Origin of the sequence: Hymenobacter sp., assembly GCF_036387835.1 — a bacterium.
GTDB lineage: Bacteria > Bacteroidota > Bacteroidia > Cytophagales > Hymenobacteraceae > Hymenobacter.
The window spans coordinates 1-47583 of the sequence record NZ_DASVSY010000089.1 but is presented as its reverse complement, the minus strand read 5'-3'; the positions used below and the strand labels follow the sequence as shown (position 1 = coordinate 47583).

Here is a 47583-nt window from a genome sequence, read left to right as displayed (position 1 = left end):
GCTGCGCCACCTGCGCCTGCCGCGCCCCCGGCTCAGCGCACGCCTGGGCCACGCGCTGGCGTAAATCCAAAGAATAGGCTTGCATACAACCGCTTACGCAGCCTAGTCGCGAACAGCTACACCGTTCTTGAATCTGCTATATAAAGATAGTTCGGGAGTTTGCAGCTTACTATGCTTACCTTTTTTAGATGCAACATTAAGTTGCTCATTTTAATATATTACATATGACAATATTATTAGACATAGACGGTGTTTTAGTAACAACGCCAATGTGGCGGAAGGTAGAGTTGCATGAAGACGGATTCATGATGTTCAACGAACGTGCTGCAAAAAATTTAGCACATATCATTAATCAAACGAAATCTTCTATTACGCTAACAACTACACATAGAGTTACTTATTCGATTGAACAATGGAAGATTCTCTTACAGACAAGAGGTATTTTTCCGTCTTATATATCAAAAATTAACGAGATAGAAGTGTTAAGTGCTATGCCTAACGTGCGACAGAAATATTAGAATGGGTAGAACAGAAAGGACTTATTGAAAAATTTGTAATTATTGACGATGATCTTTCTATTAATAATTTACCTATTTCAATCAAGGGAAAATGGGTATCAACAAAACCTATGATAGGTATAGATGATGAAGCAACAGAAAAAGCGTTAGCTATTTTATTGGGAATAAAACGCAATTAATATTTTCGTGCAGCCCGTTTTCCGTACTCTAAATAAACTTCAGTCAATAACCTCCTCTGCCCTCCCCGCGTAAGTCCGAAGAAAACTTCATCATATGTCTTCTCTCTTCGAAAAAGGGCTTTCTATTTCTAAAAACGCACTATTCAGCGTATTTCTCAACCGCGCCGGTAAGCTCCTGGGCCGCCCTTTCCGGGCTGTGCTGGTACTTAATGAGGTTGCTAATAAACTCGCCAGCAAAGAGAGTGGCGACAACAAGTTCAAGCAGATATTCGACGTGGCCCGCACGCTGGTGCGCCTGGTGCGCAACTACATCAGCGGCAGCTACCGGCAGATCGACAATACCACCATTATAGCCGGTCTGGCTGTGCTACTCTACACTCTCTCGCCCATCGACTTGGTGCCCGACTTTATACCCGTCGTGGGCTTCTTAGATGATTTGGCGCTGATTAGCTGGTTTGTTGAGAAGTTTCAGGACGAAATCCGCCGCTTCCGCGAGTGGGAAGCCACCACCCCCACCGACGAAACCGACGATGTTCCGGCCGCAAGCGCTGCGCCAGCTTATGCAGCTTCCAATACCAATGCAGAAAATCTGCCAGCCGTAGCGGAAATGGGTCACTCCTGAATCAGGGATTGACGCTGCTTTATTTTCAGTTGCAAAACGCCCGGCCGCTTTGGCTGGGCGTTTTTGCTCGTTAGAACTTGGCGCTTTTCCTCCGCGAAACTCTGTACCAACCAGCACCCATACCGTCCCCAAATCGTTATTTTTGCTTCTGCAAACCCCTTTCTTATGCGAATTATTTCCCGGCTGGCGCTGCTGACTTTCCTGCTTCTCACGCTGATTCCACCGGCCCGTGCCGATGAGGGTCTGTGGTTGCCGCTGCTGCTCAAGCAACTCAACGAGGCCGACATGCAGAAAAAGGGGCTTAAGCTCACCGCCGACCAGATCTACAGCATCAACCAGGGCAGCTTGAAGGATGCAGTGGTTCAGTTTGGAGGTGGCTGCACCGGTGAAATCGTAAGTAATGAGGGCTTGCTGCTCACCAACCACCACTGCGGTTACAGCCAGATTCAGCAACACTCTTCCGTCGAGAACGACTACCTCACCAAGGGGTATTGGGCCATGAACCGGGAGCAGGAACTACCTAATCCGGGTCTCACGGCTACGTTCATCATTAAGATGGAAGATGTGACCAGCCAAGTGCTAGCCGGCGTTCCGACCACTAACATCCAGGAAGTGGACCGGGAGAAGATGGTGCAGGCCAACATCCAGCGCGTGGCGCAGGCCGCCGTGCAAGGCACTCATTACGACGCATTTATTCGGCCTTTCTACAACGGCAACGAGTATTATCTGTTCCTAACGGAGGTGTTTGAAGACATCCGGCTAGTTGGCGCGCCACCAAGCAGCATCGGCAAGTTTGGCGGCGACACCGACAACTGGGCCTGGCCCCGCCACACCGGCGACTTCAGCGTGTTCCGCATCTACGCCGGCCCCGACAACAAGCCCGCTCCCTATTCCAAAGACAACGTCCCGTTCAAGCCCCGTCACCACTTGCCTATCTCGCTGGCCGGCGTGCAGCCCGGTGACTTTACGTTGGTTTTCGGCTTTCCGGGCCGCACCAACGAGTACCTCACCAGTTGGGGCGTAGAAGAAACCTACTCGGTATCGAACCCCGCCAAAATCAAGGTGCGCGACGCGAAGCTGAAGATTCTAGCGTCGGATATGCAGGCCTCCGACAAGGTGCGAATTCAATACGCAGCCAAGTACGCCAGCATCGCCAACTACTGGAAAAAGTGGATCGGCGAGAACCGGGGCCTGAAAAAGCTGGACGCCGTAACCCGCAAGCAGCAGCAGGAAGTGGTTTTCCAGCAGTGGGCCAATAGCGGCGACGAAGCCCGCAAAGCCGCTTATGGCACCCTCCTGCCCCAAATGCAGCGTAGCTACACCGCCGCGCGCGACTACACTCTGGCCCGCGACTACGTAACTGAGGCAGCGCTAGGCATTGAGTTGATAGCCTACGCCAATAGCCTACTTTCCTTAGCTGATCTGGCTGAGAAAAAAGTGCCAGCCGCTGAACTTGCTACCGCCGCTGGCAAAGCCCGGACCGGCACCACCAACTTCTTCCGCAACTACAGCGCCTCCACCGACCAGAAGGTAGCCACCGCGCTACTGCCCCTTTACGCCAACGGCACGCCCGCGGCCCTGCTGCCTGCCTATGTGAAGAAGCTCAAGCAACAAATGGCTGCTGATGGCGATTGGACCATATATCCTCCTATGAGCCAAGCTGAGTTAAAGTCAGTAGAAAGCCAGCCCCGTTACGCCCGCAGCTGGGCGGATTTTGTTGCTAGGCTTTACGCTACCTCGCGCCTGACTTCCAATGAAAGTGCTCAAGCCGTACTTAACGAGGTAGCCCAAGGCAACGCCCGCGCCCTGCTCGACGACCCGGCTGCCCAACTAGCGGCGGCCATCGTCAGCAACTACCGAACGGCCATTCTGCCCACCTACACAGCCGCCACCGACAACATTGCGCTGCTCCAGCGCACCTACGTAGCGGGGCTGCGCCAGCAGCAACCCGAGCGCAAGTTCTACCCCGATGCCAACTCCACCCTGCGCGTCGCCTACGGCCAGGTGCAGTCCTATGCCCCCGCCGACGGCGTCAAGTACGACTTCTACACCACCCTCGACGGCATCATGGAAAAGGCGGACCCAACCAATCCTGAGTTCGAGGTGCCTGCTCGCCTCGCCGAACTGTACCAAGCCAAAGACTACGGCCCCTACGCCTACAAAGGCAGCGTCCCCGTGGCCTTCATTGCCACCAACCACACCACGGGCGGCAACTCCGGCTCGCCCGTCATCAACGGCCGCGGCGAGCTAATCGGCATCAACTTCGACCGCAACTGGGAAGGCACTATGTCCGACATTATGTTCGACTCTGACCAGGTCCGCAACATCACGCTCGACGTGCGCTACCTACTGTTCGTGATGGACAAGTTTGCCGGGGCCAGCCACTTAGTAAAAGAAATGACTTTGGTGAACAATCCGAACGACACCAAGCCAAAGCTGGATAAGAAAGTAAAGAAGGTGAAAGTGAAACGCCAGCCAAGCACGGCCAAAGCCGGATAGCTACTCAGCATCTGCCTTGCAAAAGCTTTGTCTCTACAAAGGCCGACACATTTTGTGTAGGTTGAAGCATGACATTTAGCCGCACCTTATTTTATCAACTTCGCGACCTAGCCACTTTAGCGAATCACGATGATACTCAGCTACGCTACTCATACTCTTCTTTGGAGCTGAAGTACCCTTATCACGCTGAACGCCTAACCTCTGTTAGCTTTATCTATCGTTGGGCCCCGTTTGCAGCCTTAGTCGTTTTGCTTCCTCAGTTATGGCCGCTTTCTTCTTTTATAATTAAAGCTCCATGCGTGGCTTTTGCAGTTGCAGCTGTGTTCCAACTGTTCCGTAAGCACATAGTTCGGTTGGAGCATGCAGGACGTACTGTACTGACGTATTCAGCCGGCAATACTTACTTTCATTTTGATTATCCTGATGGAAGTGCGTTACAAGTTGGCAGCGAATTGTTGCTAGCTGATATTCGAGCTACAAGAACGCGTACTATCTCCAATGGCGGAGAAGACGACCCGGTGTACGGTTTAGTGGAAGTTCAACTCACCCCGGCCGACACATGGCTACTTATTGCTGAACTTCCAAATTACGCTGCTGCTCGGCAGTTGGTCACCGTGTTACATTACTTGACTGGTGTGCCTGATACAACAGAGGCTACTATAACCATCAAGTTTAAGAAAGCTGGTCGCCGATTTGCCCATTTTTACTACAAACTGCTGCATGATGAGATTCGCTGATACTTTACGACAGAGGTGCATGTTACTACTGCTGCTACTGGTCACTTTGCCATTAGCAGCTCACCCTCCTACCGCCGCTACCGTGCTGCTCCTGCTACGGCCTGCCGCCGTTTTCGATGGGGAGACGCTGCATCCGGGTTGGGCAGTACTGGTAGAAAACGACCGAATCCGGGCCGTTGGGCCTGCCGCGCAAGTAACGGCGCCAGCCGGTGCCCGTACCCTCGACCTGCCTGGCCTCACCTTGCTACCAGGGCTGATTGAGGGCCACTCCCACCTGCTGCTACACCCCTACAACGAAACGCCCTGGAACGACCAGGTGCTGCTCGAATCGGAAGCGCTGCGGGTGGCGCGCGCCACAGCTCACGCCCGCGCCACGCTGGCCGCCGGTATCACCACGGCCCGCGACCTAGGCACGGAAGGTGCTGGCTACGCCGATGTTGGCCTCAAGCAAGCCATTGAGCAAGGTATTATTCCTGGTCCGCGCCTACTAGTGGCTACGCGGGCCTTGGTGGCCACCGGCAGCTATGGCCCCAAGCTTTCCGTGGATGTGGAAGTGCCACAAGGCGCTCAAGAAGCTGACGGTGTTGATGGTATCATCCGGGCGGTGCGCGAGCAGATTGGCAAAGGCGCCGACGTCATTAAAGTATACGCCGACTATCGGTGGGGTGCCAACGAGCCGAGCCGCCCCACATTTACGCAAGATGAGCTCAACCTGATTGTAAAAACCGCCAACAGCGCCGGCCGGCCCGTAGTAGCCCACGCCAGCACGCCCGAAGGCATGCGCCGCGCCACCCTGGCCGGGGTACAAACCATCGAGCACGGCGACGGCGGCACCGCCGAAGTATTCAAACTGATGAAGCAGCGCGGCGTAGCCCTCTGCCCCACCGTAGCTGCCGGCGACGCTATTTCACTCTACCGAGGCTACCGCAAAGGCCAGGACCCGGAGCCCGAGCGCATTCGTTTAAAGAAGGAGAGCATGAAGCTCGCCCGCCAAAGCGGCGTAGCATTAGCCATCGGTGGCGACGTAGGCGTATTCACTCATGGCGACAACGTACGCGAGGCCGAACTACTCGCCCGCGAATATGGCCTCACGCCGCTGGAAGTACTGCGCGGCTTCACCAGCGGCAACGCCCGCATCTTCCAACTCCCCGACCGGGGCCGCATTCAAACCGGCCTCCTCGCCGATCTAGTAGCCGTAGCCGGCGACCCGACGCTGGATGTAGGCGCGCTGCGACAAGTGAAGCTGGTGCTCAAAGGCGGCGTAGAAATGAAATAGGAGCTTCCTCACAACAGACTAAATCAGTATGTATACCACTCAACCTCTGTAGATTGCAACCTACCGCAGCGTCGATAAAAGTTATGCTTGGACAGCTGAGCTTATTGTACTCTACCAAAGAAAATAACAATTTTTTAGAAAAACATTTCAATTAAGCGATAGTACGTTCCTATATTGGAAAAAATTTGTTCTGCTGTTTCTATAAATTTCCCCAGGCATATCATACGGTTTACCTTCTCCCACTGAAGCGTAATCCTAGTTACGTCGAGTTTTCCTGAAGAGTTATTCTTCTTTCATCAGGAATTAGAACCGCACAGTGAATGAAGTTTAAGGTGCTGCTACAGTTTCATTGGCTCAGACTACACATTAGTAGAGTGTAGCGGTACGCTATGCTACACCAAGAGCATGACAGGTTGATTGGCTCATTAAGCGAAGTCTACTCCAATTCCGGCAACTTCAATGCCGCTCCTTTTGATGTCTCAGTTATCATTCTAAAACGCCCGACGTATGCTATCTACATCAGAAAAAAAGGCTGTTGATGTACAGAAAACGGCTACTTTATTTGATTTACTAAATAAGTATCATGGCAAAATAGTAATAGGCTTAGTGCTCATAGGAGTATTTTTGCGGCTGTTTCACTACTATGACAACAGATCTTTTTGGATAGATGAGCTTTATTTAAATGGGAATCTGATACGACTGGGTTTCTTGGAGTTGGTTACCTCTCCCATGGATTATGAGCAGAAAGCACCTCTCGGTTATTTGTGGGCGGTAAAGTTTGCAGTAATCCTTTTCGGCGAGGGAGAAAGGGCGCTTCGTTTATTTTCCTTACTCTGCGGCCTTGGCTCTTTGCTTATTTTTGTACCTGTAGCCAAATACTTTTTAAAACCGTGGGCAGCCCTTGTAGCCATTGGAATTTTAGCCATGGGCGAACCTTTTATTTATCATTCCACTGAGGCAAAACAGTATAGCGCAGAGCTTTTCGCCGCAGTACTGGCTTTGCACTTGTTCATAAAATTTCAGCATTCTTTCAAAATAAGCTCTCTTTTGCTGTGGGGGGTTAGCGGCGGCATACTAGTATGGTTTTCCTATTCTTCGATATTTATCTTAGCGGGTATAGCTATTGTGGTAAGTTTTAATATTTTATTTAAAAGAGATTGGGGAAACCTCTTTCTAAAGTTAATTCCTTTTACTATATGGCTATTTAGCTTTAGTCTTGTTTATTTTTTCTTTCTGCGCAAGTTCGAGGACTCCGGCTGGCTCAAAAACTTCTTTGAGGTAATCTATGATGCCTACATGCCCATGCCTCCTTCATCATTTAAAGACCTGCGTTGGTTTGCTTATGCATATTATATGTTATTAGAGCGCAACCTTGGCATGCTGACAAAGTTTGGCCACCATATAAAGGATTATTCAATAATTCAGACTTTTTTCAGAATGCCTTACCTCCCTATTCTCTTAGAAATAATAGCTATTGTTGTGCTGTTTAAAAGAAACAAATATTTTTTAGCTTTGTTAGCTGCTCCAATACTTCTTACTCTACTTGCCTCCGGTTTTAAATTCTATCCTTTTTATGAGCGATTTATATTGTTTCTTGCCCCACTATTTATTATTCTCATCGCCTACGGAGCAGAGAGAGTTGCTGCTGCCTTTGGACCTCGTAAAAGCGCAATAGCAGCAACAATACTGTTCTTACTTTTACTAGCTCCTCCTCTTTGGAATGCAGTCAGATTTACTGTAAGCCCCATTTATTTGTACAAAAAAGAATACAATAGAGAAGCTCTTCTGTATGTCAACGATAGATATAAGAAAGGAGATGCCGTTTTCGTTTATTGGAATATGAACCATGCCTACAAATATTACAAGGACGCTTACAACCTTAAATACACAGCATTAGGCCGCGAGGATATTAGGTCTCAAGCCTCTAGCAAATCAGATTATTATAGCAAGGTACTTAAACAATTTGGAGATCTAAAAGGGAAGAAGAGGTTGTGGCTTGTGCAAAATCCTCTCCTAAGAAATAATATTGGGCAATATCCTGGCCGTGATCCAAAATGGTATTACGAACCAAATTTCTTTCCCGGAAGAGCACTGGAGAACCAGGTTTCTAAACTTGGCGCCATACCAGTAGATAGCTTTCAACGGGAAAGCATTGATGTCAAATTATATAGTTTGCCAAATAACTAACTTCCATATTCGTTTGCGAATGGGACAGCCGAGTGTCGCGTTTGTATATTGAGCACATAACTATAAAACCGTTTTGGGTTGCAACTCATAATCATCCTTTATATTTTAATACTACTTCTCACATTAAAAAGTGTACTCCTGCTGCCGCAAAAAAGCGAGTGAGTTGATTTGTTCAACTCACTCGCTTTTTTGCGGCAGCAGATCCAAATTACCCTGGCCGCTCCACACCTAATTCCTTTAATTGAACGGCGTACTTGTCGTAAATTACGCGCAGGTCAGCGCCATGCTTGTCGGCATCTACCCCGATGCTGACGTTGCTGGTGTGGAAGCGGTGCAGGTGGCTGATGTGGGGCGACAGGACAGGCAGGTGGCCAGCCAGTAGGAAGCGCACATACAAATCGAGGTCTTCAGCCATTTCAATTTCTTCGTCATAGCCACCTACTTTTTCAAACAAGCTACGGGCATAGCAGACGTTGCCTTGAATAAAGTGCTCGGCCTTGAAAATAGCCTTGAGCATATCCGTGGCCGAGTCGAAACGCCAGGCATAGTAGTCTTCGCTTGGCAGGTAGCGGCGCTCTTCGTCTACGCGCAGGAAGTCGGCTACAAACCAGGGGTGGCCAGGGTGGCGCTCAATCAATGCGCCGTAGTGGTAAAGGCAGCGTTGGAGCAGCAGGTCATCGTCATCGAGGGGAACGAGCCAGGAGTCCGCGGGCGTTTCGCGGATGAGGATGTTGCGGGCGGGGCCAGGCTGCAACTTGGTGGGTTGGTTGATAACCCGCAGGGGCACGCCTTTTTGAGTGGTAGTACGCAGCCAGTCAGCAGTATCATCGGTGCTGGCATTTTCCAGAATAAAATGCTCGTACTGAATGTCGAGCGGAGCCGTAACAGTGGCCCGGACGCTGGCCACGGCTTCGGGCAGAAACTGGCAGCGGTTGTGAGTCGGTGTGATAACCGTAAAGTGCATACAGACGTGCAAGAGGTAAGCGGACAACCCTAAAAAGCTTGTCCATGGTGCAAAGGGCCGGTAAGCGGCCGATTCTTATTCTACAGAGACGCGGAAAAAGTTGCTGTATACTCCCCTCCTGGTCAACTTTGTTGTTTCGACGGGCGTTAGTGCACTCTTAAGCCCTTGCATATGGCCAAGTTCATGGTTACGCTCCATCTGCCCGTGGTTTTCACTGATGACTTTGTCGCCCTCATTCCCCGTCACCGCGCATCGATTAACCGGCTTATGGAGGAAAATGTAGTGGAGGCCTACGCCATCAGCGCCGACCGTACGCAAGGCTGGATAACGATGAACGGCCAAGACACTGAAGCTATCCGCCTGATCATACAGAAACTTCCACTCTACCCTTACTTTACCGATGTTCAGGTCCACGAGTTATTCATTTTCGACAGTGTCAGTTCTCGCTTCCCTCCCATCAGCTTGAATTAGGCGACTTAGTGAGTTTGATGCGCAGATTTGTGCAAATAGCGCCAGCGGAACCTCAGACTCACTAAATCACTAAGTCATCATTTCCGCTCCCCGGCCCGGTTTATGTACGAGGCGGGCCGCTGGACTTATTCCTGCTTCCGATTATCTGTTTTATGATGCGTTTTTTTAGGCTTTTCGCCTTCTTACCCCTGACGGCGGTGGCTTTAGGGGCCGCTTTCGGGTCCTCCGAAAATCCCGTCGCCGCCCCTATTACCACCGAGCAGCTACTAGCCCGCCTCACGAGCAGTATTGAAAATCTGAAGACGCTGCGTTGCAACGTGCGTGCTCAGGAACGCCTCAGCAGTGGCAAGTATCAGCAGGCCCGCACCACCATGAAGCTGACCTTTAGTCCGCAACGGGTATATCTTAAGAATAATATCAAGGGCATTGAGGTACTATGGGTGGCGGGGCAAAACGACGGCGACGCATGGGTATACCCCAACAGCTTTCCTTACGTAACGCTCAGTCTCGACCCCAACGGCTCCATTATGCGCCGCAACCAGCACCACAGCGCCCTTGACGCGGGTTACGGCCTCGTCTCCGACCTCATTAAAGGCTCCGACCAGCGCCGCGACCGGAGCTTCGAGCATACCTTCCGCTATACCGGCGACTCTATCGTGGCCGGCCGGGCTTGTTACTTGCTTCGCTCCGAGTTTCCGCAGTTTCGCTACGTAGCCTACACCACAGTGGCGGGCGATACTCCCGCTCGCGTGGCCGCCAAATTTGGCTGCGGCGAGTACCGCGTGATGGAGCGCAACCACCTAGCCCCCAACGAAGCTATTGCCGCCGGCAAAACGCTGCAAGTACCGAATGGCTACGGCCGCCGCTGCCTCGTCTGCATCGACCAAAAGCTGATGCTTCCCATGGTTGTGCAGGTGGTTGATGATAAAGGCTTATTTGAAAAGTTTGAGTTCAGCGACATTGTCGCCAATCAGCCCATTCCACCCGCCGAATTCACCAAGGACTACCCGGAGTATAAACTGTAAATAGATTGATTGCTGCTTGTTGCTTGTTGATTGCAGCAATCAACAAGCAACCTATCTTCTCATTGCTTTCTCTATTTCATCCCACATGGGGGCCGGAATGGCTTCGAGCTTGTTGAACTCGCCGGCACCGTTTAGCCACTCGCCACCGTCCAGGGTTACTACTTCTCCGTTCATGTAGGCAGCGAAATCGGATACCATGTAAGCGGCCAGGTTGGCAAGTTCCTGGTGGTCACCGACGCGCTTGAGCGGGACGCTGCCGGCGGGGTCGAGCTTTTTGGCCAGGGGCTCGGGGAAAAGGCGGCTCCAGGCGCCTTCGGTTGGGAATGGACCGGGGGCAATGGCGTTGGAGCGGATACCGTATTTGGCCCACTCTACAGCCAGGGACCGGGTCATGGCCAGCACGCCAGCTTTAGCAGCCGCTGAGGGCACCACGTAAGCCGAGCCCACAGAGGCATACGTGGTGACGATGTTGAGAATAGTACCAGGCTTCTTGTCGGCTATCCACCGCTTGCCAAAAGCCAGGGTGCAGTTGTAAGAACCACGTAGCACGATGTCCACAATCACATCGAAAGCCTTGTGGCTCAGGCGCTCAGTGGGACTGATGAAGTTGCCGGCCGCGTTGTTGAGCAGCACATCAACCCCGCCGAAGGTGCTGATGGTTTTTTCAAGCAGGGCCTCTACTTCGTCGTACTTGCGCACGTCGCACTGCACTGCCAATATACTGCCGCCGGTTTGCTGGCGCAGCTCTTCGGCGGTTTTTTCCAGCACGTCGAGCTTGCGGCTGCTGATGACCACATTGGCGCCAAGCTGCATGAAGTAAGTGGTCATGGCGCGCCCAAGGCCGGTGCCGCCGCCGGTCACGACGATGGTTTTACCTTGGAGTGCGTTGTCGCGAAGCATGGGTTGAGCGTAGGGAGCAGACATGGGGAAAGAATGGGGTGGGAATTGAAAAGTATAGGGGCAACAGCTCACAGCTTGGCTACCGGCAGTAGCAGCTGTTTTCGCCGCTCAAATAAACTGCTTATTCCAGTAAAGTACTTTCTGTTGTCACCTTTGTCTGCTGATTAGGCACGGGCCGCATCCAACCTGAGCAAAGTATCCGGCATAACTGCTGCCACAGCTCATCAACAAACCATGAGCTAGCTATTTTGTATTCAATGCCGTGCGCTTAGCTAGCGAATCAAAGTATATAATTTGGTTTTCAAGATATTAAAGGCGAGCAAGTTCAAAAAAACTCCTAACATAGCCGCTCCTGTTGGTGCCGACGCAGTGGCTGGCTAGGATGAGTTTAGACGCGAAAGAAATTTTCCCACCTTTACCCCGCATGACTACGAAATCTTCCGCTTCTTCTTCGACTTCAACCATTGCCATTTTGGGCTGTGGCTGGTTAGGGCTACCTCTGGCTCAAGCCCTCGTTGCCGATGGCTACACCGTAAACGGTTCTACCACCACTCCCACGCAGCTCCTCACCCTCCGCGACGCCGGTATCCGGCCGTATTTGCTGCGCCTTGGTCCGGAGTTCAGTCAAATCGATGCCGATTCCCTGCACGCCATGTTGCACGAAGCTGATGTGCTGGTACTAAACGTGCCACCTCGTGCCGCAGCCGCTGGCGCGTATCCGGCGCTGCTCCGGCCCGTGGGAGCGGCCGTAGCGGCGTGTGGCGTACGCCATGTGCTGTTTGTCAGCTCCACCGGCGTGTACCCCGACGAGCCCCGCGCCATGCGCGAAGCTGATGCCCTCTCCTCGCCCGATGCGCCCTCCGACCTGCTGCGAGCTGAAGGGCAGTTTACGCCTCGGCGCGGACAGTGGCTCACCACCGTGGTGCGGCTCGGCGGCCTGATAGGTCCCGAACGACCACCCGGCCGCTTTCTGGCGGGGCGGCACGAGCTAAAGCAAGGCAGCGCGCCCGTTAATCTTATTCACCTCGATGATTGCGTGGGCTTGCTACGGCATATCATTCAAGAAAAAGTGTGGGGTTATACCTTCAATGCCTGCGCTGCCCACCACCCGGCTCGCCGCGACTTCTATCCTGCCGCTGCAGCCCATTTAGGCCTGGAAGCACCCACCTTCTGCAACGAAATAATGACTGCCAGCGGTAAAACTATAGATACCACGTTGCTGCGCCAAACCACCGCCTACCGCTTCCGGCACGATGATTTGGTAGCGGCCCTGGCGTATTGCTGATCACGGATTTTTCGGATTAAACGGATTGAGCGGATTTTGTGGATGGCGCAACTTGCTGAAATGGCAGCGCTGGCAACGCTTTAGGAACGATTGAGGCGGCAGCAAGCTTTTGCTCTATGGAGAATGATTGCGGGGTGTTGCTGCTGGTCGGCAGCCAGCAGCCTTAATAGAGTCTGCCTGATTAGTTGAATTCGAAAAATCCGTGCTTTAGTGAGTACTATTCATCCTAACAATACAGTAGATAACAACGCGGTAGCTGTGCTAGGGGGGGGCGCGGCGGGCTTTTTTGGGGCTATTGCCTGCGCCGAAGCCAACCCGCACCTGACTGTTTACTTGATCGAGAAAACCGGTAAGCTGCTAAGCAAAGTGCGCATTTCGGGGGGCGGCCGCTGCAACGTGACCCACGCCGCTGATACCCCCGCCCAACTTGTGCTGCACTACCCACGCGGCGCTAAACAGCTCAAAGAACCGTTTCGCCAATTCGATGCGCAAGCCACCATTCGTTGGTTTGAAAACCGGGGCGTCCGCCTCAAGACCGAGCCCGACGGCCGCATGTTCCCCGTTACCGACTCGTCGGAAACCATTGCCCAATGCCTGCTTGATGCGGCCCGGAAGGCCGGGGTGCGTATCCTCACTCAAACCTCTCCGGAACAGATTGAGCCCCTGGCTCAGGGCGGATTCCGGTTGCAGCTTGTTGGGGCGCATGCCGGTGAAATGCTGGTTGGCAAGCTATTGATAGCCACGGGTGGCGCACCTAAGTCAGAGCAGTATGCCTGGCTACGAGCTTTGGGGCACAGCATTCAGGAGCCGGTACCAAGCCTGTTTACCTTCAACGTACCAGAGTCGCCACTGCGGGAGCTGCCGGGCGTAAGTGTGCCGCACGTGCGGGTGCGAGTGGCCGGCGAGAAGCTAGAGTATGAAGGCCCGGTGCTGGTGACGCATTGGGGCGTGAGCGGCCCGGCGGTGCTTAAGCTGTCGGCGTGGGGGGCCCGCCGCCTACACGAGCTGAATTACCAAAGCATGGCTCTTATCAACTGGATTCCGGAGCATACCGAAGACTCGTTGCGGCAGTATCTGCGCGAGTTTCGGGAGTTGCACGGTAAAAAAGTGGTAGCCTCCAACCCGCTGTTCGGCTTGCCGCAACGCCTGTGGCGCACTCTAACTGAACAAGCCGGCGTCACCGACGAAGTCCGCTGGAACGAGCTACCCGCGAAGCCACAAAACAAGCTTATCGAAGCACTACTCAATACTGCCTTACCCGTTCGTGGCAAAACCACCTACAAAGATGAGTTTGTGACCTGCGGCGGTGTGGTACTCGGCGAAATCAACATGAAAACCATGGAAAGCCGCCGCGTCTCCGGCCTCTACTTCGCCGGCGAAGTCCTCGACATTGACGGCATCACCGGTGGCTTCAACTTCCAAGCCGCCTGGACGACAGGCTATTTAGCGGGCCGGGCTATGGGCGCGGAGGTGAAATTGTGAACTTGTGAAATGGTGAGTTCAACGCTCTGATTGCGCGATTGGCGCCATTTGCGCAGCACCGGCCACTTGAACGACAGACTCACCATTTTACAAGTTCACAATTTCACCTCCCGCAACCCTACATTGGCTTTCACAGTAAAGTAAGGTTCAACCACCTTACCTAACACTACTTCTCATGGAAGCTAAAGCAACCCAAGCCGTCCTCAACGAACTACTCGAAACCCTGAAAGATGGCGAAAAAGGCTATTCTGAAGCCCTCACCGACGTTGAAGATCATGACTTGAAAGAGGTGTTCAAGAAGTACGCCGTGCAGCGCGACGGTTACCTCACGGAACTAGAAGATCAAATGCACCAGCTCAACCTGAAGGCTGAAGAAGATAGCTCTATCACCGGCACTATTCACCGTGCGTTCATCAACCTGAAGGCTGCTGTTACCAGCAAGAGCCGCGAGAGTATCCTCAACGAGTGCGAGCGTGGCGAAGATTACGCCATAAAAGCCTACCAGACAGCTTTGAAAGCCGAGTTACCTGGCCAGCTTAAGTCTGTTATTGAAAAGCAATACCAAGGCATCCAGCAAGGCCACAACGAAATCAAAGCCCTGCGCGACGCTTCTAAATAAGGATCACAGATTAGCCGGATTTATCGGATTTTTTGGACGATTAACTACGATGGTTCTCAAGTCCGACAAACAAAAAATGCTTGCCAATTGGCAAGCATTTTTTGTTTTCTAATCGTCCACAAAATCCGATCAATCCGGCTAAATCCGTGATTCTAGTCGCCTTGGTTGTCGCGCTTGCCTTTGTAGCCACCGCCATAGGTGCTGCTACCACCGCGGCTGCCGCCACCGTAGCTGCTGCCACCCCGGTTGCCGCCGTAGCTGCTACCGCCGCGGTTGCCCCCGAAGCCACCTTCGCGGCTGCCATAGCCAGTGCTGCCACCTTCGCGGTTGCCGCCTTTGTAGCCGCCACCGTAGCTGCTGCCACCGCGGTTACCACCGAAACCACCTTCGCGACGCTCGCCACCGCCGAAGCCGCCAGGACCACGACGGGGCCGGTCGCCGAAGCTACCGCCTTGTTGCTGCGCGTCGCCTTCCTGGCGTGGCGTAGCCACGTTGAAGGATACTGGGCGGCCATTGATGCTCGTGCGGCCAAGTTGGGTAACCACTTCATCTGTGAATTCCGACGGTACTTCCACGAAGCTGAACTTGTCGTAGAGCGAGATGTCGCCCACTTTTGCAGCCGTCAGGCCGGTGTTTTCGGCAATCAGATCCACGATGTCGCGGGGGTGAATCTGGTCTTTTTTGCCCATCGTAACGAAGAGGCGGGTGTAGCCGGGGCGGGCAGCGCCCTGCGTGCGGCTGGCGTCCAGGCTTTCCTGTGCGCGCTTGTCTTCCTTCATCGTCATTTTCAGCAGCGCGGCGGCCACGTCCAATGACGTGATGCCATCCTCCTGATCCTGGTCGAGTAGGCGCTGCACGCGGGCTACGTACTTATCGAGGTTGCCTTTGGTGATGACGTCCTTGATGGAGTTGAGCATGAGCGTGGTTTTCACCTCCGACACATCCTCAAACGAAGGCACCCGCTCTTGCTTGATAGTTGCCTTGGTGAAGCGCATGATGTCGCGCAGCTTGTAGATGTCGCGGCCACTCACGAAGGTGAAGGCCTTGCCCAACTTACCGGCGCGGCCCGTGCGGCCGATACGGTGCACGTAGTATTCCTCGTCGGCGGGCAGGTCGTAGTTCACTACCACTTCCACGTTTTCCACGTCGATGCCGCGGGCGGCTACGTCGGTGGCAACCAGGATTTCCAGGGTGCCTTTGCGGAATTTGTCGAGCGTGTTCTGGCGCTGCTGCTGGCCCATGTCGCCGTGCAAACCTTCGGCGAAGTAGCCTTTGGCCTGCAAGTCGCCCACAATCTCGTCAACCATGCGCTTCGTGTTAGCGAAGACGATGCCCGACTTGATGTTGTACATGTCGATGAGGCGGGTCAGCACATCTTTCTTCTGCGGACCACGCACCTCGAAGTAGCTCTGCTCGATGTTGGTAACCGTCATTTCCTGATGGTTCACCTTCACGATCTGCGGATCCGTCTGGTAACGCTTGGTCATGTCCATGATCGGCTTGCTCATGGTAGCCGAGAAGAACACCGTCTGGCGCTGCTCGGGCATCTGCTTAAGCACCGTTTCGATGTCGTCGCGGAAACCCATGTCCAGCATTTCGTCGGCCTCATCAAGGATGATCATCTTGCAATGCTCAAGCTTCAACGTGCCACGCTCGATGTGGTCCATCACGCGGCCGGGCGTACCAATTACAATCTGCACACCGCGCTCCAAGGCGCGAAACTGCCGGTCGTAGGAGCTACCGCCGTAGATAGGCACCACGGCCAAGCCACGCTTGTACTTGCCAAGCTTCTGAATTTCGCCGGAAACCTGCACCGCTAGTTCGCGGGTTGGGCACAGCACAATGGCCTGCACCTCACGCGAGTTGGTATCTACTTTCTCGATAGCCGGAATGGCGAAAGCGGCCGTTTTACCGGTACCCGTCTGCGCCTGGCCGATTACGTCGCGGCCTTCGAGCAGGACGGGGATGGCAGCGGACTGAATCGGGGAGGCTTCTTCGTAGCCTACTTCCGATATAGCGCGTTGCATTTCTTCTGAGAGCGAAAGCTCTTCAAATCTTACTTTTTCCATTTTTGTGTTTGATGGAGTGGAGACACTACGCTCTGAAAACAGCAAATTCAGCGACGCTCTTCTCCCACTCTCTCACAACGACAAGTGACGGAAGCAACGGACGGAAGACAAAGCCGGCCAACAATTTTTACTAGGCAGCTCTAAGCTGCGCGGAACGAGGCCGTTCTCAAATGCGGCTGCAAAGGTAGCGATAATTAAACGTAATTACTATACGGCGGTTGTTCTTTCGATAAAGAACGGCCTTTTCAAAGTTGTAATCCTATTTCAGACGATTACCCAGTTAGAAAGCTAAGGAGCTGGTTTTCCTACTCGACTGAGAAAAGCAGTGTTGACCAATCGTTGGTCACCCTAAACGGTATACCTGATCTGGCGTCCGCTTGTCGAAGCACGATAAACGCGAGCTGTTCTACTAGCATCAACTACCTCTAGCCCCTGCTAGGCTGAGAGAAACTAGCTGCTTGGTCTTTTAACTTACAGAGTAGAATTGAACAGGGCATAAAAAAAGCAGGCTCTTTTGAGCCTGCTTTTCAATCGTATCCGAAAAGTGGATGGACTAAGCCAACTTTACTTTTACGGCGTTCAGGCCCTTACGACCTTGAGCAATTTCGAACTGAACCTTGTCGTTGTCGCGGATTTCGTCGATCAACTCGGTAACGTGAACGAAGATGTCTTCGCCAGTCTCGTCCACTTTGATGAAACCAAAACCTTTGGTTTCATTGAAAAATTTTACAGTTCCTGTCTGCATGGTACTTTTGTGATGGATGATTTTTAAGGAAAGCAGCACTCAACTCCGCTTTCCCCTCCTTACGAAAGTACTCAACTGGACTGTGTAAACCACTTTTTCTTAAACTGCCTCAAAGATAGAAGAAGTTTCCAACTTCGTAGCGTCTAGGCACAATATTATATCGTCATTATGTCGTGAACGGTGCATACTGACGAGCTTATGCGGATAAGGCTTTCTGCGTTCCTTTGTCTGATTATCTGCTGCCTCACCCCTACTCTATGGAAATGCCCGCCTTTCGTTTTTCACGTCTCATCACTGTACAACCCCACGACATCGACGAGCTAGACCACGCCAACAACGTGCAGTACGTGCAATGGGTGCAGGATACGGCCGCGGCGCACTGGCACACTGCCTACCCGCCGAGCGAAGGGCATTCCTTTATATGGGTGGTGCTGGAACACCGCATTCGTTACCACCACCCCGCCCTGCTCCACGACGAGCTACGCTGCACCACCTGGATTGGGGAAGTGCGCGGCGCCCAAAGCCAGCGCTTCGTCCGCATCGAGCGCGCCGCCGACAACAAGCTGCTCTGCGAAGCCGAAACCCAGTGGGTGCTACTCGACCCGCAGACCAAGCGCCCGGCGCGGGTCACGCCGGATATGGTGGCGCGGCTGTGGGGGCCGGTGTAGGGTAAGTCAAAGCTCACTTTCCCATGTGGTTTGAAGTGTTTCTAAGCTTGATTCTGACCTAATAGCTGCTCCAACCTCTTCGCTAGTTCCAATAATTGGGCAAAAACCATCTTCTACATTGAACAGACACCAACTCAGGTCTGGCGGGAACAGGTAAAGGGTGGCATCGAAAAAAGACTGCTCCATAAAAGCAATGAACTCCTTTATGGTGACGTAGTAAACTACTTCCTCGGCAGAAGGCAAAAGTTGATAAACTGCTTCCCAACGCCAGTAGTCTTCTATGTAGAGTAGTAGCTGATTATCAATAGCTAAAGTTTCAAGTAGAGCTGTCAGTTTAATTGCCGTGAATTCATTCTGATTGGCAAATCCTCCTTTCCCCCATTCCAGTCGCTTCACCATCGATAGGTCGTAAGGGATAGTAAACCGATCAGCCAAATCCTTGAATTTGGTAAGCGTATAATTGGGTACCCGATGAATGCTATGCGTTCCGTATTGCTCCCATATAGCGGCATTTTTGTTGAGCTGCGTAATGGATGAGTCCTGTAAGTTTATCTCATCGAAAGGAAAACCTTCAATAATTCCAACTGCTGGAAGCAAAGCAGTATATGACGCAAATATGTTGGGAATCATATCACTAACCTTCAATACCGGGCCACTGCCGACGGTATTGAAGGCTGGCTTCAACCAATTGATAGCCGATAAATCTGTGGTGTACTTCATAAGCCGAAGAGAAGGATAAATCCGAACTTTGTAAGATACTTTCCGTGTCCAATGCCCGCCACCTTCCGCATCTACTCTTCTTCTGCCGGCTCCGGCAAAACCTACCAGCTGACCAAGGAATACCTGAAGCTGGCGTTGGGTGACGAGGACCCCGGCTATTTCAAGCGGATACTGGCTATTACCTTCACCAACGATGCGGCGGGGGAAATGAAAGCGCGCATTATCGGGGCGCTGCGGCAGTTTGCCTATCCGCAGGAGGATGAAGTAGCTACGCTGCTGGCGGAAGTGGCGGCGGAACTGGCCGAAGAAGGCAAGATGCCCCGCTTTGCTACTACACCCGAGGAACGGCAGCAGGAAATCCGGCGACGGGCGCAGATTACGTTTCGGCTAGTGCTCTACCACTACGCCGACTTTGCAGTGAGTACCATTGACTCGTTTGTGCAGCGCATTGTGACGGCCTTTACTCGGGAGTTGGGCTTGCCAGCCACGTTTGAGGTGGAGCTGGACACGGAGGCCGTGCTGCAAACGGCCGTGGCGGCGCTATTGGAGAAAGTGAACCGGGACCCCAACTCCAAGCTGCTGGCGCGCACGCTAAGCGAATATGCGTTGAGCCGGGCCGAGGAAGGCAAAAGCTGGAACAACCTGGCCGGCGAGCTAGTGGAATTCGGCGGGTTTTTGTTCAACGAAACCGTACACGAGGCCGTGGCGCAGCTTCAGACGCTGACGTTGCAAGATTTTCGGCGGCTACACGAAACGATGCGCAAGCGGCAGGAGCAAATTGAAGCAGAATTCAGAGCGGTAGGCGAGCAAGCTACGGCGGCATTGGAGGCGGCTAGCGTTACGGAAACCGACTTGTACCAGGGCCGCAGCGGCATCTTCGGCTACGCCACGAAATGGGAGGAGCGCCTGCAACCCGAGAAAGAGGCCAACAGCTACGTGCGGGCCACCGTGGAGCAAGACAAGTGGTACAGCGGCAAAGTAAAAACCGAAGCCGACCGCCAACGCGTGAACAGCGCCAAGGCGGCCCTCCTAACGGCGTATGAGCAGTTCGAGCAGCTGCGCGCCACCGTGCTGCCTGATTATCTGCTGCTGGCAGCTATGCAGCCCTACCTGTTTCATGCCTCGCTACTGAGCGAGCTAAACAAGATTGTGGACCAAGTGAGCCGGGAGCGGAACATAGTGCTTATCAGCGAGTTCAACCGCCGCATTGCCAGCATTGTGCTTACCGAGCCGGTGCCCTTCCTCTACGAGCGGCTCGGCGAGCGGTACAACCATCTGCTCATCGACGAGTTTCAGGATACGTCGGTGCTGCAATGGAACAACCTGCTACCGCTGGTAGAAAACGCCGTGGCCACCGACAACCTAAGCCTGGCCGTAGGCGATGCCAAGCAGGCTATCTACCGTTGGCGAGGCGGCGAGATGGAACAGATTCTGCGCCTGCATCAGGGCCAGACCGAAGCACTGATAAACCGCGCTCCTAACCCCGAAATGCAGGCTTTGCTGCGCGAGCGGTACGTCACGCTCGACCAAACTCTGGAACCGGCTTCGCTGAACGTAAACTACCGCTCGGCCCCGGAAATCGTGGGTTTCAACAATGGCTTCTTCAGTTATATCAGGCAGATGCACGCAGCCTTTCCGTTGGTGCAGGACTTGTTTGGCGAGGAATTTCAGCAAACGGTACCGGGCGGAACCTCCCCCCTAGCGTTGCCCTCGCCCCTTAGCCCCCTCTCCTCAGGAGAGGAGGAACCAGCGCTAGAAACTAGTGCTAGCTATACTCCTGAGGAGTTTGACATTACCAGAAGCACCGACTTTGATTTAGAGTTAAAAAAAGAAGCTAAAGCTAGTCCTTCCTCTCCTGAGGAGAGGGGGCTAGGGGCGGAGGTCAACGCTAGAGGGGAGGTCAAGGGAGAGGTGGGGCACGTGGAAATTCTTTTCACGCAGGACGACGCGCCGGCGCGGTTGTATGATGCAGACCACCGCGCGTATGGCAATGAAGTGCTGCCCGGCTACCCCGCCAGTGCTAGCCTCGATTACGACGAAAGTACGCTCTACCTCACACTGGCGCTGGTGGAGCAGGCGTTGCGCGACGGGTTTCAGCTGCGCGATATTGCCGTGCTTAGTCGGCGGCGGCGGGGGAGTCGGCTGGTGGCTAAGTTCCTGAAGGAGCGCGGCTACGACATTATCTCCGCCGATTCGCTGTCGTTGGAGTTTGCGGAGGTAGTGAACTTGCTGGTGGCCGTTTTTCGGGTGTTCAACCAGCCGGCCGACACGCTGGCGCGGGCCGAGGCCCTATTGCTGCTCGATAAGGTGGTGCGGCGGCTGGCCCCCACCCCGGACCGGGCCCGGCGTATTGCCACCCTGGCCAATGCCGAACATGCGGCCGACTTCTACGACGAGTTCCGGGCGCTAGGCTACGACTTACGGGAGCAGGAAACCGGCAATCTAGGCCTTTATGAGTTAACCGAGCGGCTAATTGGGCTGTTTGGGTTGCTCGGCCGCAACGGCGAAAGTGAATACCTGTTCCGCTTCCTGGATTTGACTCTGGAATACAGTTTGCGCTTCGGCAACAACCTCAACAACTTCCTAGCCTATTGGGACCAGCGCAAGAGCGCGCTCAGCATCAACGCCCCCGCCGGCCGCGACGCCATTACTATTACGACCGTGCACAAAGCGAAGGGCTTGGCCTACGGCGTGGTGATTGTGCCGTTTGCGGATTGGAGCCTGGAGCCTTTCCGGGCGACCTTGCTGTGGGGGCGGCTGACGGAGGACGATAAACCGGTGGCCGAAATGCCCGCCGTGGCCGTGGTACCACTCACGAAGGCCCTCACCCGTACGGCCCTGGCCGACCAGTACACCGAGGAGCGCGAAAAGACATTCCTGGAGGGCCTGAACATGCTGTACGTGGCTTTCACCCGGCCGCGGCACCGCCTCTACATCATCACCAAACGCCCCGAAGCCGGCCGCAAAACCAGTACTGCGGATGCCGCCGATACCGCTTCTGACGCAGCGGGCAGTTCCGCTCGCAACGTGGCCGAACTGCTCCATAGCTACCTGCGCCACCACAACCGTTGGCAGGACGAGCAAGTGTCGTTTGTTCTCTCGGAAGGCAGCTTTGCCCCTTCAACAATTAATCAGCAACAACCGACAACCGACAATTACCTGCTATCGAACCTAGAAACCGCGCCTTGGGAAGAGCGGCTGCGGCTACGGCGGCACGCCAATACCGTTTTCGACTTCGATGAGCAGGAGCGGCTAGGCGAGTGGAACCGCAAGCTGCACTATGGGTTACGCCGCTTGGTGCTAGCTACCGATGTGGAGCGCGTAGCCCGGCAGCTAGTGGCGGAAGGCCTAATCAGTGGCCGGGAGCGGCCTGCTTTGGAAGACCGCCTGCATAAAGTGGTAGAGCATCCGCAACTGGCGCATTATTTTAGTACTCAAGTATCGGTGGAAACAGAACGCGAGATTCTGGTAGGTGGCGTGAAACGGCGCGACTACAAACCCGACCGGGTGGTATTTGGTACGGCGGCTCTGGCTACCGGCCGCGCTAGCACCCGCGTAACCTTGGTTGATTTTAAAGTACCGCCGCCACAACCGCATCATCGTCGGCCCTTGCAGCAGTACGCGCAGCTGTTTCGGCAGCTTGGCTACGAGCAAGTGGAATGTGTACTGTACTACTTTGGTACGGAGGAAGTGGTAGTATTCTGATGGGTGAGGAATCAACGAACGGGTGAGGCTAATGGTGCAATGAAGGAATCGTAGGTATCCAGCATTTTCGGCTCTGCGACAACCTTGCGCAAAAACAAATGGGTTGTGCCTGGCTCTCACATTGCACGACCCTTTTGTACTATTAGCATCTATACGGCAAGGTTTTATTTGTCTTAATCGAGACGCTTAAACATGCCTTGGCCAGTAGTTGCGTAGTGCCACTGAAGTTTCGCTACGACGTTGATAGGAATGACTGTGGATAGTGAATCGCGCAGGGCCACTGTAGCAGAGGCATCCGATAATTCTCCCCCAAGAACATTCGTCATGCTGTAATACACACTATCGGGGGTAATCTTCGTGACTTGTACAAGACCGTAGCTGCGGCTATCGTCACTTGCTTTGAACCGATAGCGGGCTCCTACTTCCACTAGCTCGTCGCGAAAGTTGTTTTCGGCACTGCCCGTAGCGGCGACACGGTTGGCCGCCGACGACTTGCTGGAACTAGTACCCGGGCTTGTCCGCCCGACTATAACTATGAATACAACGGCCACTCCGAGGAGTATCAGCAGGGCAAAGTTGGTAAGCGGCGTGCGGGCTTGGGTTTGAATGGCTCGTACGGGAACTTGATAGGCCGCGGGCATTTCGCGAGTCGTCAGGGTTTGCTTGCAGTGCTGGCATACTGTAACACTGGTTTTCCCTATTGGGAAAGCTGGAATCCAGAACAAGTGAAAATAGCGCGAAAAGACAGTGCTGGTCAGCGAATTGACGGTGCCGCAGTGCACACAGGCGAGGTCGGGCAAAGGCACGGTGTTCACACGTGAATTGCCGGTGCCGAAGAAAAACAACATAGTACAGGTATTATAGAGTTAAATACGTTTGATGCGGGTTGGTTGTGTGTGAAGCAGTAGGGTGATATAGCTTGGGTTTTTAATCTAACTGCCGTAGCCGCAGCGTGCTGCTTATTAAGAAGAACGCAGGATTGGGGAAGCTAAAACAGAATGCCGCTACTGATAAGCTAAATAGGGATTTAATTTCATAGCGCCGCCGTATTTGCAACCTGCTGTGGTGAAGCCAGTACCTTTGCCTCTTTAAAGCTCTTCGTTGTTATGCTGGAAACTCCTACTGTATCGGCCCGGAAGCCTGCATTAATCTTCATATTTATTACGCTCCTTCTCGATGTTATTGGCTTCGGCATCATCATTCCGGTGCTGCCCAAGCTTATCACCCACCTAACCGGCGAGCCAATCAGCAGCGCGGCGCGCTACGGGGGCTGGATGGGCTTTGCGTTTGCCGGGATGCAGTTTCTGTTTTCGCCCGTGCTCGGTAATCTATCCGATAAATACGGGCGGCGACCAGTGCTGCTAGTGGCCCTGTTCGGTTTCGGCCTCGACTATTTGTTTCTGGCTTTTGCGCCGAGCATAGCGTGGCTGTTTATGGGCCGCATGATTGCGGGAGTCACCGGGGCCAGCTTCACCACGGCCGGCGCCTACATCGCCGACATCAGTACGCCTGAAAACCGGGCTAAGAACTTTGGTTTGATTGGCGCCGCTTTTGGCTTAGGCTTTATTATCGGGCCGGTAATTGGGGGAACACTAGGGCAATTTGGGCCGAACGTGCCGTTTCTAGTGGCGGCCGGCCTGACGCTGCTCAACTGGCTCTACGGCTTTTTTGTACTGCCCGAGTCGCTGGCCAAAGAGAGCCGACGTCCCTTTGACCTACGGCGGGCCAACCCAATAGGCTCGTTGCAGTTGTTACGCCGCTACCCCGTCATTTTAGGTCTGGTAGGTTCGCTGACGCTGGTGTACATAGCGGCACACGCTACACAGAGCACTTGGTCGTATTATACGATGTACAAGTTTCACTGGAACGAGGCTTGGGTGGGCTATTCACTAGGCGTGATTGGCCTGCTGACGGCGTTGGTGCAAGGCGTGCTGATTCGCTTTCTTAACCCAAAGCTAGGCCCAACCCGGTCTGTGGTTTTGGGATTGGGTTTTTATGCCGTGGGCTTTCTGCTGTTTGCCTTTGCCCCAACGGGCTGGTTTATGTTTGCCTTTCTAGTGCCCTACTGCCTCGGCGGTATTGCGGGGCCGGCGTTGCAGGGCATCATGTCGGGGCAGGTGCCCCCTACCGAGCAGGGCGAATTGCAAGGCGCCCTCACCAGCCTGGTTAGCCTCACCGCCATTGTAGGGCCACCCCTGATGACCAATCTATTTTCCTACTTCACTGGCTTACAGGCCCCTTTTCATTTTCCGGGGGCACCTTTCCTGACCGGCGCTGTGCTTACAGTGGGCAGCTTGCTGCTGGCTATGCGCTCCTTAAGCACCTATGAGGCGCCAACGGCTGCCCCTGCCACCGAGTAGACTAGGCTTGCGTGCCACCGCGCTGTTCGACTACGCCATTCTCGCAACGTCATATTCCGTGCCCCCGGCAGCCGATACAGCCGGGGGAGTTGCTGGTGAGGGTTCGGCACTGTGTACTTCACTTACTTGTAGTTCACTGCCTCAGAAGCTACCTTCGCCGACATTACGGCTCTATTCTTATCTGATGGTATTTTATGCTGGCAAATTTCAGAGGCAAGCTCCACCTTATTTTTCTTCCCGTATTGGCGCTTGGCAGCCTGCTAATGCTGCTGATTGCGGGAGGCTACTGGCTGCTAACGGTGCGCCTAGCACTGTTTGATCCTAGCTCCAGTCAACTGCTGGCCGGCATTTTGGGGTTGAGTATCGTGGGCCTTTTGCCACTGCTATATCGGCGGCTGCACCTGCTGTGGCGCGGCTCTGACGACCGATGGGTTACTCTTTATTACATGGTGCCAATGGTAGCCGTAGGTTTCTCCAGCCTGTTTCTGCTGGACTATGTGCAGGCTAGCACCGGGCTCCTTACTGCTCTTCGCAGCGTACGGGAACTACCACAGCAATCCGCCGATACCTATTACTTCACTCTGCGCGAGTGCTACCCTGACCGCCAACACGCCGGTGCCTACACCACCGTCACCTCCTCCGGCAAGCACGACGAATACGTGAATTTCGAGCTGTACGTAGCCTGTCCGCTACTGCCTGCTCCCACTGATACAACTGCTGTGGCGGCTTGGCTCGGGCTCCCCTTCAGGCATCAAATCAGCAGCCGCCTTTCCAATGCGCAGAAGGAAAAGGAATTGCAGAGCTTCTTACAAAGGAGCCAAAACAAATTTAATGAGCAAGACCTAACAAGATTCACTTACCTGACCCGCGTGAGCGGCCGGGATGATGGTCGGGAATTTCAGCAGGCCGTGTTGAAAAGTCCTTTGCAGGTGGCCGCTGCCACGCCGTACATCGTGCTGCAACCGGAGCATGGTTCCTTCGCGGCCCGTGCCGAGGCTCCACGACGCCATCTGGCCTGGGCTCTTGAAGTGGGTTGGGGTGTTTATTTGCTGATGATGCTGTTTCCGCAGCTCTCCCCTACGGCAGTGGAGCAATGGCAACGGGGTAATTCCACGCCAGGCTTGTGGGAACAAGCCACGGTGTTTTTGCGCGAAAATCCTCGTTTTCGGGCTACTCCACTCCTCGTATTCTTCAATCTTGTGGTGTATCTGGCCATGGTCATCCGGTTGGGTGGCTTGAACTTCCGCACCGCCGATTTATTGGCCTGGGGTGGCAGTTATGGCCCCCTGGTACGGGCAGGTGAATACTGGCGACTGGTTGCCCCTATGTTTCTGCATGGTGGCTTCGTGCATATTCTTTATAACTTGATTGGCTTAAGCACAGTTGGCTATTTTTTGGAGCCCCAGCTGGGCTCTGGCCGTTTTGCCATAGCCTACTTGCTGACTGGTATAGCCGGGACGTTTGCGAGCTTGGCCTGGGCTCCTGAAATGGTCAGCGTTGGGGCTTCCGGCGCTATTTTTGGGTTGATTGGGTTGATGCTGGGCCTCGTCCGCCAGGCGGCTTCCGACGAACGAGCAGAGTTTCTAGTTTTAGCAGTGCTGTTTGGACTTCCAGGGCTGGCAATCGGCTTTTTCTCTCCCGCCACCGATAATGCAGGTCACCTAGGTGGCTTGTTAGGCGGTATTCTGCTGGGTTTGTGGTGGAAAACCTACAAAGCAGCTGAAATCAGCAGCCGGTTGTGACAGTAACTACTGTCATAAGCAAGCGCCTGCCGAAGCCCTGATTTGCTTCGGCAGGCGCCGCCCTATTACCTGTTGCACAGCTATCTAATCCTTGCCGATCAGCTTCTTGAAGCCTTTTACCGCTTCTGGTACGGCTAATGCGAGAGAGGCTACGGAAGCTACCGTAGCCACTTGGCAGTAGAAGCACAGCGCCTTGTTTTCCTGCCACTCTTCCTGGCCAAGCTTCACCGTAGTCAGGGTGTCGAACAGGGTTTTGATGCCCATAGCCACGGGCAAGGCTGGCTGCTGCGAGGCGCGGCGCAGGCCGCCGGCGCCGGCCAGGCAGGCGGTGAGGCCGTAGGTGACCATCATGGGCAACGCGTCGGGCGTGCTAGCGCGCTTGTAGGCGTAGTCGGAGGCATCTACTTTGTCGGAGTCGAAGGGGCCGACGGGTGGGTCGGGCAGGTGCTTGATGATGCCGGTTTGGTAGAGGCTTACTATCTGACCCGCGGCCACCCCGAGGATGGAAAGACCGATTATCCAGCGGCGGCGGGTGAGGTCGGCGCTTTGGCCGTTGCGAAGTTCGTAGCTAAGTTCAGTGGGATTCATCGAAGCCGATTTTGCAGTGGAGGACTGCAAAAGGGTACGACAATGGCTGTGGCTGAGTTAAGGTGGAGCTTAAGTGGCCGGACCTGCTACCTGTTCAGAAACTCTTTTACTTTGGGATGCGTGAGCAGCTTGTAAGTAAACAGAAGGATGCCCATTACCTCCAACAAGCTGCCCATAATCAATAGGATATCGGCACCGCGCCAGTGCTGAATCTTGAACAAGGCACCCACGAGGTTGGTACACAAACCCAATACAAATAGAAGTAGCGCGTGCTTGGCTTTCATGCGTAGTTAACTATGGGTACTCTCCACCTAACTCAACCCAAATGGCCGCGTAGCGGCTTCAGGTTTGTAGCTTACCGCGGCCAAAAGCACAACGCGCCGCGTAGCGGTGCCAGATCGGCAGGTGTTTCTGACACCGCTACGCGGCGCGGAACAACGTTGTGCTTGGTTTCTACAAACCTGGAGCCGCTACGCGGCCATTCCATAACTTACCTTATTCAGCAACAGTCCCAATAAAAATAGGCCTCTTCAAACCGGCCATCTTTTAGCGCCTGCTCGTTGATAAAGAAATGCGCCACGCCCGAGTCTCCGAACATAATTTCTTCATCGACATCAATTTGCAGTAGCTGCACGTCTTTGGTGGGTTCAGCTTGATATTGATGTGGGTCACCGTGCGTGAAGAAGGCATAGCCACCTAGTTTATGGCCGGTTCCCGACAACAGCTTTTCGAAAGCTTCTTTTTCGGCCTCGGGCTATGTCTCAGCATATTCGTGGCTATCCAACCCGTTAAAGCGCAGGTTAAATCGATAGTCTTCCATTGCTCCATATTCTGTGGTACTAGCGAAGGCGAGTGCATGCCCACAGTAGACCGGGCTATCCTCATAGTGCGTTGGAGGCAAGAATTGGTAGTCGTCTCGAATATTCGTTTCTAATTGCTCAAGGCTGAGATACAATACTTTTGATTCCTCTGTATCAAAGCAATCGAAAGCCGATATGTAGAATTGCAGCAGCCCTGTGGCCGGCAATAAGCTATTTTTAGGTAGCTCCTGTAGATTAATCTGCGCTAACAACAGCAGCGGACGTCCGGCTTCATCAATCGGATAGGGTATGGCGAGCGGCAAGTGCGGCAACCCGCCAAACTTGCTGGCGGCGGAAGCAGTTTGGTTGGCGGCCAGCGGCGTGGCCTCGATTTTAATACTCTCCAACTTGTACTGCTCTAATTGGGCGGCATAGGGCGCCAGAAAATCCGGAATCATGGGGAGAGATGCTAAATCTTGGAAACAGGCTGCAACAAGTATAGCGCTTCTTACTGAACTGCTACCTTCCGGTAGCGCAGTTGCTCCGGGTGGTCCTGGTCGGCGTAGAATTCCAGCTTATCCTCCATTCCCTGTATCTGAAAACGCACTTCCCGAGGCTTTTGGGGCGGTTTGAAACGAGTCATCTGCTGGAACCGCACTTCCCGCGTTAAGGCGGGGTTGTGCTTGTTGATTAGCCGGAGGCCCCGGTTCTCGTCCAACAGATAGTAGGTGTAATTTTGAGGCGCATAGCTGTAAGGTACACTATACCCTAGCTCAGTGTTATAGCCTTCGTAGCGGAAACGAGTAAGCGGCTGACCACGCAGGTTCAGAATGAAGGCATTAGGTGCGGCCCGCATCTTTGGCGGCTCTACAAATTGCGTCGACTGAAGCGAGCTATCAGGACCGTATTCTTTTCGATATTCGCCGTAGGCATAAACGGTGAGCAACGTAGTATCGGAGAGGAAAGCTGCTGATACCAGATTTGACTTAGGTTTGAGCAGAGTCAAAGGTGGACGGCCGGGTCGCAGTAGTTTAGCGCAAGTCAGCGCGACCTGACCGTTGGGCGCAAAACGGGGCTTGCAGTCCGCTGCGTCAACTGCCAGTTCGTTGCTGCGCGACAATTCCAGCACCTGGCCATCTAGTCCCAGCAGCAGAAACATATAGCTTCCTACGTCGCTTTCTGGAATCACGAAAGTTAGCTGGAAACCAAAGCCCCCTAACGCCGGATTGTAGCCGAGAAATACTGGTTGCTCCGGTTCGCTTCTCACCAAAATATCAGGATCAACCTCTTTGTTGAAATCTTTCTTTCGCAACTCACGACGAAACAGCCGTTTGCCTCGCGCATCGAGCAAAGTGAAAGCAAGCTTTAAATCCACCCCGGCTCTTTCTTCCGTCGGGCCCGACTTGATACTATCGGCCGCTAAGGCTGTTCCGGCCTGCCCGACGGGGATATATGAAAGCTTGTGACTGGAATCAGCTCTTGCCGTCACTAACAGTCTATAGCGCTGGCCGTTGATAAGCAAGGTGGTATCGGCCGGCGCAGGGCGCAACTGCTGGTATGCCATCCAGTCGGTGGTATCGGCGGGCGGCGCAGGCGGTGGCACGAGTGGCTGAGCTGTGGTATCGATAGGCGTGGTCGGGGCGGTGGCGGTTTCGGTGGCGGGTGGGCTTTGGTTGCAGCAAAACAGGACCAAGCTTAACAGGCTGATTAGGATGGCACTTGCGTACGCCCTTGAAGTGTTCATAGATGCAACCACCCGATTTCCGACGCTGGCGCGCCTTTTCTGGCTTGCCACAAGGTATCTTTACTTTCAATGAATCCGCAAATTTCTTCCGCCGCTCCCCCTCCTACCGTCGCCACCGACTCTTTTCTCTCGCAGGCCGCACACGATTTGGTCGGCCGCTACTCGCCCGAGGAGCTGTCGGATTTGGTGGTGGTGGTGCCTACGCGGCGGGCCGTGGTGTATCTGAAGAACGAGCTGGCCATGGCCACCAGCGCGGGCGAGGCCCTGTGGAGCCCCCGCGTGGCGGCCATGGAAGATTATATGGTGGAGCTGGCTGGGGTGCAGGTAGAAGAACCCATTGCGCTACAGCTGCTGCTCTTCGACATCCTGAAGGGCATCGACAAAGACCTGGATTTCGACCGGTTCGTGAGCTGGTCGGGGCTGCTGCTGCAAGACTTCTCGAACCTCGACCAGAACCTGGCGCCCGCCAACAAGGTGTTCGAGTACCTCTCGCAGGCCAAGGCCCTGGAGCGGTGGGAACTAAGCGAGGCACCCTCGCCGCAGTCGATAACGGGCGCCTACTTCAAGTTTTGGGATGACCTTACGAAGGTGTACCACCGTCTGCGCCGCCGGATGCTGGAGCAGCGCGTGGCATATCCGGGCCTGGCGTACCGCCTAGCCTCGGAGCGCGTGACCGAGCAGGTAAAGAACGGGGCCATGCCCGCCAAGCACGTATTCCTAGGTTTGGGCTACCTCTCGAAAGCCGAGTTTGCGCTGATTGACGTGCTGCACCGCGCCGGCCGCGCCGAGATACGCTTTGATGCTGACTTGTTTTATCTCGATTTCGACTCCCCCAACCGCGCCGGCCAGCATCTGAAAAACTACCTGAAGCGGTGGGCCCCACCCGAGTTCGGCGACTTTGGCGCCCCCACCGACTTGCTGCGCACCCTACCGCGGCACGTGCGCTTCGTGGGCGTGGCCAATGCCAGTATGCAAGGTAAAGTGGCTGGTCAGCTGTTAGCTGAGGCTCGCACTGAGTTCCCCAACCGCACCGTAGCCGTGGTGTTGCCCGACGAAACCCTGCTGCTGCCCGTGCTGCACGGCCTCCCCCCCGACGCCGTGCCCGACTACAACGTGACCATGGGTCTTAGCTTCCAAAGCACGCCCCTGTTCAACCTCGTGGATTTGCTGTTTGAGGTGCACCTGACTGGCATCCGGGAAGGCACCGCCGAAACCGGCTACGGGGTGCCCCGCTACCACCACCTGGCCGTGACCAAGCTGCTGAGCCACCCGTTTCTACGGCGCTATCAGCAGTGGCTTGATAAGCAGTCTGCCAAGAAATACCACGGCCTGCTCGACGGCGTATGCCGCGAGATTGTGAAGCGCAACGCCGTGCTGCTGCCCGCCACCGAGCTGCTGGAAATGGGCAAGCACCATCCTATCATTGAGGCGCTGTTCCGGACCTGGGACACCTGCGACGACATCATTGCGGCGTGCTACACGCTGATTGACTTGCTGCGGCAGGTGTACACTGAACAGCATTCGGCCATCGAAGCAGAATACCTGTACCTGTTTTTCACCCTAGTGAAGCGGCTGGATTCGGTGTTCGACTGCCGGGAGCAGCGGCTATCGGTGCGCTCGTTTCGGCGGTTTCTCTACGAGCAGATGGCGCGTACCCGCCTGCCCTTCTCCGGCGAGCCCATTGCCGATGTGCAAGTGATGGGCCTGCTCGAAACCCGCGCCCTCGACTTCGACCACATCATCCTGCTCAGCTGCAACGAAAACGTGCTGCCGGCCCCCAAACGTCACACCTCGCTCTTCCCCTACGACGTGCTGACCGAGTTCCGCATGCCCACCTACGCCGACCACGAAGCCGCCACGTCCTACCAGTTCTGGCGCCTGCTTCAGCGCGCCCGCCGCGTAGACCTGGTGCACGTGCTGCCCGGCGCCGAAGGTACCCGCACCGGCGAACGGAGCCGGTTTCTACTCCAGTTGCAAAACGATTTGGTACCGCAGAATCCGGGGCTGGTGCTGGAAGATCTGACGGCGCAGGTGGCGGTTCTGACGGGGCCTCACCCCCCGGCCCCCTCTCCCGCGGAGAGGGGGAGCCTGACGACTTCGGTACCAGATAATGCCTACCATGTACTTGCTATTACTGCACAGGAAGGTGCAGTGACAGAACACGTATTTACTGCTGATGCGGCTACGTGGGAAAAAACTGCGGCTTATTCCAAAGAAATGCGGGCCAAGCCCACGCCTGCTGAAGACGCCTTGTGGCAGGCAGTACGCAATCAAAAGTTAGGAGAGAAATTTCGGCGGCAGCACATCATCAAATCCTTTATTGTTGATTTTATCTGTATTGCAAAAATGCTGGTGGTTGAAGTAGATGGCGATGTTCATACGGAAACCAGTCAGACTGAATACGACCAAGGCCGAACGCACGAATTAAATCAGCTTGGCTACCGGATCCTGCGCTTCTCCAACGCCGAAGTGCTAAACAACCTGCCTCATGTCGTAGAACTAATTCAGCAAAGCCTAAAAGACCCTATCCCAATTGTTGCAATAACTGCGCTGACACCAACACCAAACACTCCATCTAATCACACGACAGAACACTCCACACATAGTGTAAGCGCGTCGTCAGGCTCCCCCCTCTCCACGGGAGAGGGGGGCCGGGGGGGGGAGGCCCCACCAGAACGCCCCCTCCTCAACGACTTGGTCCTGGAAAAAGACCTTGGCATGCTGGACGCCCTGCGTGAGGTGCTGGTGAAAGGCCTCTCCCCGACTGGCCTCAACGAATACCTGAACTGCTCCCTGAAATTCTACTTCAACCGCATTGCACGTTTTCGGGAGGCCGACGAGGTGGAGGAAGCTTTGGGCGCCGATGGGTTCGGGACGGTGGTGCACGAGGTACTGGAGGAGCTGCTGGCCCCGTTCCAGCGCAACAGGCAGCCCCTCACCGAAGCAGCTATTCCGGGCATCATTAAGGCGGCACCGGCTCTGGTAGCCAAGGCCTTGCGCAAAGAGGAAGACGACCGCCACGCCCGCGCCGACGAAGGGCTCAACCACGTACTTGGCCAAGTGGCCAGCCAACTCGTGCGGCGCTACTTCGAGAGTCTGCTAACCCAACCCAATGCGCTGCCCCTCCAGATTCAAAGCATCGAAGAAGCCTTGCAAGCCACCATCTACGTGGCGCTGCCCAGCGGCGAGAAGCTACCGGTCAGCCTCATCGGCTTCGCCGACCGGGTCGACCAGCTGCCTGATGGCCGCCTACGGGTGGTCGACTACAAAACCGGCTTGGTGCACGCCCACGAGCTGAAACTGCAAAAGCGCAACGAAACGCCCGCCGAGGCGGCCGAGCGCCTGATTCGGGAGGATACGCCGGCGGCCGACAAGGTGCGGCAGCTCTGGCTCTATCGGTTTATGCTGGAGCAAGGCGGCCGGCCGGCCGCCGACGCGGCTATTATTTCGCTGCGCAATATTCCGGCCGGCCCCATGTCGGCCGATATGTCGTTTCTGACCACTGATGGCCAGTCGTTTATGGCCCGCAGTGAGGAACTGCTAAGCCTGCTGGTTAACCGCATCCTCGACCCAACCGAAGCCATCCGCAAAACCGATGACCTGGAAAAATGCCAGTATTGCCCATATCGGGGCATTTGCGCCAGATGATTGTTGATTGCTGATTGTTAGTTATTGATTGCTGAGCCTTACCATTCTAACAAGTCAACCACTAACAATTAGCAATCATCAATCAACACCTAACAATCAACAATCAATTCATGGACGAATTCATGCAGGCCGCCATCGATGAGGCGCGGCAAGGACGTAAAGAAGGCGGTATTCCGATTGGCTCGGTGCTGATGCGCAATAACGAAATTGTGAGCCGGGGGCACAACAAGCGGGTGCAGGAGCTCGACCCCATTGCCCACGGCGAAATGGACGCCCTGCGCAACGCCGGCCGCCAGCGCACCTACCGGGATACGGTGCTCTATACCACCCTCATGCCCTGCTTTATGTGCGCGGGTACCATCGTGCAGTTCAAGATTCCGAAAGTGATAGTGGGCGAGGCGCGCACCTTCGGCGAGTCCCGGGAATTCCTCGAAAGCCACGGCGTGGAAGTTGTGATTCTGGACTCCGAAGAGTGCGTGGAAATGATGCGCGAGTTCATTGAAGCCGAACCAACCCTCTGGAACGAGGATATTATGGAGTTGTAGGAGCTACAAGCAGTAAGCTTCTCGTTGAGCATAACAGCTACAAACTATTGGCTGATGTTCAACGAGAAGCTTACTGCTTGTAGCTCTTACTTGCGCAACGACGATTCGCGAATCAGCAGCTTGGGCTTGAGCACGATGTTGTGCGGGGAGGCCGGCCGTTCGGGGTCGTCGGTTATCATATCGAGCAGCAGCTGCACGGCGGTGCGGCCCATCAGCTCGCAGTGCTGGTCGACGCTAGTAATGGCGGGGTCGGTGAAGGAAGTGAACTGCTCGTTGCTGAACCCGGCCAGCGCGATGTCCTGCGGTACCCGGATGCCCGCTTTTTTCAGTACCTGCATGGCGCCTACCGCGGCCACATCGATAGAGGAAAACACGGCATCGGGCCGCTGCGGCAAGGCTAGTAGCTGCTGCATGCCCTGGGTGCCACCGTCCAGGGTCATTTCGCAGAAAATGGTTAGCTCCTCTTCGGCGGGCAAGTCGTGCGCCTGCAAGGCGTCGAGATAGCCTTGGTGGCGGTTGCGATGGATGTTGAGGTGCAGCGGGCCCGTGAAGTGCGCAATGCGGGTGCAGCCCTGCGCCACCAGATGCGTCACCACCTCGTAGGCGCCCTGGTAGTCGTCGATTACCACCGCGCCCACGCTCGTGCCGGCAATGCCTTCCACAATGCGGTCAAAGAAAACCAGCGGGATGGTATTGTTTTGCACCATTTCGAAGTGCTCGAAGTTATGCGTCGTGTTGGCCAACGATACCAGAATTCCCTCCACCTGCGCATTCATCAGCAACTCGATGTTCTTTCTTTCCTGCTGCTCGTCTTCGTTTGACTGGAAGATCATCACGTTGAAGCCCGACAGGCTGGCCTCGGTAGCAATGCCGTGTACCACCTGCGGAAAAAAGTTACCGATGATGTGCGGCACCAGCACGCCGAGCATCTTGCTGCGGCCCCGGCGTAAGCCCGCTGCCAGCTGGTTGGGCTGGTAGTTGAGGGCCGTCGCCAGCTGCCGCACCCGGAGCTTGGTGGCCTGGCTGACATCTTCATGATCGGAGAGGGCGCGGGAGATAGTGGAGGGCGATAAGTTTAGCTGTTTGGCTAAATCTGTAATAGAGGCCCGACGATTTGCCATGGTTTGTTTGTTGCTATAGCGGCCGTTGCGGCGGAACGCAGCTAATAAAAGGTGGTTGCGCGACAAAACTTTTCGACGTCCGGCTACTTACCGGATTTCAAGCGGTAAGCAAAGTAGCACCATCTGTTTGAAGTTGCACACTGAACTTTTCTATTACCACTCAACAACAACTTTTCCGTCTACCAAACGCCTCTACACCCTAATTTTGCGTCATGGAACAACAGCCGCTCACCGCCTCCAAAAAATGCCCGCACTGTGGGTTCTGGAGCCGTTGGCAGCAGCGGGTCGATGACCGGTGCGAACGGTGCGGCCTCTACCTCGACGCCCCGCGTATGCGGAGCGAACAGGCGCGCGAGGCCCTGGCCAATGAGCCGTTGCCGTCGTTTATGCGCATCGAAATTAAACCCGACGACGGCCCGACGCTCCGCTTTTTCAAGCATATTATTCGCGGTGGGCAGTTGGCATTCGGGGCAATGGTTTCGTTTCTGCTGTGGCTGATTGCGCTGCTGGCCGGATGAGGTGGTGGCCCCGTGAATTGCGTCACCCCCTATTTTTGGTGTGCACCGCGCTCTACATCCCCATTGCGCTGCACAAATACAGCGGGCCGCTTCTTTGGGGCTGGCGGCTACCCAACGTAGTGCGGTTTTATTTGGCCGATGTGGTGGCTTTGCCGCTGGAACTCACGCTGCTGCTCTACATGATGCGCCATTGGTACTTTCGGCGCCCGAGCTTCGTTCTTCCCACTACCTGGATAGTTGGTACCTGGCTGGTGTTTGGGGTTTGGTTTGAGGGCATACTTCCTCGCATCGACCACCGCGCCACCGCCGATCCGCTCGATGTGGTAGCTTACGCCGTAGGCGGCTTTATCTTCTGGCGCTGGTTGAACCGGCCGGCGTAAGCGTTTTTGGTTGTTTGTTTTTGGTTTTTGGCTGCTTGTGTTTAACACATGGGCTTGCTAAATACGTATTGAACGCAGCCGTTTAGCTTAGAAAGCTGGCTCCGGCCGCTCTGCTGGCTGAATATCTTCGATGCCAACAAACGAAAAACCAGAAACGAAAACCGAAATTCATGCTTCACGATTTGCACCGCGTACTGTCCACGTACTGGCAGCAGTTTTTATTTGTTTTACCCAAGCTGTTGCTGGCCCTGGTTCTGCTGGTTATTGCCATCATTATCGCCAACCGTTTCAGCCGCGTACTCGGCACCCGCCTGCGCAGCCGCGCCCACGACCCGCTGCTGGCCGATTTTCTGACCGGCATCAGCCGTTGGGTGCTCTGGCTGCTTGGGCTGCTGCTGGCTATGCAGGTGATAGGTCTTTCGGGCGTGGTAACGGGCATGCTCAGCGCAGCCGGGCTGTCAGCTTTCGTGGTAGGGTTTGCTTTCAAGGACATTGCGGAAAACTTCCTGGCCGGCGTAATCCTGGCTTTCAACCGTCCCTTCCACCTCAACGATACCGTGCAGATCCGGGACCAAACCGGCCACGTGGAGGCCCTGAACCTGCGGACCACCGTTATCCGCACCTTCGACGGCAAGCACGTGTTTCTGCCCAACTCCATCGTGCTCAAGGAGCCGCTCATCAACTTCACCCGCAACGGCGACCTGCGGCAAGACTTCCTCATAACCGTTAACTACGGCCCCGAGGGCACCTACGAGCAGGTGCGCGATCTGGTGCTAAACTTCCTGAGCACCCAACCCGACCTGCACCACGACAGCCCCCGGGCGCCCTACCTGGTGCTGGAAAAATCGACCGAGACCACCGCCGATGTGCGGCTGTATTTCTGGTCGTCGTCGGAAGAATACCGTCGGGGAGCCCTCGAGACCAAGAGCGAGGTGATGCAAAGAGTGAAGAACCTGCTGCTTGAGAAAGGCTACGCCCCACCTACCCTGGCACAGTAAGCAGGCAAGATTTTTGCGCCCTAGCACCACAGTTCAAGGCGCTTTTTTTGTAACATGCGTTAAGACAGAACAGAATTGCCCACGGCTTTGCCCGGCCGTTTTCCTTATTGCCCCGCGGCTATGCGCAAAAAATTCGTCCACCGGCTACTCAGTCCGTTGCTGCTCTGGCGCTTACGCCACGTCAACAACCGGGTTTACCTAATCCTGGTGAGTGTGCTGGTAGGGTTAATGGCCGGGCTCACGGCAGTGCTACTGAAGAACTCGGTCCGCCGCTCCCAAGAATTTCTTTACTCTTGGGTACCCGAAGAAAAGCGAGTCTTCGCTTTTTTTCTTTACCCTATTATCGGTATTGCGCTGTCGGTGCTGTTCACGCGATATTTCCTGAACGGCAACCTGAGCCGGGGGCTGGGGCCTATCATCTACAACATTGCCCGGCAAGGCAGCATCGTGCCGCGCAGCAAGCTGTATTCACAGTTTGTTACTTCGTTTATCACCGTCTCGTTTGGTGGTTCGGCGGGTTTGGAGGCTCCTATTTCCGTGACGGGCGCGGCACAGGGCTCCAACTTAGCGCGGCTGCTGCGGGTGGGTCCGCGCGAGCGGCGCCTGTTGGTGGGTTGCGGCGCGGCGGCCGGCGTGGCGGCCATCTTCAACTCGCCTATTGCGGGCGTGCTGTTTGCCGTGGAAGTGGTGCTGGGTGAGTTGTCGGCGCCGTTCTTTATTCCCTTGCTGATTTCGGCGGCAACGGCCACGGTGGTGTCCAAGGCGCTATTTGCGGGTCAGCCGTTCGTGCTTATCACCACCAGCTGGCCCGTCGATGCCATTCCGTTCTACCTGATGCTGGGGCTGTGCACGGCCATGCTTTCCGTGTATATGATCCGGGTCTACTTTGCCTCCGAAAAGTTTTTCGAGCGTTATCCGGGGGCTTTCCGCAAGGTGCTGTTTGGTGGCCTGGCGCTAGGCGTACTGGTGTTTTTATTTCCCCCGCTTTATGGCGAGGGCTACAATATTGTGCAGCAATTGCTGGCCGGGCACGGGCAAGAACTAGTTAGCGGCTCTATTTTCGCGGTGTACCGGGATGAAAACGTGTGGATTCTGTTGGCTGTAGCAACGGGCAGTATGCTGCTCAAGGTGTTTGCCACCACCATTACGGTGGGAGCCGGCGGCAACGGGGGCATGTTCGGCTCGTCGCTGTTTGCGGGCGCTTTGCTGGGGTTTGTGTTTGCGCGCCTTATCAATCTGAGCGGCCTCACCACCGTGCCGGAAGTGCATTTTATTGTACTCGGCATGGCCGGCGTATTGGCCGGCGTCGTGCACGCTCCGCTTACGGCTATCTTCCTTATTGCTGAAATAACGGGAGGTTACGCGCTGTTTGTGCCCCTGATGGTAGTTACGAGCAGTTCCTACGTTATTACCCGCTACTTCGAGCCCTACTCCGTGTACACACGCAAGCTGGTGCAGCATGGCGTATATGTCCACCGCGACCGTGACCGGGGCCTGCTGGCGCAGATGGATGTTCCGCACCTGGTTCAAACCGATTTTGTGGCTGTGCGCCCCAACGATACGCTCGGCGACTTGGTCAAAACCTTCCGCCACGCCAGCCGCAACATCTTCCCCGTAGTCGACCAGGATGGGCAGCTAGTAGGCGTTGTCACTCTCGACACCGTGCGCGACGCCCTCTTCGACGACGCCCACTACAGTACCACCCGCGTGCGTGACCTGATGACTGAGCCACCCGCCACTGTCAACCCCGACGATTCCCTGCTCGATACGCTGCGCTGCATGGAGCAGCTCGGCGTCCCCGCCCTCCCCGTCGTCGACCACGGCCACTACGTGGGTTTCTTGCTGAAATCCACCATCTTGGCCGGCTACCGTAAGCAGCTTCTTAAGGAAACAGAGTAGTGAAATAGTGAAGGAGTGATTCAATGAGTTTGCGGTTCAACCGGAATAAGGCGGGGCCGCGACTTTTTTGGAGTTGGTGCAACTCTCATTGCTGCTACCTGCTTGACATTGTTCTAAGTGAGACCCTCCAACGATAGTGATACCACCCCACTTCCGCGCCAGCAGAGCATCCAACTCACTCAATCACTGACTCACCAAAGACCGGTAGAATGACGAAGAGAGGATATTTCAAGCAGCTCTCTTGTTAATAAAAACACGGCCTTTTTATACTCGTAGCAAATGAGGCTTTACCGTACTTTGCACCCTTTCCTAGTAAGGGCTGATTGGTTGAATTGATGTCGTTGTCTTCCCTTGTTGCAGTTATTGGGGGTGGGCCGGCCGGGCTGCTGGCCGCTCAGCGCCTGGCCGAAGCCGGCTACCGGGTGGCCGTGTACGAAGCTCAGGCCACCGTAGGGCGCAAGTTTCTGGTGGCTGGCCACGGCGGCTTCAACCTCACCAACGCCGAAGGCACCGCCAGCTTTGAAACCCGCTACGGTCAGCAGCAGCCGGCATTCAGCCGTTTCCTCCGCTACTTCTCTCCCACCGATTTGCGCCAGTGGGCCACCAGCCTGGGCATCGACACCTTTGTTGGTACTAGTGGCCGGATATTCCCGCTGAAAGTTCACAAACCCGCCGACGTACTCCGCGCCTGGGTACGCCACCTGCAAAACCTCGGGGTGGCCCTGCATACCCGCCACCGGTGGCTGGGCTTTGCCGGAGCCAGCGGCCTACGTCTGCGCGACGAAACCACCGGCCACGAATTCGACCTGCACCCCGATGCCACTGTGCTGGCTTTAGGCGGGGCTAGCTGGAGCAAAACCGGCTCGGATGGCCGCTGGGTATCGGCTTTCGAGCAGATTGGGGTGCAATGCGTGCCGTTTGCCGCTAGCAACTGCGGCGTAGAAGTGGCCTGGTCGCCTTATTTCCAAACCAAGGTAGGCCGGGCGCCGCTCAAAAACATTGCCTTGCGCTGCGGTTCCCAACGAGTTCGAGGCGAGTTGCTACTTACTGAATATGGCCTGGAAGGCACGCCGGTCTACGCGCTTGCCCCTTACTTGCGGGCGGCCCTTGCCACCCATACCCCAGCGCTGCTGCACCTCGACCTAAAGCCCGACCTTAGCGACGAGCAGTTGCTTGCCAAGTTGCAAAAGCTTGAAATTAGCCGCTCCCTCCCTGACTTTTTGCGGCAGACGTTACGCCTTGGGCCGCCAGTTTTCACCTTGCTGCGCGAAGTGGCCCCCACCGACCTCCATGCCTCCCCCCAGGCCTTGGCCCACTTGCTCCGCCACGTACCGCTGCCCGTACAGGCGTTGCGCCCCCTCGACGAAGCTATTAGCAGCGCCGGTGGCGTCGCCTGGTCTGAGCTGACTGAGCACCTGATGCTGCACCGCCGCCCCGGCACTTTTCTGGCAGGCGAAATGCTGGACTGGGAAGCTCCCACCGGCGGCTATTTATTGCAAGGCTGCTTCAGCACCGGGGCCTGGGCCGCCCACGGTGTTGTGCAATGGCTGAAACGGTAATATTCCCCTTCTCAAGGACCCCAGGCCCTACGACACGGCTGACTTGGTATTCAGCTAGGCAGTTGTAGCTACGGAACATACTTCAAACCAACCTTGATCTTCTCGTCTCACACTAGCATCAATACCAATGGATTTGTCTTGCACTATATAAGCTGTAATTAGATTTGTTTTCGTTTTAAATACCTGCCACGGCCGCCCACCGCGGAGTTTAGGCTTTAAGTTTATACCAGTTATTTGAATAAAATTTTGTCATTTCCAGGGCAAATATTCTGACAGGCCCGTTGTACTTACCCTCAACTTGCTGATGCATAACCTTATATAGTCTAAATAAACAAGTAAAGTACATAATACTGTAAAGGCTACCAGAACCTGCCCCCGTTTATCGATTTTGCGGATTTGTGCTCAGTTTATATGCAATCAATATGAATTTCTTGAAATGAAATTCTTGAACAACGTCTTATAAAAATTCGAGCAACTCATTATATTCATAATAATTTATTATCGTAAAAATATAATTTAATAATATTCAGACGGATTTTGCGAAACGCATCTCGTATCTATATTTGCAATAAGCGCCAACACACGATTTGAATTTTTTGAAGCTATTGCAAAAATCTGCCTCTCCGGGAGCGGAATTCTATTACTGCTTTCAGCTCTTTGAAACTGTACATAGGAAGTTTATCGGGCTTTTCCTGAGTGATTCTATGGGGCGCCTTCCTACCCGCCAAACCACAGATTACCAATTTTTTGCGTCAAGGCAAACCGTTTAAAGCGCAGGAAGGCTTGCTTTCACCCAAGGCTATTGCTTGATAATTGTTCCCGTGCCAAGCTATGCACTGAACCGGCTGTACTTCAGACCAAGAGCAATTCCCTTGGCACTGAATATAACTTTATCGCCATTAATTTGACGCGCTCTAACTCCCTGTTGTTGGGAGTCATCACAACCCACCATTACACCTAACTTTCAACAAAGCTAAAGTGCAAAAAACTACTACTTTTTCTTGTTTAAGTTCTGCGCTCAGAAACTTACTGAACCGCTCAGTTTGGGTTGCGAGTGTCTTGTTCTTCTTGCCCGTTCTGGTGCGTGCCCAGGCTCCTAACGTTTCGTATACGGGCCCTATTACCATCACACAGGGCGGAGTGTACACGGGCAATTACCAAAGCCTAGACTCGAATGTGCCTTGCATACGCATCGAGACGACGGACCCAGTAATACTGGAGGGATGCGTGTTGAGCGGAGCGGGTGATTTAGTACGGGTTGCCACTGAGGGGGCCGACGTAACGGTGCGGCAGTGCCGCGGCTATGGACTGCAGCCCTCCGTGAATGGTCAGGCGCGGGGGCGCTTTCTGGATATTCCGTTTGCCCGCCGCCTCACCATCGAGCACAATTACTTCGAGCACACGAGCGGCATTGTGGTGTACCGCTGGCGTGGCAATGGCGCGCCCAACCAAACGCTGACGGTTCGCTACAACCAAGCCAGCAACATCGATGGGCGCTGGCGCAACAACCAGGGCAGCACCCGCAGCAGCTTTCTGTTGCTCAATACGGTGCAGCAGCTCGCCAATGTCGACATCAGCTACAACCAGGTAATAAACGAAGCCAATCAAAGCCTGGTTGAAGACAATATCAACTTCTATAACACCTCGGGCACTCCGCAAAGCCCCCTGCAGGTCCACGACAACTACGTGCAGGGCGCTTACCCTTTTCCGGCTACGGGAGCAAGCTTCACTGGCACCGGCCTAACCACCGACGGCGACGGGCTGGTGCTGGCCACGGCGGCGAGCTTCATCGAGGCGCACCACAACCAGTTTGTGAGCACCTGCAACGCGGCCATGAACATTGCCGCCGGCCACGACATCTACTTCCACGACAACCGCATGGTGACCAGTGGCCTGCTGCCCGATGGTTCCCGCCTCAATGCCACCTACGCCGCTACCGCCGTTTTCAATTATTACCAAGCTCCAAGCTCGATTTTCTTCAACAACCGGATCGAGCAAAATACTATTGGCTATGTGCGTTGGGGAGCGAACAATCCCTTTACCGACCGTCAAGACTTAAGTCCGGGGGCGTGTAGCACCTGCACTGGTAACACGCACTTACCTAACCCCATCACGCTGCAATCAGAGCAGAACGAGTGGACGCTGTGGCAGCAGAAACTGCAAGCAAACAACGTTATAGTAGGCGTAACGGGCAGTTCTACGCCAATCAATCCAACCCTAACTCCTGGGCGGGTAGCAAACGCCAGCTTCGACAACGATGGCCAGGGCGTACAGTCGCCGCAGGGCTGGAACACCTGGGGCGGCGCCCGTGGCCAAGACTACGCCGACTATTCTGAAAGCTATCCGAACGCGCATTCGGGGACCTACCACGGAACGCATTACTCTGATTCGAACTATGAGGTATACACGTATCAAGTGGTCTCGAACCTACCGAATGGTCAATACAAGCTCCGTGCTTGGACGAAAGGCAGCAGCCAGTCGAACAGCGTATATATGGTAGCCAAGGATTTCGGTGGCAATACGATAACGACCAGTATCCCCGCTACTTCAGGAGGCGCAGCGGGTCCTTGGCAGCAGGTGGAAGTTTCCAACATTCAAGTTAGCAACGGGCGGTGCGAGATTGGTTTTTACTCGCAGGCCGCTGCTTATCAGTGGCTGTATTTCGATGATGTGGAGCTGGTACCCCAATCGTCGACCACCGGCGTGGCGCCAACTGTCAGTTTAACGTCTCCTGCTAACAATAGCGCGGCTGTTCTTGGCACAACCCTGACCGTAGCTGCTACGGCCACCGATGCCGACGGTACCATTGCGAAAGTGGAGTTCTTTGAGGGAGGCACCAAACTAGGCGAAGACACCTCGGCGCCTTACGAGCTGAGCTGGACGCCTGCCGCCGCCGGCACATTCAACCTGACCGCCCGGGCCACCGACAACAGCAACACCGCTACTACGTCAACTGCGCAGGCCGTTACGATCACGCTTCCGGCTCCGGTTTCCCAAGTTAACCTACTAGCGAATCCTAGCTTCGACAACGATGGCCAGGGTGTACAGTCGCCGCAGGGCTGGAACACCTGGGGCGGCGCCCGCAACCAGAATTACGCCGACTATTCCGAAAGCTACGGCAACTCGCGCACTGGCCCCTACCACGGCACGCACTACCACCCGCAGCCCTACGAGGTGTATACCTACCAAACAGCAAGCAACCTGGCAGACGGCCTGTACACCCTGCAGGCATGGGTGAAGCGCAGCGGTGGCCAGAGCGTGGTGGTTATGCTAGCCAAAAACTTTGGAGACGCACAAGTGGAAACGGCCATTCCAACTACTGCGGGCGGGGCCAGTGGGGCATGGGTGCAGGTAACGCTGCGCGATATCAACGTAAGAAACGGACGGTGCGAAATCGGCTTCTACTCCCGCACCAATGCCCCCGACCAATGGCTGTATTTCGAGGATGTTGAATTCTTCAATCAAGCTAACACGGCCGGGCGAGAAGTTGTTTCTGCTGCGCAACGCCCTGCTGCTGAACCTGCCACTACTGCAACTGTAAGCATCTATCCTAATCCGGCGCACGAGCAGTTTGCCATCACCACAACCTATGAGCAGGCTGGCCCCCTCGATATTTGGCTCGTTACCCTGCAGGGATTACGCGTAGCGCATTACCAGCAGCAGGCACAGGCTGGCGCCAACAAGATTACAGTACCGGCCAACAGCCTACCAGCAGGTACTTATCTACTACAAATTCAGAACGGAAAGGATGTGCGCACAGCGCGCGTACAGCTGCTAGCCGACTAAAGATGCCTTAAACGCAAAAACCCCTCTTACTGGCGGTAAGAGGGGTTTTTGCGTTTAAGGCATCTTTAGTCAACTCACCACGTAGTAGCCCGACTGTCGATGTAGTGGATTATTTTTCAGTTTTAATTGAGTATTCAGGCAACCGAGTTCCTAGTATGTAACTATTTCATCATCACTCAACTGTTACAGGAAAGCGCCGTCGCCTGCTTAAGCAAAAAAGATATTGCTATCATTTATAATGCAATTATTTGTTATTATATTTCTAAAAAATTAGTTGTTGCCCTTTTTTAAGCCTGCTTATGCTCCTTTATACTTCTCCTTTCCTACATAAGAATGCCTGCTTTTCATGCTCATACACTACTAAGAGCACTGAATTTTGCTGGCTACTTGCTGCCGGCTCTCCCATTGCTTCTACAATCGCTCGTGTTCGATAACACTATCCTTCTGTTAAGAGCCCACACCTCCTTTAATAAAGTTTAAACTTTAGAGTAATGAAAACCAATGTCGTAGAAGCAGTAAAGTTTTGTTTTACCGGTAAAGTCATCAATCATATAAGCTTAGCAGTTGACGAGAGCGAAAAAGGAGTGGAAAAGGCTTTGGAAAAAGCAATTCCTCTCGTGCTTGAGAGCTTGCTGCTGCGCGCGGAAAGAGCAGGAGGTGCGGAAACCTTACTCAACCTGGCTCGGGAGGCATATAGCGCTAATTTGTTTCCACACTTGCCGCACCTAGAAACCACAGCCTGGTACACCAAGGGCGCCAGCCTGATGCAAGGTTTGGCCGGGGACGGCTACGAAGGCTTAATCAACCGTATTGCTATTGTATCCAACATCCGGCAACTGGCGGGCCAGTCGTTGCTGCTTATAGCGGCGGCAGCGGTACTAAGCGTGCTTGGAAAGTATGCCGCCGAAAACGAGTTGTCGCAAGCCGAACTCGTAAATTGGCTTAGAACGCAGAAGGCGGAAATTGCTATGGCCTTGTTCCCGGACATGAACCGTCGGCAAGCCGAGTTCAACGCTCCTCTTGACGCTCCATTCAATGCCTCTTTGACTTCCCGGCCAACTACCATGGCACAGCGGCCTGGTCCGACCGAGCAAGGCGTCTGGACGTCGATTGGTGGGGGAGCAACCTTCACTCCGCAACCCGAAGCCCATGCCCCGGCACCGAGTCCAGTTAATAGTTTCCGCTGGCAATGGTCGTTGGTGTTATTGCTGGCCGTATGTTTAGGTTACTACTTCGGCCACGACCAGTTGACTACGATTCCGGGCACTGCAACAGCTTATGCCGACCCACGTGGCACTACTCCGGCGCCTTCTGGCTTGGTAGCCAGTTCAGTGGCAGCTTCGGCGGCACCAGCTGTAAACTCTGTTGCTTCAACTACCACGGAAGGAGTTTATGACAAAGGCCGGGATGCCTATATCTATGATACGGGCCAGCCCATCATTCTGACCTTGGCCAACGGCACCACCCAAAAAGTAGGCGCCAACTCCACCGAGAACCGGCTGTACTCATTCCTCTCAAACCCCGCCTTTCAGGTTGATTCAGTGAACCGGACAAAGGGCTGGATCAATTTCGACCGGGTGTACTTTCAAGCAGGCAAAGCCACACTTACATCCGAATCGGAACAGCAGCTACACAACATAGCAGAGGTGCTTAAGTCGTTTCCGAATGCGAAGGTGAAACTGGGTGGCTACACCGACAACACGGGTGAGGGCACCAGGAACCTGCAAATCAGTGAGCAGCGCGCCAAAACCGCCGCTCTTGCCTTGGTAAAGCAGGGTATCCCTTTCAGTCGGCTACAGTTCAAGGGCTACGGCGCCAAGTACTTTGTTGCTGACAATACAACGCTTGAAGGCCGTGCTCTGAACCGACGCATCAGTGTTCGGGTACTTAACAAGTAACCTCATCAATTAAATAACATAGTACTGCTACTGCCGCCGCTGCAGCAGCACTATAGCTGAAAACCACTATATACATTTGATTATTAATCATTTAGCGCTGAAGTCCAAATTAGAGCGCACACAAATAAATATAAACATTTAATTAAATTTTATAAATGCCTATAGGTCAAAATCAATTTATTCACAATAAATATTTAATAATGAATATCGCATGTTATATTGCATCGTTAGCCGCTCCTACTATTCCCACCGTGCCTTTTGTAATGTTCTCCTTTAAATTTCACTGGGTATATGGGCTCCTATTCCTATTATACTAACTCCACGCGCATCCTTTTACCAGGACTAGATGTAGTTATCATCTTCGGCGCTTTCCGCTTAGCCAGCTATCAGCAGGCAGGGAATTGGGTATTCAAAGGCAATTATCCGTTGCTGTTTGCTGTCTTTGCGCTTTTGTGGTGGATTCTTTCCGACCGCTACGCCAACATTTACCGCACCAATCCGCTGCTCTCGTATGGAGAGCGGTTTATGCGGCTGTTTGGTACGTGCTTGCTTCATGCCGGCATTGTGCTGAGCGCAGCCATGCTGCTAGCCACCAGCTGGCTCTCTTCCAGTTACTTATTAACCGTTTACGGTCTTATACTGGCAGGCGTGGTAGCGGGGCGATTTCTACTTACTTTCCTGCGCCGCACATTCTACCAAGTGATAGGCCAGTCCCACAATAGCTTCGTTATTGTGGGGGTCAGTCCGAGTGCGCAAGAGTTTCATTCGTTTCTAACATCGAACAACGCTGCCGATGATCAGTTTCGGGGCTTCTTTACTAATGATGCTGTGCCCACCAACCTTCAGCCCCTGGTGCAAGGTCAGGTGTCGGCACTCAAGGAGTATTGCCTGAAAGAGCAAATCAACGACATTTACTTTGCCCTGCCTCTCGACCAACACGAGTTGATTGAAGACCTTTCCCGCTTTGCTGACCAACACTTTATTTCCTTTCGCATCATCCCCGACTTTCAGGGTACGGTCCGCAAGGATGTGAACGTGTATTTCTACGACCACCTACCCGTGCTGACCATCCGGCAAAACCCGCTTGGTTTTCCAACCAACCAGGTGGTAAAACGCTTATTCGACATCTGCTTTTCCGGAGCGGTTATTCTTATGGTGTTCCCGCTCATCCTGCCGATTCTGGCTTTGTTGATCAAGCTCGACTCGCCGGGGCCGGTGTTCTTCCAGCAGCTGCGCCCGGGCAAGCGCCACCAACTCTTCCCCTGCTACAAGCTGCGCACCATGCGCGCCGACCACGGCCGCGCCGAGCTGCAGGCCACCGCCGCC

The 47583-nt window shown here is 54.5% G+C and carries 36 protein-coding genes and 1 pseudogene; 26 read left to right on the top strand and 11 right to left on the bottom strand.

What is annotated here, in order from left to right; genetic code table 11:
• Nucleotides 1–224 precede the first annotated feature (224 nt).
• From VF639_RS17390 to VF639_RS17365, 7 genes are all read left to right on the top strand, one after another.
• A complete protein-coding gene (locus tag VF639_RS17390) occupies nucleotides 225–518 on the top strand; it encodes an HAD domain-containing protein (protein WP_331147203.1) in 294 nt (97 codons plus the stop codon).
• A complete protein-coding gene (locus VF639_RS25410) occupies nucleotides 512–697 on the top strand; it encodes an HAD domain-containing protein (RefSeq protein WP_414654747.1) in 186 nt (61 codons plus the stop codon). Before VF639_RS17390 ends, VF639_RS25410 begins: the two co-directional genes overlap by 7 nt.
• A gap of 94 nt (nucleotides 698–791) precedes the next feature.
• Complete coding sequence (locus VF639_RS17385; protein ID WP_331147202.1) at nucleotides 792–1319, top strand: YkvA family protein; 528 nt, start codon at nucleotides 792–794, stop codon at nucleotides 1317–1319.
• A gap of 165 nt (nucleotides 1320–1484) precedes the next feature.
• A complete protein-coding gene (locus VF639_RS17380; RefSeq protein ID WP_331147201.1) occupies nucleotides 1485–3818 on the top strand; it encodes a S46 family peptidase in 2334 nt (777 codons plus the stop codon).
• Between the two features lie 68 nt (nucleotides 3819–3886).
• Entirely contained in the window at nucleotides 3887–4555 is a 669-nt protein-coding gene (locus VF639_RS17375; protein WP_331147200.1) for a hypothetical protein, read from the top strand.
• A 19-nt stretch (nucleotides 4556–4574) separates the two neighbouring features.
• On the top strand, nucleotides 4575–5831 hold the full coding sequence (locus VF639_RS17370; protein ID WP_414654745.1) for a metal-dependent hydrolase family protein: 1257 nt from the start codon (nucleotides 4575–4577) through the stop codon (nucleotides 5829–5831).
• 507 nt (nucleotides 5832–6338) lie between these two features.
• Entirely contained in the window at nucleotides 6339–8018 is a 1680-nt protein-coding gene (locus tag VF639_RS17365) for a glycosyltransferase family 39 protein (RefSeq protein ID WP_331147198.1), read from the top strand.
• A gap of 208 nt (nucleotides 8019–8226) precedes the next feature.
• Here VF639_RS17365 and VF639_RS17360 read toward each other — a convergent pair whose 3' ends face one another.
• A complete protein-coding gene (locus VF639_RS17360; protein WP_331147197.1) occupies nucleotides 8227–8982 on the bottom strand; it encodes a glycosyltransferase family 2 protein in 756 nt (251 codons plus the stop codon).
• Between the two features lie 171 nt (nucleotides 8983–9153).
• Here VF639_RS17360 and VF639_RS17355 point away from each other — a divergent pair, with 171 nt between their 5' ends.
• Both VF639_RS17355 and VF639_RS17350 read left to right on the top strand, forming a co-directional pair.
• Nucleotides 9154–9453: a hypothetical protein gene (locus tag VF639_RS17355; protein WP_331147196.1), complete on the top strand. Its 300-nt coding sequence runs from the start codon at nucleotides 9154–9156 to the stop codon at nucleotides 9451–9453.
• 152 nt (nucleotides 9454–9605) lie between these two features.
• On the top strand, nucleotides 9606–10478 hold the full coding sequence (locus VF639_RS17350; protein WP_331147195.1) for a LysM peptidoglycan-binding domain-containing protein: 873 nt from the start codon (nucleotides 9606–9608) through the stop codon (nucleotides 10476–10478).
• Between the two features lie 51 nt (nucleotides 10479–10529).
• Here the strand turns inward: VF639_RS17350 and VF639_RS17345 are convergent, their stop codons facing one another.
• Nucleotides 10530–11402 (bottom strand): SDR family oxidoreductase, encoded by an 873-nt coding sequence (locus VF639_RS17345; protein ID WP_331147194.1) that lies wholly within the window; start codon nucleotides 11400–11402, stop codon nucleotides 10530–10532.
• Nucleotides 11403–11802: 400 nt separating this feature from the next.
• Here VF639_RS17345 and VF639_RS17340 point away from each other — a divergent pair, with 400 nt between their 5' ends.
• The 3 genes from VF639_RS17340 to VF639_RS17330 all read left to right on the top strand — a co-directional run bounded on the left by VF639_RS17340 (nucleotide 11803) and on the right by VF639_RS17330 (nucleotide 14764).
• Entirely contained in the window at nucleotides 11803–12663 is an 861-nt protein-coding gene (locus tag VF639_RS17340) for a Rossmann-fold NAD(P)-binding domain-containing protein (RefSeq protein WP_331147193.1), read from the top strand.
• 210 nt (nucleotides 12664–12873) lie between these two features.
• A complete protein-coding gene (locus tag VF639_RS17335; RefSeq protein WP_331147192.1) occupies nucleotides 12874–14145 on the top strand; it encodes a BaiN/RdsA family NAD(P)/FAD-dependent oxidoreductase in 1272 nt (423 codons plus the stop codon).
• A 175-nt stretch (nucleotides 14146–14320) separates the two neighbouring features.
• Nucleotides 14321–14764 carry a PA2169 family four-helix-bundle protein gene (locus tag VF639_RS17330; RefSeq protein WP_331147191.1) on the top strand — a complete coding sequence of 148 codons (444 nt, stop codon included), beginning with the start codon at nucleotides 14321–14323 and terminating at the stop codon, nucleotides 14762–14764.
• Between the two features lie 152 nt (nucleotides 14765–14916).
• Here VF639_RS17330 and VF639_RS17325 read toward each other — a convergent pair whose 3' ends face one another.
• Nucleotides 14917–16791 (bottom strand): DEAD/DEAH box helicase, encoded by a 1875-nt coding sequence (locus VF639_RS17325; RefSeq protein ID WP_331147190.1) that lies wholly within the window; start codon nucleotides 16789–16791, stop codon nucleotides 14917–14919.
• A gap of 595 nt (nucleotides 16792–17386) precedes the next feature.
• Entirely contained in the window at nucleotides 17387–17578 is a 192-nt protein-coding gene (locus VF639_RS17320; RefSeq protein ID WP_022824769.1) for a cold-shock protein, read from the bottom strand.
• A 257-nt stretch (nucleotides 17579–17835) separates the two neighbouring features.
• Here VF639_RS17320 and VF639_RS17315 point away from each other — a divergent pair, with 257 nt between their 5' ends.
• Nucleotides 17836–18246: an acyl-CoA thioesterase gene (locus VF639_RS17315; RefSeq protein WP_331147189.1), complete on the top strand. Its 411-nt coding sequence runs from the start codon at nucleotides 17836–17838 to the stop codon at nucleotides 18244–18246.
• Between the two features lie 6 nt (nucleotides 18247–18252).
• On the opposite strand, the gene VF639_RS17310 is transcribed toward VF639_RS17315, so the two are convergent.
• Nucleotides 18253–18966 (bottom strand): hypothetical protein, encoded by a 714-nt coding sequence (locus VF639_RS17310; protein WP_331147188.1) that lies wholly within the window; start codon nucleotides 18964–18966, stop codon nucleotides 18253–18255.
• A gap of 51 nt (nucleotides 18967–19017) precedes the next feature.
• Between VF639_RS17310 and VF639_RS17305 the strand changes: the two genes are divergently transcribed.
• Nucleotides 19018–22671 (top strand): UvrD-helicase domain-containing protein, encoded by a 3654-nt coding sequence (locus tag VF639_RS17305; protein WP_331147187.1) that lies wholly within the window; start codon nucleotides 19018–19020, stop codon nucleotides 22669–22671.
• A gap of 173 nt (nucleotides 22672–22844) precedes the next feature.
• Here VF639_RS17305 and VF639_RS17300 read toward each other — a convergent pair whose 3' ends face one another.
• Nucleotides 22845–23519, bottom strand: a complete 675-nt coding sequence (locus VF639_RS17300) for a zinc ribbon domain-containing protein (RefSeq protein WP_331147186.1) — start codon at nucleotides 23517–23519, stop codon at nucleotides 22845–22847.
• A gap of 258 nt (nucleotides 23520–23777) precedes the next feature.
• Here VF639_RS17300 and VF639_RS17295 point away from each other — a divergent pair, with 258 nt between their 5' ends.
• Both VF639_RS17295 and VF639_RS17290 read left to right on the top strand, forming a co-directional pair.
• A complete protein-coding gene (locus VF639_RS17295) occupies nucleotides 23778–25031 on the top strand; it encodes a TCR/Tet family MFS transporter (RefSeq protein ID WP_331147185.1) in 1254 nt (417 codons plus the stop codon).
• Between the two features lie 194 nt (nucleotides 25032–25225).
• A complete protein-coding gene (locus VF639_RS17290; protein ID WP_331147184.1) occupies nucleotides 25226–26773 on the top strand; it encodes a rhomboid family intramembrane serine protease in 1548 nt (515 codons plus the stop codon).
• 84 nt (nucleotides 26774–26857) lie between these two features.
• On the opposite strand, the gene VF639_RS17285 is transcribed toward VF639_RS17290, so the two are convergent.
• From VF639_RS17285 to VF639_RS17270, 4 genes and pseudogenes are all read right to left on the bottom strand, one after another.
• A complete protein-coding gene (locus tag VF639_RS17285; RefSeq protein WP_331147183.1) occupies nucleotides 26858–27361 on the bottom strand; it encodes a vitamin K epoxide reductase family protein in 504 nt (167 codons plus the stop codon).
• A gap of 86 nt (nucleotides 27362–27447) precedes the next feature.
• Nucleotides 27448–27645 carry a GldL-related protein gene (locus VF639_RS17280; protein ID WP_331147182.1) on the bottom strand — a complete coding sequence of 66 codons (198 nt, stop codon included), beginning with the start codon at nucleotides 27643–27645 and terminating at the stop codon, nucleotides 27448–27450.
• A gap of 215 nt (nucleotides 27646–27860) precedes the next feature.
• Nucleotides 27861–28619, bottom strand: a pseudogene (locus VF639_RS17275) (YwqG family protein).
• 50 nt (nucleotides 28620–28669) lie between these two features.
• Nucleotides 28670–29905 carry a hypothetical protein gene (locus tag VF639_RS17270; RefSeq protein WP_331147181.1) on the bottom strand — a complete coding sequence of 412 codons (1236 nt, stop codon included), beginning with the start codon at nucleotides 29903–29905 and terminating at the stop codon, nucleotides 28670–28672.
• Nucleotides 29906–29974: 69 nt separating this feature from the next.
• Between VF639_RS17270 and VF639_RS17265 the strand changes: the two genes are divergently transcribed.
• Together VF639_RS17265 and VF639_RS17260 are read left to right on the top strand one after the other, a co-directional pair.
• Nucleotides 29975–33553, top strand: coding sequence for a DUF559 domain-containing protein (locus VF639_RS17265; protein ID WP_331147180.1), 3579 nt, complete (start codon nucleotides 29975–29977; stop codon nucleotides 33551–33553).
• Between the two features lie 110 nt (nucleotides 33554–33663).
• Entirely contained in the window at nucleotides 33664–34098 is a 435-nt protein-coding gene (locus VF639_RS17260; RefSeq protein WP_331147179.1) for a nucleoside deaminase, read from the top strand.
• An 86-nt stretch (nucleotides 34099–34184) separates the two neighbouring features.
• Here the strand turns inward: VF639_RS17260 and VF639_RS17255 are convergent, their stop codons facing one another.
• A complete protein-coding gene (locus VF639_RS17255) occupies nucleotides 34185–35219 on the bottom strand; it encodes a LacI family DNA-binding transcriptional regulator (protein ID WP_331147178.1) in 1035 nt (344 codons plus the stop codon).
• A gap of 212 nt (nucleotides 35220–35431) precedes the next feature.
• On the opposite strand from VF639_RS17255, the gene VF639_RS17250 reads away from it, so the two are divergent.
• From VF639_RS17250 to VF639_RS17215, 8 genes are all read left to right on the top strand, one after another.
• Nucleotides 35432–35737: a hypothetical protein gene (locus VF639_RS17250; protein WP_331147177.1), complete on the top strand. Its 306-nt coding sequence runs from the start codon at nucleotides 35432–35434 to the stop codon at nucleotides 35735–35737.
• A gap of 38 nt (nucleotides 35738–35775) precedes the next feature.
• Nucleotides 35776–36117 carry a hypothetical protein gene (locus VF639_RS17245; protein ID WP_331147176.1) on the top strand — a complete coding sequence of 114 codons (342 nt, stop codon included), beginning with the start codon at nucleotides 35776–35778 and terminating at the stop codon, nucleotides 36115–36117.
• Nucleotides 36118–36287: 170 nt separating this feature from the next.
• Nucleotides 36288–37115, top strand: coding sequence for a mechanosensitive ion channel family protein (locus VF639_RS17240; protein ID WP_331147175.1), 828 nt, complete (start codon nucleotides 36288–36290; stop codon nucleotides 37113–37115).
• A gap of 120 nt (nucleotides 37116–37235) precedes the next feature.
• On the top strand, nucleotides 37236–39014 hold the full coding sequence (locus VF639_RS17235; RefSeq protein WP_331147174.1) for a chloride channel protein: 1779 nt from the start codon (nucleotides 37236–37238) through the stop codon (nucleotides 39012–39014).
• A 335-nt stretch (nucleotides 39015–39349) separates the two neighbouring features.
• Nucleotides 39350–40573: a BaiN/RdsA family NAD(P)/FAD-dependent oxidoreductase gene (locus tag VF639_RS17230; protein ID WP_331147173.1), complete on the top strand. Its 1224-nt coding sequence runs from the start codon at nucleotides 39350–39352 to the stop codon at nucleotides 40571–40573.
• Between the two features lie 1080 nt (nucleotides 40574–41653).
• A complete protein-coding gene (locus VF639_RS17225) occupies nucleotides 41654–44359 on the top strand; it encodes an Ig-like domain-containing protein (protein WP_331147172.1) in 2706 nt (901 codons plus the stop codon).
• A 491-nt stretch (nucleotides 44360–44850) separates the two neighbouring features.
• Complete coding sequence (locus VF639_RS17220; RefSeq protein ID WP_331147171.1) at nucleotides 44851–46257, top strand: OmpA family protein; 1407 nt, start codon at nucleotides 44851–44853, stop codon at nucleotides 46255–46257.
• Nucleotides 46258–46548: 291 nt separating this feature from the next.
• Nucleotides 46549–47583, top strand: a 1035-nt coding sequence (locus tag VF639_RS17215; protein ID WP_331147170.1) for a sugar transferase, incomplete at its 3' end; no start/stop codon positions are given.

Bases quoted from the DNA above. Each gene is read 5' to 3' on its own strand.
- VF639_RS17235 (WP_331147174.1), top strand. From the start codon at position 37,236: ATGCGCAAAAAATTCGTCCACCGGCTACTCAGTCCGTTGCTGCTCTGG.
- VF639_RS17240 (WP_331147175.1), top strand. From the start codon at position 36,288: ATGCTTCACGATTTGCACCGCGTACTGTCCACGTACTGGCAGCAGTTT.
- VF639_RS17330 (WP_331147191.1), top strand. From the start codon at position 14,321: ATGGAAGCTAAAGCAACCCAAGCCGTCCTCAACGAACTACTCGAAACC.
- VF639_RS17290 (WP_331147184.1), top strand. From the start codon at position 25,226: ATGCTGGCAAATTTCAGAGGCAAGCTCCACCTTATTTTTCTTCCCGTA.
- VF639_RS17260 (WP_331147179.1), top strand. From the start codon at position 33,664: ATGGACGAATTCATGCAGGCCGCCATCGATGAGGCGCGGCAAGGACGT.
- VF639_RS17230 (WP_331147173.1), top strand. From the start codon at position 39,350: ATGTCGTTGTCTTCCCTTGTTGCAGTTATTGGGGGTGGGCCGGCCGGG.
- VF639_RS17345 (WP_331147194.1), bottom strand. From the start codon at position 11,402: ATGTCTGCTCCCTACGCTCAACCCATGCTTCGCGACAACGCACTCCAA.
- VF639_RS17255 (WP_331147178.1), bottom strand. From the start codon at position 35,219: ATGGCAAATCGTCGGGCCTCTATTACAGATTTAGCCAAACAGCTAAAC.
- VF639_RS17280 (WP_331147182.1), bottom strand. From the start codon at position 27,645: ATGAAAGCCAAGCACGCGCTACTTCTATTTGTATTGGGTTTGTGTACC.
- VF639_RS17310 (WP_331147188.1), bottom strand. From the start codon at position 18,966: ATGAAGTACACCACAGATTTATCGGCTATCAATTGGTTGAAGCCAGCC.
- VF639_RS17350 (WP_331147195.1), top strand. From the start codon at position 9,606: ATGATGCGTTTTTTTAGGCTTTTCGCCTTCTTACCCCTGACGGCGGTG.
- VF639_RS17220 (WP_331147171.1), top strand. From the start codon at position 44,851: ATGAAAACCAATGTCGTAGAAGCAGTAAAGTTTTGTTTTACCGGTAAA.
- VF639_RS17325 (WP_331147190.1), bottom strand. From the start codon at position 16,791: ATGCAACGCGCTATATCGGAAGTAGGCTACGAAGAAGCCTCCCCGATT.
- VF639_RS17265 (WP_331147180.1), top strand. From the start codon at position 29,975: ATGAATCCGCAAATTTCTTCCGCCGCTCCCCCTCCTACCGTCGCCACC.
- VF639_RS17380 (WP_331147201.1), top strand. From the start codon at position 1,485: ATGCGAATTATTTCCCGGCTGGCGCTGCTGACTTTCCTGCTTCTCACG.
- VF639_RS17370 (WP_414654745.1), top strand. From the start codon at position 4,575: ATGTTACTACTGCTGCTACTGGTCACTTTGCCATTAGCAGCTCACCCT.
- VF639_RS17365 (WP_331147198.1), top strand. From the start codon at position 6,339: ATGCTATCTACATCAGAAAAAAAGGCTGTTGATGTACAGAAAACGGCT.
- VF639_RS17375 (WP_331147200.1), top strand. From the start codon at position 3,887: ATGACATTTAGCCGCACCTTATTTTATCAACTTCGCGACCTAGCCACT.
- VF639_RS17270 (WP_331147181.1), bottom strand. From the start codon at position 29,905: ATGAACACTTCAAGGGCGTACGCAAGTGCCATCCTAATCAGCCTGTTA.
- VF639_RS17390 (WP_331147203.1), top strand. From the start codon at position 225: ATGACAATATTATTAGACATAGACGGTGTTTTAGTAACAACGCCAATG.
- VF639_RS17355 (WP_331147196.1), top strand. From the start codon at position 9,154: ATGGCCAAGTTCATGGTTACGCTCCATCTGCCCGTGGTTTTCACTGAT.
- VF639_RS17295 (WP_331147185.1), top strand. From the start codon at position 23,778: ATGCTGGAAACTCCTACTGTATCGGCCCGGAAGCCTGCATTAATCTTC.
- VF639_RS17285 (WP_331147183.1), bottom strand. From the start codon at position 27,361: ATGAATCCCACTGAACTTAGCTACGAACTTCGCAACGGCCAAAGCGCC.
- VF639_RS17320 (WP_022824769.1), bottom strand. From the start codon at position 17,578: ATGCAGACAGGAACTGTAAAATTTTTCAATGAAACCAAAGGTTTTGGT.
- VF639_RS17360 (WP_331147197.1), bottom strand. From the start codon at position 8,982: ATGCACTTTACGGTTATCACACCGACTCACAACCGCTGCCAGTTTCTG.
- VF639_RS17250 (WP_331147177.1), top strand. From the start codon at position 35,432: ATGGAACAACAGCCGCTCACCGCCTCCAAAAAATGCCCGCACTGTGGG.
- VF639_RS17305 (WP_331147187.1), top strand. From the start codon at position 19,018: ATGCCCGCCACCTTCCGCATCTACTCTTCTTCTGCCGGCTCCGGCAAA.
- VF639_RS17385 (WP_331147202.1), top strand. From the start codon at position 792: ATGTCTTCTCTCTTCGAAAAAGGGCTTTCTATTTCTAAAAACGCACTA.
- VF639_RS17300 (WP_331147186.1), bottom strand. From the start codon at position 23,519: ATGTTGTTTTTCTTCGGCACCGGCAATTCACGTGTGAACACCGTGCCT.
- VF639_RS17340 (WP_331147193.1), top strand. From the start codon at position 11,803: ATGACTACGAAATCTTCCGCTTCTTCTTCGACTTCAACCATTGCCATT.
- VF639_RS17315 (WP_331147189.1), top strand. From the start codon at position 17,836: ATGGAAATGCCCGCCTTTCGTTTTTCACGTCTCATCACTGTACAACCC.